The following is a 57282-nucleotide window of genomic DNA, read 5'->3' as shown; positions in this document are numbered from 1 at the left end:
GGTGCGTCCGGGCGATCCGTACCACCGGCTCGTCACCCGGCGCGGGGTGCTGCGCACCCGTCTGCTCGTCAACGCCTGCGGCCTCCACGCCGACGCCTTCGACGCGCTGGTCGGCCGCGAGGACTTCACCGTCACCCCGCGCCGGGGCCAGTTGCTCGTCTTCGACAAGTTCGCCCGCGACCTGGTCCGGCACATCCTGCTGCCCGTGCCCGGACCGCTCGGCAAGGGCGTGCTCATCTCGCCGACGGTGTACGGGAACGTCATGCTCGGCCCCACCGCCGAGGACCTGGACGACAAGACCGCCACGGGCACGACGGCGGAGGGGCTCGCCGGACTGCGCGAGCAGGGCGGCCGGATCCTCCCCGCCCTGCTCGACGAGGAGGTCACGGCCGTCTACGCGGGGCTGCGGGCCGCCACCGGACAGGAGGACTACCGGATCGCCGCCCATCCCGGGCTGCGGTACGTGACGGTGGGCGGGATCCGCTCCACCGGGCTCACCGCCTCCCTGGCCATCGCCGAGCACGTGCTCGGCCTCCTCGCGGACTGCGGCCTCGACCCCGGACCGGCCCGCCCGCTCGCCCCGGTGCGGATGCCCAACCTCGGCGAGGCCTTCCCCCGCCCGTACAGGGACGCCGAACTCATCGCCCGGAAGCCGGAGTTCGGGGAGATCGTCTGCCACTGCGAGCGGGTCACCCGGGGCGAGATCCGGGCCGCCCTCACCTCGACCATCCCACCCGGCGGCCTCGACGGGCTGCGCCGCAGGACGCGCGCCCGGGGCGGCCGCTGCCAGGGGAACTACTGCGGCGCGGAGGTACGGGCCCTGTTCGAGGAGCGACGGTACGAGGAGGGAGCCCGGTGATCCGCACGGTCGACGTCCTCGTGGTGGGCGCGGGCCCCGCCGGGCTCGCCGCGGCCGCCCGGCTCGCGGCGGCGGGCGCGGGCCGCGTCGAGGTCCTGGAGCGGGAGCCCGCGGCGGGCGGCGTACCGCGCCACTGCACCCGTCCGGGCTTCGGCGCGGACCCCCTGGGGCGCCCCCTGAACGGCCCCGCGTACGCACGGCGCGCGGTCCGCGAGGCCCTGCGCGCCGGCGCCACCCTCCGTACCGGCGTCTCGGCCACCGGCTGGGCCGGCCCCCTCACCCTCGACGTCACCGCCCCGACCGGCCTCGAACGGATCCAGGCACGCGCGGTGATCCTCGCCACCGGCGCCCGCGAACGCCCCCGCAGCGCCCGCCTCGTCCCGGGGACGCGCCCGGCCGGGGTGCTGACCACGGGAGAACTCCAGCGGGTGGTCGAGCGGTTCGGAGCGGGCGGGGTGCGGGCCGAGTCGGCCGGGCCGCGCCAGGAGGCCGTCGGACGGCGGGCGGTGGTCGTCGGTGGCGATCCCGTCGCCCGGGGCGCGGTGCGCACGCTGCGGGCGGCCGGGGTGGAGGTGGTGGCCGTCGTCACCGAACTCCCCTCCACGGCTGTGGGGTTCGGACGGGTACCGGTCCTCACCGGCACGATCGTGGCGGAGCTGCTCGGGCGCGGCCGGCTGAGCGGGGTCGCGGTGCGGGGCGGGGACGGGCGGACGGCCGTGCTGCGGTGCGACACGGTGGTCTTCACCGGCGACTGGATCCCCGACCACGAGCTCGCCCGCGCCCGCGGTCTGGCGCTCGCGCCGGGCACGCGGGGTCCCGTGACGGACAGCGCCTTCCGCACCCCGGAGCCGGGGGTCTTCGCCGTCGGGAACCTCCTGCGCGGAGGGGAACCGGCGCTCGTCGCCTCGGCCGAAGGACGGGCGGTGGCCGGACCGGTGCTGGACCGGCTCGACGGCCGTCCCTGGCCGTCGACGGGCGTACCGGTGACGGCGGTGGGCCCGCTGCGGTGGGTGACACCCGGTCTGGTCGGCCCGGAGACGGCGCCCCTGCTGGTCCGGCCGGAGCGGCGGCTGACGCGCCCGGTCCTGACGATCGCCCAGAACGGCGTGCGACTGCGGCGGGAGCGTCTGAACGGAACCCTCGCCCCCTGGCGTTCGATCCGGCTCGGAGCCCGGTGGACGGGCGGCGTGGATCCCACGGGCGGTCCGGTGACGGTCGGCGCCGAGGAGGAATAGGCCGGGACCGCGCACGCGGGGCTGCGTCTCCCGGTCCCTTCGGCCAGACTGGGGCGCATGCCGGACAAGCGCAGCGCGGGTCTCCTCGTCTTCCGCCGCACGACGGGCGGCGGCGTCGAGGTCCTCATCGGTCACATGGGCGGGCCCTTCTGGGCCTCTCGCGAGGAGTCCGCCTGGTCGATCCCCAAGGGCGAGTACGAACCCGACGAGACCCCCGAGGCCGCGGCCCGCCGCGAGTTCCAGGAGGAACTGGGCCTCCCCGCCCCCGAAGGCGACTGGTTCGCCCTCGGCGAGTCCCGCCAGCGCAACGGAAAGCTCGTCACCGCCTGGGCCGTCGAGGGCGACCTCGACCCCTCCGGGATCGTCCCCGGCACCTTCACCATGGAATGGCCCCCCGGGTCCGGCCTCCAGGAGGAGTTCCCGGAGATCGACCGGGTGGACTGGTTCACCCCGGACGCCGCCGCCCCGCTCCTCGTCTCCGGCCAGCGGATCTTCCTGGAGCGGCTGGCGGAACACCTCGGCGGGCGGGCCTGAGACCCTCGCCACCGCTCTGTCGCCCGTCGTGGTCCGTGGGCGAGAATGCGCGGACGAGACGGGGGGCTCGGCGTGGCTCGCACCAAGAGGCGGTGGACAGGGCTCGGCAGCTGCTCGGGGATCGCCGCGCTGTCGTCCGTCGTCCTTTCGCTCCTGTTCTCGATCCTCCTCCTCGGCCTGCCGGACGCGGGGGAGACAGCGCTGTCCTGGCCCGACAACCTGCTGCGCCTGTCATGGATCGCCAGGATCCTTCTCCCCGTCGCCCTTGCCGTGCACGTGGTGATCCGTCTCCTCCGCCCCGGCCCGAGCCGACCGCGGGACCACCGCCGGTCCCCGCTCTCCGAGAGGCACGGCAGGCGGCACTGATCCCGCCGGAGCGGCTACAGACGTGGATGTCAGACCCATACGAGAGAGTGGTGAGCGCCGAACTGTCGAGAGGGAGACCGACATGACCACGATCACCGCCGACGAGCGCGCGGCCGCCCAGGCGTACCTGCGGCTGCTCGAATCCACTCAGGCTGTGCTGACCGACCCGCTGCTCGCCCCGTACGCGGGGGTGATGCTGACCCATCCGATGGCCGAGGCCGATGAGGCGCTGCGGGCGGCGGGGCTCGCGGGGAACGAGGACCGGCTGTTGCGTCTCGTCTCCTCGCTGCGGGCATCGCCCGCGACCGCCGGGGGGCGTAGCGGTTGAGGCGGCGGGCGCCGTCGTGGCCGGGGCTGGTCAGGGGTGCCCCGGCCGGGCGGGTGGGGGGCGTCAGGCGCCGGGGCGGACGGGGAGGGTCCTGACGCTGTTGCCGACGAAGCCGGAGTGGCGGGTGAGCTCGGACTCGGGGGTGGCGAGGTCCAGGTCGGGGAAGCGGGTGAAGAGGGCTTCCAGGGCGATCGCGGCCTCCATGCGGGCGAGCGGGGCGCCCAGGCAGTAGTGGGGGCCGTGGCCGAGGGAGAGGTGCTTCGCCGTGGCGGTGCGGGTGATGTCGAAGCGGTCGGCGTCCGGGCCGTGGGCCTTCTTGTCGCGGCCCGCCGCCGAGTATCCGGCGAGGACGGGGGTGCCCCGGGGGATGAGGGTGCCGTCGACGGTGAGGTCACGGGTGGGGTAGCGGAACGGGAAGTAGCTGACCGGACTGTCCCAGCGGAGGGTCTCCTCCACCACGTCGGCCCAGTCGGCACGGCCCTCGGTGACGAGGGCGAGCTGGTCGCGGTGGGCGCAGAGCGCCCGGACGGCGTTGGTGACGAGGTTCAGGGTGGTCTCGTGGCCCGCGACGATCATCAGGAGCAGCGTGCCGATCAGCTCGGGCTGGCTGAGCCGGTCCCCGCCCTCGTCCCGGGCGGCGAGCAGGGCGCTGGTGAGGTCGTCGCCGGGGGCGGCGGCCTTGGCGGCGGCGATGGAGGCGAGCAGCTCGACGAGTTCGCGGTTGGCGGCGACGGCCCGCGCGGGCTCGGTGTCGGTGGCGACGACCACGCTGGAGAGGTGGTGCAGCCGGTCCTGGTGGGCCGGGTCGACGCCGAGGAGTTCGCAGATGACGCCGAGCGGCAGCGGAAGCGCGTAGTGGCGGCGCAGATCGGCGACGCCGCCCCCGGCGCGGGCGGCCTCCGCGAGTCCGTCGAGGAGTCCGGCGGTGACCGTCTCGACGCGCGGGCGGAGCTCCTCCACCCGGCGGGCGGTGAAGGCGCTGCTGACCAGGGTGCGGAGCCGGCGGTGGTCGGCCCCGTCGGCGGTGATCATGCCGGGGACGGTGGCGAAGGTCAGCAGCGGCCAGCCCTCGGGTATGCGGCCCTCGGCGAGCGCGGTGAAGTGCTGGGGCCCCTTGGCGACGTCGGGGTGGGAGAGGAAGTCGCGCAGCGCGTCGTGGCCGAGCACCGCCATGCCCTCGATCTCGCCGGGCAGGATCACCGGGGCCACGGCGCCCTCGGCGAGCAGCCGGGCGTTGTCCGCGTGGGGGCAGCCGCCCGCCGGGTCCATGCGGTGCGGCGGCCGGCCGGCGGCCGGGGTGGTGTGCGGGGTGTTCAAGGAAGGGACTCCTGACTGCGGATGCGAGCCGTCGTGGGCCGGTGCGGACGATGCGGGCTGGTGCCGGGGGCGGGCGGTGCAGGCGGTGCGAGGTGCGGGCGGTGCGGGTCGGTGCGGGGTGCGGGCGGTGCGGGATGCGGGCGGTGCGGGTCGGTGCGGGTCGGTGCGGGGTGCGGGCTCATTACGGGCGGTGCGGGCCGTTGCGGGTTGTCGCGGGCCCGTTGCGGGCTTGCGGGCCGTCGCGGGCTTGCGGGCCCGTCTCGGCACCCGGGCGGTCAGATCCTACGGTCAACCGCGGTCCGTTCGTACGGAGTTGTCCGGGGCGCTGTGAGCGTCCCGTCCGCCCCGGCCGAGGAGTTCGGCCAGGCCGCGACGGGTGGCGGCGACCACCACCCGGTCCTCCGTGCCGAGGAGCCGCTCGGGCTGGAGGCGCCAGCCCTGGCCGGGGCCGCCGCCGCGTCCGTCGAGGGCGATGACCCGCCAGGCGCCGGGGCGGAAGGCCTCGGCGACCGTCCGGCCGTCCAGGAGGGGGTGGTCCGCGACGTCCACGGCGGCGAAGAGGAGGACGCGGCGCTCGACCGGTACGGCTCCGAGGACCTGGCGGCCCATCATGGCGCCCGCGAAGGCGGGTGCGGCGAGGTGGGAGACGCTGCGGCTCCGGGTGAGGGCCCCGGGGTGGGCGGTGCGCAGGGTGCGGAACACGGCGGTGGCGAAGTCGTCGTCGTACAGGCGGAGCACGACGCGCAGATCGGGCGTGACGGCGCGGGCGGAGAGCGCGGCCTCCAGGTTGGTGATGTCGACGCTGGTCAGGGCGAGGAGGGCGTGGGCGCGGTGGATGCGGGCGGCCTCCAGGACGCCTTCCTCGGTGACGTCGCCGATGACGGTGGGGACGCGCAGCCGGCGGGCGACGGCGACGCCCCGGGCCTCCGGGTCGGATTCGACGCACACCACCGGGATGTTCAGTTTCCGGAGCCGGGCGAGGACGCGGGTGCCGACCTTGCCGAGTCCGAGGAGGACGACGTGGCCGGAGAGCCCGCGCGGCGGGCGGCGCAGGGTCGTCGCGGTGCGGAAGGTGCCGAGTCCTTCGAGGAGGGCGGCGACGATCACCGGGAGCAGGAGGAGGCCGACGAACCCGGCGAGGATCTGGAGGACCTGACGGCTGGTCGGCTCGCCGACGGCCGGGTCGCCGATGGCGAAGATGTCGAGGAGCGTCAGATAGGCGGCGTGCAGGGGGTGGTCGCCGGTGGTGAGGGTGGAGGCGAGGGCGAGCGCGAGGACGGCGCCGGCGGCGCCCGCGAGGGACCAGCGCAGGCGGCGGGAGAAGAGCGAGGCGACGGGCAGCGCGGAGGCGGCGAGGCGGGCCGGCGGAAGGGCCGGGCCCGCCGGGGTGACCGCTTCGAGGGTGACGGCGGCCCGGCCGGTGGCGGCGGCCACCGTCCGGTCGTCCGGCAGGAGGCGGGGGCCCGCGTCGCCGCTGTGTTCCGAGCCCTCGCAGCCCGCCGGGTCGCCGGCGGTGGCGGAGAGCAGGGCGAGCGTGCAGAGGCCGGGGTCGGGGGCCTGGCCGGCGACGGGCGGCCGGTCGACGGCGTGCAGCAGCAGTCCCCCGGCCTGCACCACCTTGCTGGTGCCCGCGACGGCGGCCGCGGCGAGACCGGGGGCGGCGGTGTCGACGTCGGAGAGGACGGTGGTGGCGGCGTCGAGCTTCTCGGGGTCGAGGCCGGGTTCGGCGACGGCGGCGGCCTGGTCGAGGAGGGTTTCGAGGTGCTGGCCCAGCTTGCGGTTGTAGAGCCGGATCACCAGGCGCAGGCGGGGGTTGAGGCGGCGGGCGGTGAGCGCGGCCCGGATGTTGGTCTCGTCGTCCTCGTGGACGAGGGCGAGGGCGGCGGCGCGCTCGGCCCCGGCGTCCGTCAGGGCCCGGTCGTCCGCCTCCGCGGACTCGACGATCCGCAGCGTGCCCGTGGGATCGGCGCCGTCCGCGGGGGTGCCGGCCGCGGTTCCGGTCCCGGTGGTGCGGGTGACGGCGGCGGTCACCCGGCCGAACAGGGCGAGCGCCCGTCCGGTGCGGCCGGCGGGTGTGCGGGGCGCGTCGGGCCGCGTCGGCACCAGGAGCGTGACCTGCTCTCCGTACACCTCGTGGAGTTCGCGCGCGAGCCGGTGGGCGAGGGCGTCGTCGCCGCACACGATCATGTGCCCGGCGGGGGTGGTGCGGGACGGCCGCTCGGGCCGGAGGGCGGGCGCGCCGAAGGGGCCGGCGGGTGTTCCGGCCGCCCGGGCGGGGCCGGGGACGGACCGGACGCCCGGTTCGGCGGGGGCCGCTCCGGTGGCGTGGTCCGGAACGGCGTTGCTCTGGTACGGGTGTGAGGGCACGTCACAAGGATGCCCTGCGCCACCGACAGGGTTCCGGGGCCCTCTCGCGTCCGCCGGAACCACCCGGGCGGGCGCACGACGCGCCGCCGTACGCCGCATCCGCTACGCCGGTCGGCGCACTCCGATCTGCGGGGTCCGCACCCGCTTCCTACGGTGGCTGAATGATCGTCATGTCAGCTGTCCGTCATGCCGCCGCGGGTTCCGCGGCGCTGCTGTTCGCGCTGCCCGTTCCGGTGGCCGCCGCCTCTCCCGCCCGTCCCGTGCCGCGGGTCGTGGCCTCGGTCGGGGAGCCCACGCCGCCCGCGCGGCAGTACGTCGACCGGACGCGGCTCGACCGGCAGGGAACCCAGGTGCAGCGGCTGCCGGGTGCGCCCGCCCTGCCCTCGGTGTCCGCGCTGTCGTGGCTGGTGGCGGACGCCTCCTCGGGCGAGGTGCTCGCCGCGCGGAACGCGCACCGGAAGCTGCCCCCGGCGAGCACCCTCAAGTCGCTGTTCGCGCTGACCGCGCTCCCCCACCACCGGCCCTCCGAGCAGCACACCGTGGCCGATTCCGAGCTGACCGGGATCGGGGCGGGGAGCAGTCTGGTCGGCGTGAAGGAGGGGTACACGTACAAGGTGTCGGACCTGTGGAACGGCGTCTTCCTCAGCTCGGGGAACGACGCGGTGCACGTCCTGGCGGAGATGAACGGCGGCTGGGAGTCGATGACCCGGCAGATGCAGGAGAAGGCCCGCTCGCTGGGCGCCGAGGACACCCATGTGGTCTCCCCGGACGGCTACGACGCCCCGGGCCAGGTGTCCTCCGCGTACGACCTGGCGGTGTTCGGCCGGACCGGGCTCCAGGATCCGGCGTTCGCCCGGTACTGCTCGACGGCGTACGCGGAGTTCCCGGCGGGCTCCTCGTCGTACGGCATCGCCAACACGAACCGGCTCCTGACCGGCGAGAACGGGGTGGAGCGCTACCCGGGCCTGCTCGGGATCAAGAACGGCTACACGAGCAACGCGGGCAACACCCTGATCTCGGCGGCCCGGCGCGGCGACCGGACGCTCGTCGTCTCGGTGATGAACCCCCAGGAGGGCGGCGGGCTGGCCGTGTACGAGGAGGCGCGGCAGCTGCTCGACTGGGGCTTCGAGGCGGCGGGGCGGGTGCAGCCGGTCGGCTCGCTCGCTCCGGTACGGGCGAAGGCGGCGGCCGACTCGGGCACGCGGGCGGTGTCGGTGACCCGTGAGAAGCCCGGCACGGCGACGGTGGCGGCCCGTGCGGGGGCGGAGGCGGTGGCCGCGCCCGCACCCGCGAGGAAGACCCCGGAGCCGGAGGCCTCGGGCCCCTCGGCCGGGCTTCCGCTGGCCCTGGTGGGCTCGGCCTGCGGCGCCGCGCTCGCCCTGTGGGGGTGGCGGCGCAGGACGGCGCACCGGGCGTCGGGGTCTGTCCGCCCCTGATCCGTCGGACAGGCCCCGACGACCGGCGCCGCGCGGTCCGGCTTCCGGCCCGCGCGGTACGCCGTGTCAGGCGCCGACGTACTGGGCGAGGTGCTCGCCGGTGAGGGTGGAGCGGGCCGCGACGAGGGCGGCGGGCGTGCCCTCGAAGACGATCTTTCCGCCGTCGTGGCCCGCGCCGGGACCGAGGTCGATGATCCAGTCGGCGTGCGCCATGACGGCCTGGTGGTGCTCGACGACGATGACCGACTTGCCGGAGTCCACGAGCCGGTCGAGGAGGCCGAGGAGCTGCTCGACGTCGGCGAGGTGCAGACCGGTGGTCGGCTCGTCGAGGATGTAGACGCCGCCCTTGTCGGCCATGTGCGTGGCCAGCTTGAGCCGTTGCCGCTCGCCGCCGGAGAGCGTGGTGAGCGGCTGGCCGAGGCTCAGGTAGCCGAGGCCGACGTCGGCGAGCCGGGCGAGGACGCGCTGCGCGGCCGGGGTGTGGGCGTCGCCGGAGCCGAAGAACTCCTCGGCCTCGGTCACGGACATCGCGAGCACCTCGCTGATGTCCCGCCCGCCGAGGAGGTGTTCGAGCACCGAGGGCTGGAACCGCTTGCCCTCGCAGTCCTCGCAGGTGGAGGAGACGCCGGCCATCATCCCGAGGTCGGTGTAGATGACGCCCGCGCCGTTGCAGGTGGGGCAGGCGCCCTCGGAGTTGGCGCTGAACAGCGCCGGCTTCACGCCGTTGGCCTTGGCGAAGGCCTTGCGGATCGGGTCGAGGAGGCCGGTGTACGTGGCGGGGTTGCTGCGCCGGGAGCCGCGGATCGCTCCCTGGTCGACGGAGACGACCTCCTCGCCGGCGGGGATCGAGCCGTGCACGAGCGAGCTCTTGCCGGAGCCCGCGACGCCGGTGATGACGGTGAGCACGCCGAGCGGGATGTCGACGTCGACGTCCCGCAGGTTGTGCGTGGACGCGCCCCGGATCTCCAGGGCCCCGGTGGGCGTGCGGACGGACTCCTTGACGGCGGCCCGGTCGTCGAGGTGGCGGCCGGTGACGGTGCCGGAGGCCCGCAGCCCGTCGACGGTGCCCTCGAAGCAGACGGTGCCGCCTCCCGTACCGGCGCCCGGGCCGAGGTCGACGACGTGGTCGGCGATCGCGATGGCCTCCGGCTTGTGCTCCACGACGAGCACCGTGTTGCCCTTGTCGCGCAGCTGGAGCAGGAGGTCGTTCGTCCGCTGGATGTCGTGCGGGTGCAGGCCGATGGTGGGCTCGTCGAAGACGTACGTGACGTCGGTGAGCGAGGAGCCGAGGTGGCGGATCATCTTGACGCGCTGCGCCTCGCCGCCCGACAGCGTGCCCGAGGGCCGGTCCAGGGAGAGGTAGCCGAGGCCGATCTCCACGAACGAGTCGAGGGTCAGCTGGAGGGCGGTGAGCAGCGGCGCCACCGAGGGCTCGTCGAGGCCGCGGACCCAGTCGGCGAGGTCGCTGATCTGCATCGCGCAGGCGTCGGCGATGCCGACCTTCCCGATCTTCGACGCGCGGGCGCCCTCGCTGAGCCGGGTGCCGTCGCACTCGGGGCAGGTGGTGAAGGTGACGGCCCGCTCGACGAAGGCCCGGATGTGGGGCTGCATGCCCTCCTTGTCCTTGGCGAGGAAGGACTTCTGGATGCGCGGGACCAGACCTTCGTAGGTCATGTTGATCCCGGCGATCTTCATCCGGACCGGCTCGTGGTGGAGGAAGTCCGCGAGTTCCTTCTCGGTGTACTCGCGGATCGGCTTGTCCTGGTCGACGAAGCCGGACTCGCTGTAGAGCCGGTGGTTCCAGCCGCCGGCGGTGTAGCCGGGGACGGTGAGCGCGCCCTCGGCGAGCGACTTGGTGTCGTCGTAGAGCTGGGTGAGGTCGATGTCGGAGACGGTGCCCCGTCCCTCGCAGCCCGGGCACATGCCGCCGGTGCGCTCGAAGGTCGCCTTCTCGGTCTTCCTGGTGCCGCGCTCGACGGTGATCGCGCCGCTGGCCCGGACCGAGGGGACGTTGAAGGCGTAGGCGCTGGGCGGGCCGATGTGCGGTTCGCCGAGCCGGCTGAAGAGGATCCGCAGCATCGCGTTGGCGTCGGTGGCGGTGCCGACGGTGGAGCGGGGGTCGGCGCCGAGACGCTGCTGGTCGACGATGATCGCGGTCGTCAGGCCTTCGAGGACGTCGACCTCGGGCCGGGCGAGCGTCGGCATGAAGCCCTGGACGAAGGCGCTGTACGTCTCGTTGATCAGCCGCTGCGACTCGGCGGCGATCGTGTCGAAGACGAGCGAGCTCTTGCCGGAGCCGGAGACCCCGGTGAAGACCGTGAGCCGGCGCTTCGGGATCTCGATGCTCACGTCCTTGAGGTTGTTCTCGCGCGCGCCGTGCACGCGGATCAGGTCGTGCCGGTCGGCGGCGTGGGGTACGGACGCCTGCTCGTCCGCCCTCGGGGCCTTGCTCATCGTGTCTCCCGCGTTCGCGCAGTACCTGACGTCGGTCCTTCGCGTCCGTGGCCGGACGTCCCGGGCACGCCAAGCCTGCCGAGCACGTGGGCGAAGGTCGTGGCAGTCACGCTAGTGGCGGCAGGGCGGCCACGCTTCTCGATTCCTGATCTCCTCCGCCGGTCACGAAGCGCTCCGCGGCGCGGACGGCCTCGCGGGCGGTGCGTTCTCCCATCAGGACGCACAGGGTGTACGCCGTGTCCTCGAAGCGCCGGCGGGCCGGCAGGTCGTGCGGCCTGTCCAGCACGGTCCGCTCCTGGGCGCGGAAATGCCGGAGCAGCCGGTCGACGGTGTTCCGGTCGGGCAGCAGCATGGCCGTTCTCCTGTCTCCTGCGATCGCTCCATCCTCCCGGCCGTCGGCCGCACCCGCGACCCGCGCGGGAACTCTGCGTGACCGGCCCGGCACGGACGGCCGCCGGAATGCGCTTCCGCCGCCGATGGCGGAGGGTCGGAGACATGAACCCGAGCACGCTTGCGCGCGTCGTCGTCACGGGCGCCACCGGCAACGTGGGGACGAGCCTGGTCCGGCTCCTGGCGGACGATCCGGACGTCGGCTCGGTCCTCGGCCTCGCCCGGCGCCGGCCCGGACTCGACCTCCCGGGGGTGGAGTGGGACGAGCTGGACATCTCCCGGGAGGGGGACGCACCGCGGCTCGCGCAGCACGTGGCGGACGCGGACGCGGTGGTGCACCTGGCCTGGCGGTTCGGGCCCACCCACGACCCGGTGGAGACCTGGCGGACCAACGTCCTCGGCTCGGTGCGCCTCTTCGACGCGGTGGCGGCGGCACGGGTGCCGGTCCTGGTGCACGCCTCCTCGGTGGGCGCGTACTCCCCCGGGCCCGAGGGCGGCGCCCCGGTGTCCGAGGCGTGGCCGACGCACGGCTGGCCGGGCGCCGCGTACACCCGGGAGAAGGCCTATCTGGAGCGGGTCCTCGACACCTTCGAGCGGGACCATCCGCTGACCCGGGTGGTCCGGATGCGTCCGGCGTTCCTCTTCAAGGAGGAGTCGGCGAGCGGGCAGCGGCGGATCTTCGCGGGACGGTTCTTCCCGGGGCAGCTGGTACGGCCCGATCTGCTGCCGCTGCTCCCGGAGTTCGAGGGGCTCCGCTTCCAGGTGCTGCACACGGAGGACGCGGCGGAGGCCTACCGCCGGGCGCTGCTGCGGGACGTCCGGGGCCCGTTCAACCTCGCGGCGGAGCCGGTGATCGACGGTGCCACGCTGGGCGGACTGCTGCACGCCCGGCCGGTAAAGGTGCCCGCCGGCGCGGTACGGGGTGCCCTGTCGGCGGCCTGGCGGCTGCGGCTCGCCCCGGCTTCCCCCGGGCTCTTCGACGCCCTGCGGCACCTGCCCCTGCTCGCCACCGAGCGGGCCCGGCGGGAGCTGGAGTGGGAGCCGGCCGCGACCTCGCTGGAGGCCCTGGAGGCGTTCCTGCGCGGGGTCCGCGCGGGCGCGGGCGACGACACGGCGCCCCTGGCGGGGCACCGCATCGGCTGACGGGCACGGCGCCGGGCCTCCGACACCACGCCGGCCGACGGGCCGCGCCGCTCGACCGCCGCGCCGACGGCCGCTCGCCGGTGCCGGCGCCCGGCCGTCCCGCCGCCCGTCGGCACGGTGCGGCAGCCGGCCGTCCCGCGGGCGTCGGCACGGCGGTCGACGCGGTGCCCGGCCGTCCCGCGCCCGGCGGCGCGGTGCGCTGCCCGGCCGTTCCCGCGCGTCAGCGCGGCACGGCGGCGGTCCAGTCGACGAGGCGTATTCCGGCGCCCGCGGCCTCGCGGCCCCGGCAGTCGGCGCGGTGGCGGCGCAGGAGGGCGTCGATGTCGAGGTGGCGGGCGAACTCGGGGCGGGCGGCGAGGCGCTGGGCGTAGGCCCACAGCGCGGGGTGCCCGGCGACCCGGTCCATGGCGGCGGCGTCGAGGTGCCAGCGGTGCACGGTGTCGAGCTGGACGAGGGTGACCCAGACGTGCACGTCGGCGGCGGTCGGCGCGTCCCCGAGGACGTACGGCCCGTCGGCGAGGCGGCGTTCCAGGGAGCCGAGCGCGGCGAAGAGGGCGGTGAGCGGGTCGCGGTGGGCGGCCTCGCCGTCGAGTCCGAGCTCGCCGGCGCGCTGCGCGGCCCGGTTGACGCTCCGCTCGCAGAGGTCGGCGATCGCGTCGATGGCGTCGCGGTGCGCCTCGGGCAGCAGGTCGGGGCCTTCGCCCCGGAAGCGCAGGGCGAGGTCCCGCAGGATGTCGGGGACGTGGGTGCTGACGATCCGTCCGGTCCATCCGTCGCTGAGCACGGGCGCGGCGGCCGGCCCGGCGTAGAGGTGGGCGCTCGCCTCGTACAGCGGGCGGAGCACGGCGTACCCGCCGTCGGGCGTGTCGGGGGTGCCGGGGAGCACGGTGAGCGGCAGCGTGTCGTCGAGTCCGAGCAGGCCGTGGGTGAGGGCGATGCCCAGACACCGGGGGTCGGCCGGGTCGACGTGGAGGCGGTAGCGGTGCGGGACGGCGTAGTGGCCGCTGCTCGCTTCGCGGCCGATCCTGCCCCGGAAGGCGGGCACGGCGGAGGCGGGCAGGAGCGAGGCGGGGACGACGACGGACATGCTTCTCCCTCGGAGGGCTCGGTGCGGGGCCGGGCGGCGTGCGGCGGCTCCGGTCGCCGGGGCCTGTCCGGCGGTTCGCGTCGGACCGCGCGTGCCGGGCGGGCCGGACGCGCGGCGGACATCGCCGGACAGGCTCCGGGTCGCGGAGCGGCGACGGGACGGGGCCCGGGGCGGCAGAGGTGCGGGAAGGGGAGGCGGGCGGACCGCGGCGGGCGCCGGGGACCGGTCCCGGGGATCGGACCTCGGCGGTCGAGACCCGTCCTGGAGATCGGACTTCGGCGGTCGGGACCGGTCCTACGGATCAAGCCCCGGCTGTCGAGCCCGTCCTGCGGATCGGTCCTCGGCCGTCGGGCCCGTCCCGCGGATCAGGCCTCGGCGGGCCGCGGAGCGCCCCGGCGTGCGCGGCGACTCGCCGCGCTGCAGACCCGCAGCAGATCGATGTGCCGGCGGGACGTGAGGGGCAGCGAGCGCGGGAGGGGCGCGGCGGGTGAGGTGTTCCTCCGGCCGGTGCGTCCCATGGTTTCCTACCTGTTCGCTCGGTTTCCCGTCCTGAGTGTCCGGCGGGTCACGGGCGGCGTCAAGGGGGCGGGGCGGGGCGCCGCCCGGCCGCGGACCGGGCACCCGGATCCCGGCACGTCCGTGCGGAATAATGCGCGCATGCGCATTTCAGCCAGGGCCGACTACGCGGTGCGGGCCGCCCTCCAGCTCGCCGCGGCCCAGGACTCGGGGCCGCTGAAGGCCGAGGCCATCGCGGCGGACCAGGGCATCTCGCACAAGTTCCTGGAGGGCATCCTCGGCGACATGCGCAAGGGCGGTCTGGTGCAGAGCCAGCGCGGCGGCAACGGCGGGTACTGGCTGGCCCGGCCGGCCGAGACGATCTCGGTCGCGGACGTCATCCGCTGCGTGGACGGCCCGCTGGTCTCCGTACGCGGGGAGCGGCCGCCGGAGCTGTCGTACACGGGGCCCGCCGAGTCGCTGCTCACGCTGTGGATCGCGCTGCGGGCGAGCGTCCGCGGCGTCCTCGGCGTGTCCCTCGCGGAGCTCGCGGCGGCGAAACTGCCGGCCGGGATCGTCGCGCTCGCGGACGACCCGGAGGCCTGGACCAACCCCTGACCGCCGAGGGCAACCCTCCGTCACCTGCGCGAATCCGACACCGTCTCGCCCATCGATACGAGCTCGTCCAGCCTGCGGACGCCCCTTGGGGCCGGGAGGTCGTCTCTGTCAGTATCCCTACTATTCCAGTGGGGATACTAGGGATCAGGTGAGGTGACGTGAGTACGCCGAGGAGATCGCCGAAGAGAGCAGCGATACGCATCGCCTCCGCACCGCCCGGACGGCCCGCCGACCGGCCCGCGGACGACGAGATCTGGCCCCGCGTCACCCGCGAGCTGGCCGACGACCTCGCCGTCGACGCCCTCGCCCGGGACCGGGCCGGAAAGGCCCCCTTCGACGAGGTCGGGCGCCTCCAGGAGGCCGGGCTGCCCGCCCTCCTCACGGCCCCGGGACCGACCCGGCGGGGCGCGGACTGGCGGGCCGCCTGTGCGGTCGTACGGGAGATCTCCGCCGCCGACAGCTCCGTGGGCGAACTCCTCGCCCACCACTACGCGCTGTCCTGGAGCAGCCGCTTCTTCGGCCCCGCGCCGCACGAGGAGGGCGACGCGCTCTCCCTCGACGTGTGCACGGCCGAGGAGCGCTGGCTGCTCGCCGGCGGCGTCGAACCGCCGCGCGCCGAGTCCGAGCCGGGCCTCACGCTCACTCCCGCCGGAGGCCCCGGCGGCGGCTGGTTCCTCGACGGGCGCCGCGACTTCGCCTCCGGCGTGACGGTCGCCGACCGGCTCGTCGTCGGCGCGCGGCCCGGCGGCACCGGCGACCTGCTGGTCGTCCTGGTGGACCCGGCCCACCCGGGGGTGCTCACGGACGCCGGCGCGGAACGGGTCGGCCAGCGCCTGGCCGGCGCGGGCACCGTCACCTTCGAGCACGTGCCCGTGGAGCCGGGGCACGTCCTCGGGTCCCTGCCCCGCGACGAGCACGCCGTCGCCCCCTTCACCACCCTCGCCCCGCTCGCCCTGCGGCTGCTCCTCGTCCAGGTGGGGCTCGGCATCGCCGAGGGGGCGCTCGCCGAGGCCCGGGACATCAGCCGCGCCGGCCAGGCGGGCTCCGACCGCGCGGGCGACCGCTCGGCCCCGGACGGCGCCGCCCCGGTCGGGGCCGGGGACGACCCGTACCTCCTCCTCGCCTACGGGGAGCTGGCGACGGCCGCGCACGCCGCCGCCGCGGTGGTGGAGCGGGCGACGGACGCCTTCGCGCGGGGACTGCTCGCCGAGCGGACCCTCGGTCTGGAGGAACGCGCCGACATCGCCGTCCTCGTGGCGGCGGCCGAGACCGTCACCGGCCGGGCGGCCGTCCACATCACGACCCGCATCCTCGAACTCGTCGACGGCGCGGCGGGAGCCGACGCCCGGGGCGGCGGGCCGGGTTTCGACCGCTTCTGGCGCAACGCCCGTGCGCTCACCGCCCCCACGCAGGCGGCCCACCGGCTCCGCGACATCGGGGACCACTACCTGCACGGCACCCACGCCCGGCTCACCCTGCTGGCCTGATCCGCCGGACGGGCCCGTGGCCGAAAGGCCGGACGGACCGGCATGTCGGGACGTCCGGCCCTCTCGCCGGGCCGCCGAATGGCCCAAGCTGGAGGCAGGAGGGCCGGCCGTCCGGCGGGCCCGTCACCTCACCCACGGAGGCAGCCTGATGAGTCGTGAGATCGTCGCAGGAGTGGACGGTTCCCCCGAGAGCCTCGCCGCGGCCGACTGGGCCGCCCGCGAGGCCCTGCACCGGGGCCTCCCGCTACGGCTCGCGCACGCGTGGCGCTGGGAGCCGCTCGACCTGCCGCTGGTCCAGGACCCGGAGGAGCAGCAGCGCGCGGCGTACGCCCTGCTGCGCGAGGCCGAGGCCACGATCGCCGCGCGCCACCCGGGGCTCGCGCTCACGGCCACGGTGCTCCCCGACACCCCGGTCGCCGCGCTGCTCGGCACCCAGGAGCAGGCCGAGATGCTCGTCATCGGCTCGCGCGGCCACGGCGCCGTCACCGGCTTCCTGCTCGGCTCGTACGGGCAGCAGATCATCGCCGCCGCCACCCGCCCGGTCGTCGCCGTCCGGTCCCGCGACGGCGAGGGGGCCGAACAGCCCTCGGGACACGTGCTCGTCGGCCAGCTCGGCAGCCCCGAGGACAGCGCGGCCGCGCTCGGTTTCGCCTTCGCGACCGCCGCCGCGCGCGGGGCGGCGGTGCGGGCCGTGCGCGCCTGGAGCCTGCCGCCGCTCTACGCGTACAGCCCGGCCTCGATGCGGCTCGCGGACGAGGCCGGCGGGCTCGTCCCGTACGAGGAGAAGGCGCTGGGCGAGGCGCTCGCCCCCTGGCGCGAGCGGTACCCCGACGTGCCGGTCACCGAGCACGTCGAACTGGGCAGCGCGGGGCAGGTGCTGCTCTCCGCCTCGGGCGGCGCCCAGCTCCTGGTCGTCGGCCGGCGGGCCAGGCGCGGGGCCGTCGGGCCGCGGATCGGTTCGGTGGCGCACGCGGCGCTCCACCTCGCGCCCTGTCCGGTGGCGATCACCCCGCAGGGCTGACAGGCTCGGACACGGGTTGACGCGGTGCGTTGACGAGGGGTGTCGGGGCGGCCGGGGCCGGAAAGTCTTACCGCCGTCGCCCCGGTGGCTCTCCCAGCGCCGGACCGTCCGGCGACCTCGGCGAGAGAGCGGAGCTCCATGCGGCACCACGAACGTCCCGGCCACCCCGAAGTCCCCGAAGGCCGCGACCCGCTCGGAGGCCTCCGGTCCCCCGCCCCGGCGGGGCGCGCCGCCGGGCGGCACCGCAGACGCGGTGGGATCGTCCGGCGGCACGCCCGGCGGCGGCCGTCCTTCCGCACGGCCGTCACCCTCGCCGGAGGCGCCGCCGCCGTGCTCACGGTGGTGACCGGGATGTACGTGGCCGCTCCCGCGACCGGCACCACGGTCGCCGCCGCCTCCGTCCCGTACCGGGAGACGGCGGCGGCCGGGAAGGCCGCCCGGTACGTGCAGGACGTCGTCGCCCTCGCCAACGCCGAGCGCGAGAAGGCCGGTTGCGAACCGCTCCGCTCCGAGGACCGTCTGCGGGCGGCCGCGCAGGGGCACGCCGACGACATGGCCGAGCGCGACTACTACGAGCACCACAGCCCGGAGGGCCGGGACGCGGGCGACCGGATGAGCGGCGCCGGGTACGCGTGGTCGGCCTGGGGGGAGAACATCCACCGCGGGCCGAAGACCCCGGCCCGGGCCATGGAGGACTGGATGGACAGTCCCGGGCACCGGGCGAACATCCTCAACTGCTCGTTCAAGGACATCGGCGTCGGGGTGACCCTCGCCGCCAACGGCCCCTGGTGGGTGCAGGACTTCGGCGTCAGACGCTGAGCGTTCAGGAGGCGGGCTCGGCCAGATTCTGCACCCAGATCGTGCCGCCGGGACCGGGCACCGACGCCACGCCGGTGTCCCGGTACCGGCAGTCGAGCATGTTCCGCTCGTGCATCGCCCCGTCCCGCCAGTCGTCGACGACCGTCCCCGGGTCGGCCGCGCCGCGTGCCAGGTTCTCGGCCCAGGCGCTCCAGTCGTATCCGGCGGCGGTGATCCGCGCGTCCGCGAACTCGCCCTCGGGACTGCTGTGCCCGAAGTAGCCGCGCGCGGCCATGTCCCGGGCGTAGGCGCGGGCCGCCCGGACCAGCCGGGCGTCGGTCCGCAGCGGGGCGCAACCGGCCGCCGCCCGGAGCCGGTTGACGAGCGCGGTGACCCGCTCCCCCGGGTCCGCGGCCGGCGCGGGACGCGGGGTGCGCCGGGGTGCGGGGGCGGTGGTCGTCGGCGCGGGGGCGGCGGCGGTGACCGGCGGACTCGGGGACGCGGTGGCCGGGACGGTCGTCGCCGGCGGCGCGGCGACGGGCCGGACGGGTCGGACCCGTACGTCCTGATCCGGCGGTACGAGGAGGGCGACCGCCCCGAGGACGGCGACGGCCGCGACCCCGGCGACGGCGGCGCGCCGCAGCGGGGCCCGGCGTCCGGCCGGACCGGACGCACCGGCGTGCGAGGCGTCTCCGGATCCCGAGGAGTCGCCGGGCCAGGAGGACCCCCCGGCCCCCGGGGCTTCGCCGGGCCGGGTGAAGCCGTCCGGCCGCGGCGACGCGTGGGCGGCGTACTCCATCGCCGGTCCCTCCGTGCGCGAGGCCGCGAGGGTCAGGGGTGGGACGAGGCCGATGCCGACGAGGAGGCCCTCGACGGGGGCGAGGCCGCGGCGGCCGTCGGCGCGGGAGGTGCAGGCGGCGCAGGCGCGCAGGTGGCGGGCGATCCGCTTGCGCCAGAGCGGGGAGGGCCGGCCGTCCCAGGCCGTGAGGGTCTCCGCGAGTTCCGGGCACGGCGGCAGCGCGTCCAGGGCGCGGACCACGGCGCGGCCGGTGTCCAGGCGCTCCTTCATCCGCTGGACGCGGACGGCGGCGTGGCGCGGGGCGACGCCGAGGCCTTCGGCGAGCTCGGCACGGGTGAGTTCGCCGGCGGCTTCCAGCCACCACAGGGCGAGGAGTTCCGTGTCGTCCTCGTCGAGCCAGCGGGTCGCGCGGGCCACGTCGCGGCGCTGCCCGGAGAGGCCGAGGCGGAGGATGGTGAGTTCGGTGAAGTCGCCGGCCGGGTCGGCGAGGTCCGTGGCCCGGTCGAGGCCGGGCACGGGCGCCTGCCGGCGCTCGTGCCAGCGGCGCCGTATCCCGTTCATGGCGATGGCGACGAGCCAGGACCGGAAGCGGGACGGGTCCCGGAGGCCGGTGAGGCCGTCGAGGGCGCGGACCATCGTCTCCTGGACGATGTCGTCCGTGTCGGCGTGGCCGTCCAGGGCCCGGCCGACGATGTTGTGGACGAGCGGGAGGTGATCGCGGACCAGCGTGTCCCTGGCGTCCGCGTCACCCGCCCTGGCCGCCTCCACGAGCGCGGTGGTGCGCCGCTCGTCGCTGTGCATGGTTCTGCTCCCTCATCCCTGGTCCGAGTCCTCCGTCATGGGGAGACCCGTGCGCACGGGAGGGATAACACTTTTCCGCCGAGCGCCGAACGTCGAGCGGTCGGACGTCGGCTACACCGGCGGCACCGCGGGCAGGGTCGGGACCGTGGCCCCGTTCCCCTCCCGGACGGCCGCCACGACGGCGTCGTGCAGGTCTCGGCTCTCCTCCTCCGATGCGCACGGAACGGGACTGCCCGACATGGTGAACCAGTCGGATGCGCCGCTGTACTGCACGGCCACGCGTGCCTCGCGCTCGGCGAACGTCGTGTGCACGGTCAGATCGCCCGTGACGATGCCCGCCTCGACGGTCAGCACCCCACCTCGCCCGGTGTAGACACCGGCGGTCGTCCAAGATGCCCAGCTCATGCCCTCCAGGGTCACACCAGGGGGTGAGATGCGCCACCGACGGGACCGCCCCGGCCGGAAGGACTCCGGCCGGGGCGGTACGGGTCGCGCGCCGGGGCGGACGACGGGTCTCGCGCCGGATCAGGCGAGGGACGCGACGGCCTCGTTGAACGTGGCGGACGGGCGCATCACGGCCGCGGCCTTGGCCGGGTCGGGCTGGTAGTAGCCGCCGATCTCGGCCGGGGAGCCCTGGACGGCGACGAGCTCGTCGACGATCTTCTGCTCGTTCGCGGAGAGGGTCTCGGCGAGCGGGGCGAAGACCTTGGCCAGCTCCGCGTCCTCGGTCTGGGCGGCCAGCTCCTGGGCCCAGTAGAGGGCCAGGTAGAAGTGGCTGCCGCGGTTGTCGATACCACCGAGGCGACGGGTCGGCGACTTGTCCTCGTTGAGGAAGGTGCCGGTGGCGCGGTCGAGGGTGTCGGCGAGGACCTGGGCGCGGGCGTTGCCCGTGGAGGTCGCGAGGTGCTCGAAGGAGGCGGCCAGGGCGAAGAACTCGCCGAGGCTGTCCCAGCGGAGGTAGTTCTCCTTGACGAGCTGCTGGACGTGCTTCGGGGCGGAGCCGCCGGCGCCGGTCTCGAAGAGGCCGCCGCCCGCCATCAGCGGGACGACCGACAGCATCTTGGCGCTGGTGCCCAGCTCCAGGATCGGGAAGAGGTCGGTCAGGTAGTCGCGCAGGACGTTGCCGGTGACCGAGATGGTGTCCTCGCCGCGGCGGATGCGCTCCAGGGAGAACTTCGTGGCCTCGACCGGGGAGAGGATCTTGATGTCCAGGCCCTCGGTGTCGTGCTCCGGCAGGTACTGCTCGACCTTGGCGATGAGCTGCGCGTCGTGGGCGCGGTTCTCGTCCAGCCAGAAGACGGCCGGGGCGCCGGTGGCGCGGGCGCGGGTGACGGCGAGCTTGACCCAGTCCTGGATGGGCAGGTCCTTGGTCTGGCAGGCGCGGAAGATGTCGCCCTCGGCGACCTCCTGCTCCAGGACGACGTTGCCCTCGGAGTCGATCAGGCGGACGGTGCCGGCCTGGGCGATCTCGAAGGTCTTGTCGTGGGAGCCGTACTCCTCGGCCTTCTGCGCCATGAGGCCGACGTTCGGGACGGAGCCCATCGTCGACGGGTCGAAGGCGCCGTGGGCGCGGCAGTCCTCGATGACGGCCTGGTAGACGCCGGAGTAGCTGTGGTCCGGGAGGACCGCGAGGGTGTCGGCCTCCTGGCCGTCCGGGCCCCACATGTGGCCGGAGGTGCGGATCATGGCCGGCATCGAGGCGTCCACGATGACGTCGGACGGCACGTGCAGGTTGGTGATGCCCTTGTCGGAGTCGACCATCGCCAGGGCGGGGCCCTCGGCGAGCTCGGCCTCGAAGGAGGCCTTGATCTCGTCGCCGAGGCCGTGCGGGATGGCGCCGAGGCCGGCCAGGACGGTGCCGAGGCCGTCGTTCGGGGACAGGCCGGCGGCGATGAGCACCTCGCCGTACTTGGCGAAGGTGTTCGGGAAGAAGGCGCGCACGACGTGACCGAAGACGATCGGGTCGGAGACCTTCATCATCGTGGCCTTGAGGTGCACGGAGAAGAGCACGCCCTCGGCCTTGGCACGGGCGACCTGCTCGGAGAGGAAGGTGCGCAGGGCGGCGGCGCGCATGACGGCGGCGTCGACGACCTCGCCGGCGATGACCTTCAGCGGCTCGCGGAGCTCGCTGACGGTGCCGTCGGCGGCGGTGAACTCGAAGCGGAGGGTGTCGTCCTTCGCGATGACGGCGGACTTCTCCGTGGCGGCGAAGTCGTTCTCGCTCATCGTGGCGACGTTCGTCTTGGACTCGGGGGTCCAGGCGCCCATGCGGTGCGGGTGGGTCTTGGCGTAGTTCTTGACCGAGCCCGGGGCGCGGCGGTCGGAGTTGCCCTCGCGCAGGACCGGGTTGACGGCCGAGCCCTTGATCTTGTCGTAGCGGGCGCGGACGTCCTTGTCCTGGTCCGTCTGCGGGTCGTCCGGGTAGTCCGGGAGGGCGTAGCCCTGCGCCTGGAGCTCGGCGATCGCGGCCTTGAGCTGCGGGATGGACGCCGAGACGTTCGGCAGCTTGATGATGTTGGCGCCGGGCGTCTTGGCCAGGTCGCCCAGCTCGGAGAGGGCGTCGGCGATGCGCTGGCCCTCCTCCAGGAACTCGGGGAAGACGGCGATGATGCGGCCCGCGAGGGAGATGTCACGCGTCTCGACCGTGACGCCGGCCTGCGAGGCATACGCCTGGACCACGGGCAGGAACGAGTACGTCGCCAGGGCGGGCGCCTCGTCAGTGTGGGTGTAGATGATGGTCGAGTCAGTCACCGGGTGCTCCGCTCCACGTCTGCGTATGCGAGATTGCTCGACATCAAGATATCTCGTGATCGCGGTCCTCGGTAAAGGGCCCCACGAGCTCGGTGTCGCGCGGGACGCCGGCGGCCTCGACGAAGGGGCCGCCGAGCCGGTACGGGAGGGGGGCGCCGTCCACGTCGACGCGCCGGAGCACGGCGAGCAGGATCAGCCCGGTGGCGGCGACCGCTCCGGCGGCGAGGGCCTGGCCGCAGCGGTGGGCGAGCCGGAGCTCGGCCGGGTCGTACGGGGCGGTGGCCGGCAGCCCGAGGGTGTCGCCGAGCAGCCAGATCCCGGCGCCGAGGCCGGCCAGGGCGAGGAGGGCGAGCGGGACGGTCACCGGGAGGCCCGGCAGGGCGGGCCCGCGGCGCGGCCCGGGGCGGACCTTGCCCTTGCGGGCGAGGAGGGCGAGGAGGCCGGAGGTCACGGCGAGGGCGACGAGGGCGGCGGCGATGACGTCGCCGGGCCGGTGCTGTCCCGCCGCGATGGTGTACGCGCCGACGCCGGCGGCCCAGAGCGTGGCGGCGCCGACGGCGAGGGCGCGCAGCCGGTAGGGGGCGACGAGGACCAGGCCGAGGGCGATGCCGACGGCGAGGGTGGTCTGGGCGCTGGGGAAGCCGCTCGGGACGAGGGCGCCGGCGGTGTCGACGAGGCGGGGGCGGGGCGCGTACCGCTGGAGGAGTCCGGTGACGGCGAGGGCGGTGACGACCGCACCGGCGGCGGCGCCGGTGAGGACGTACCGCTTGCGTATGAGGCCGATGCCGAGGAGGAGGACGCCGCCGAGGACCAGGGAGAAGGTGGTGATCCCGGCGAGGGAGGGGTGCTCGCGGAGCACCGTGGCGGCGGCCGGGTCGGCGCGCCGGCCGGTCACGGCGGCGTCGCCCCAGCGGCGTCCGGTCGCGGTGAGCACGAGTCCCGCGTAGACGACCGTGAGGAGGAGGACGGCCCCGAGGCAGGCACGCCGGGTCCGGGTGCGGACCCGTGTGCTGAACGAGCCGGCGGCCTCGCCGGCCACGGCGGCGTACCACCAGGTGTCACCGGTCTCCAGCGGCCTCGGGGAGCCGCCGGCGCGGAGCCTGTCGTAGGAAGCCATGCCCCGATTCGAACCCACGCGCGCCCGTGGCGCCCGCTGGACTCACCCGAACGACACGCCGAGGGGCGGGGCCCGTGTTCAGCGGTCCCGGCGCGGGATCTGCGACACGAGCAGGAGGACGAGCCCGCCGGACAGGCCGAGGAAGGTCGCCACGCCCAGGCCGAAGCGCAGGACGGGGTCGTCCGCGAGCTGCCCGCACGCCTGGATCGCGAACGCCGCGGCCATCGCCAGTTGCCCCCGGCCGTGCAGCGCCGGCCGGGAGACGCGCCGCCTCTGCCAGGACGGAATCCAGCCGGTGCGGAGCGCGGCCGCGCCGGAGAGCGCGAGCAGGAGCGCCAGCGCGCCCGGTATGACGACGTACCCGTCCATGCCCGCCCCCCTGTCCCCCGGCTCCCCGCCGGAGTTCGGCCAGATCATGCCACAGCGAGGTGGCGGGAGCGGTCGCGGTCGTGGCGGCGCGTGCCGTACAGGGTGAACGCCGTGTTCACCAGGGCGACATGGCTGAGCGCCTGGGGTGTGTTGCCGAGCTGCCGGCCGGCCACCGGGTCCCATTCCTCGGCGAGGAGCCCGACGTCGTTGCGGACGTCGAGGACCCGCTCGAAGACGGTCCGGGCCTCGTCGGCGCGGCCGGTCACGGCGAGGGCGTCGGCGTACCAGAGCGTGCAGGCGAGGAAGGTTCCCTCGGTGCCGCCGAGATCGTCGAGCTCGTGCGTGCCGCCGTCCCGGACGTCGCCGTAGCGGCGCAGGAATCCGTGGTCGTCGAGCCGTTCCATCGCCCGGAGCGTGTCGAGGACGCGGGGGTCGTCGGCGGGGAGGAAGCCGAGCCGGGGGATCAGCAGCGCGGTCGCGTCCACCTGGTGGCTTCCGTAGTACTGGGTGAAGGAGCGCTGTTCCTCGCTCCAGCCGCGGGCGCAGATCTCCGTGTGCAGTTCGGCGCGGAGGGCCTGCCAGCGCCCGAGGGAGCCGCGCAGTCCGGCGACGCGGGCGAGGCGGACGGCGCGGTCGGCGGCGACCCAGGACATGACCTTGGAGTGGACGAAGTGGCGGCGCGGGCCGCGTACTTCCCAGATGCCCTCGTCGGGTTCCCGCCAGCGTTTGCCGAGGTACTCCAGGAGGGAGGCGACCAGGGCCCAGGCCGCCGGATCGAGGGCGATCCCGGCGCGGACGGCGGAGTAGACGGTGCTGAGCACCTCGCCGTAGATGTCGAGCTGGAACTGGTCGACGGCCGCGTTGCCGAATCTGACGGGCTGCGAGTTCTCGTAGCCGGGAAGCCAGTCGGCGTGCGTCTCGGGGAGCCGGCGCTGCCCCTCGACGCCGTACAGCGGCTGGAGGTCGGCGGGATCGCCCGCGACGGCGCGCAGCAGCCAGTCCGTCCAGGCCAGCGCCTCCCGGCGGTATCCGCCGCGGAGCAGGCAGGAGAGGGTGAAGGTGGAGTCGCGCAGCCAGCAGAAGCGGTAGTCCCAGTTGCGGCCCCCGCCGATGGACTCGGGGAGGGAGGCGGTGGGGGCGGCGACGATGCCGCCGGTGGGGGCGTAGGTGAGGGCCTTGAGGGTGAGCAGGGAGCGGATCACCGCCTCGCGCGCGGGGCCTTCGTAGCGCAGGGCGGCGGCCCAGTCGTCCCAGAAGGCGAGGGTGCGGGTGAGGGCGGCGTCGACGTCGGCGGGCGACGCGGGCGGTGGCGCGGGGGCGTGCGAGGGGTGCCAGCCGAGGACGAAGGCGACCCGCAGGCCGGCCGTGACGGTGAACTCGCAGGTCGTACGGTTCGGGGTGACGGTGAGTTCGACGCCGGGCCCGCAGCTGAGGTGGGCGGAGTCCGGTCCGGCGACGGAGACGGCGGTGCGCCGGTCCGTCGAGCGGGTCCAGGGCACGATGCTGCCGTGGTGGAAGCGGACCCTCAACTCACCCCGCACGGCGACGCGTCCGGCGATCCCCTCGACGATCCGGACGATCCTCGGGGCGGGTTCGCCCGCGCGGCGCGGCGGCATGAAGTCGGTGACCCGGACGGTTCCGGAGAGGGTCTCCCAGACGGTGTCGAGGACGAGCGTGTCGCCGCGGTAACTCCTGCGCGTGCAGCGCCCGTTGCCCGTCGGGGCGAGGATCCAGCGGCCGTGGTCCGGGTTCCCCAGGAGGGCGGCGAGGCAGGCGGGCGAGTCGAAGCGGGGCGCGCACCACCAGTCGACGGACCCGTCGGTCCCGACGAGCGCGGCGGTCTCCAGGTCACCGACGAGGGCGTAGTCCTCAATTCGCCCTGCCATGACGGGATTGTATTCCTCCTGGACGGCGAGTGCACAAAGCACAGATGATGCGACGGTCCGCGAGGAAGGGAAATGCGGGGGTCCTGGCGGGTCATTCCTTCGCGGCCGCCCGCATATTCATCCGCTTTTCTTGACGGCGTCGCCCCGGACGCAGGATTCTGAAAGACGCGGGCCGGCCGCGCGCGAGGCCGTACCGACGAGTAAGGCCGTACCCCATGAGTAGCGATTCGCATCCCCTGCGCAGGTCGACCGACCGGGTGGCCGGCTCCGGCACCCCGACGGTGAGTCTCGTCCTCACGGCCCGCCCCGGCGGCGGGGACCCGGGAGCGGCGTTCGACCGGCTCCTCGACCAGGTGCCTCCGGCCGTGCGGGAGGTGGTCCTGATCGGCGGTTCCGCCGGGCGGGGCCGCGAGCGCGCCGGGCTCACGGTGCGCCGGCTCGGGGCCTGGGACTCCACCCGGGGCGACATCCCGCACGCGGGACTGCTCGCGGCGACCGGGGACCTGATCGTCCTGATGAACGCCGACGGAAGCATGTCGCCGCACGAGATCCCGCACTATCTGCACTATCTGGAAAGCGGTTACGACTTCGTCAAGGGATCGCGTTTCATCGCGGGCGGGGATTACGCCCGCTATCCGCTGTCGCGGCGCCTCGGGCACCGCGCGCTGCTGCGTGTCGCCCGCCGGCTGTACGGACAGCACCTCACGGATCTCTGGTACGGATTCTGCGCGTTCCGGCGCCCCTTCGTCGATCTCCTCGACCTGCGCGAGGGCGGCGTGGAACTCGGGGCCGAACTGGTCGCGCACGCGCTGCACTACGGACTGCGCGTCGCCGAGGTGCCCAGCCTCGAACTGCCGTGCCGTCACGGCCCCTCGCACCCCCGCACGGTCCGGGACGGCGCCCGCATCCTCGGCACGCTCCTCGACGAACGGCCGCACAACGCCCTGTCGCGGCTGGCGCGCGGCCCCCTCCGGGGCTCCCGCGGTTGACGAATCCCACCTAAGGGTGCTAACGCTAAAGAAGGCACCATTTCAGGGCAAAGAAGACCTTGATCGCATTCCCCCCGGCGGGGCCGGTTGTCGGAAGAGGCGCGACGTGACCTCGATCCAGATCAGCCGAGTGCCGGTGGCACCCGTTCCGCACCCCCTGCGGCGAGTGACCGACTGGCCTTTCGGCGATGCCCGGCGCCGCTCGCCCTGCCGGCCGCCGCGCCGCCCGACCGCCCATCCGGCGCGCCGGGCCTCCGACCGGATCGGCCGCGCCGTTCCCGCGCCCCGGAGCGGGGCCTGCCGGGCACGCGGCGCGGCACGGCGACGGCGGGCCCGTACGACCCACACCGGCACGGCACGCCGCAGCCGCGGCTCGTCCGGGTCGTCCGGTCCAGCGGGTCCAGCCGGAGAACCGGGGTCCGCCAGGTCCCGTGCGGCCTGCGGACCTCCTCCCCGTGACCGTGCCTCCGCGCATGCCCCGATCCCCCGCTCGACCGCGCGCCCGGCTCCGCGCGCCCCGTCCCGGGGAGGCGAGGCGCGATGACCGGTCCCCTGCTCGTCGCCGTGTCCGGGCCGGACGGCGCGGACGGATCCTCGCTGGTGCGCAGGCTCGCCGTGCTGCTCGGCGAGCACGGTGTCACCGTCGTCACCGTCCACGGCCACGGCTGCTTCCTGTGCCGCAGGTTCCCGGTTCCGCCCCGTGCGAGGGATGCGGGCGAACCGGGTGGGGGCGGGTGGGCACGGCGCGCCACGGATCCCGAGCGCCGGGGATCCCGGCTGCGCCGTGCCCACGCGCTCCTCCACGCGGGCGAGCTCACGGCCCGGCTCACGGCCGCCACGCTCCTCGCGCGCACGCGGGCGCGAGCACGGCCCCGGACGCGCGGCGGACAGGCCGTGGTCGTGACGGACCGCGGCCCGCTGGACGGCCTGGTGGCCTTCGACCCGCCGGCCTCCTCGGGCACCGCGTCCGCCTTCCGGCGGATCGACCGCGGCTACGGCCTGACGCTCCTCCTCGGGGCCGGCACCGACGTGCCGCGGGGCCGCGGCCGGGAGGAGACCCCCGGCCGGGCCCGCTACCGCAGCTGGTCGCGGCGTCTCTCGGGGATCGCGCGGCTCGACGACGAGCGGGCTCCGTCCCTGGTCGCGGGCGGGGCGCTGGAGCGGATCCTCGACGAGATACGGCAGCGGGAGCGGGCGGCCGCCGTGCCGGAGCGCGGCACGGCGGCCGGGGAGCGGCGGCACGTGGTGGTGTCGGTCTACGAGGACGCCGGCGATCCCGCCTGCCGGGACGGCGGGGCGCCCGCGGCCGACATGGTGGCCCGGCGGCTCGCCGAGGACTTCCGGGTCACCGTCGTGACGGCCGGCCGGCACGGCGGCACCGAGGACCGGGACGGCATCCGCTACGTGCGGCTCCCGGTGGGCCGGGCGGGGCCGCACGCCGGGCCGCTGCTGTTCCTCGCGCTCCTGCCGTTCGTGGCCCGCCGCATCCGGCACGACCTGTGGCTGGAGAGCTTCACCCCGCCGTTCTCCACGAGCTTCCTGCCCCTGATGACGACCGCACCCGTCGTCGGCGTCCTCCAGGGGCGCGGCACCGAGGCCCTGTGGCGGCGCTACCACCTCCCGTTCTTCCTGGTGGAACGGCTGGGCCTGCGCTGCTACCGGCACATCGTGGTGAGGAACGCGGCGGACGGTTCGGCGATCCGCAGGCTCAGCCCCCGGGCCGACGTCCAGGTCGTCCCCCACGGGGTCGAGCAGCACCAGCTCGACGAGGCCCGGCTCGGAGCCGGCCGGTTCATCCTCTTCCTCGGGCGGATCGACACCTGGGCCAAGGGCCTGGACCTGCTCCTCGAGGCCTACGACCGGGCCCGCCCCCCGCTCGACCTGCTGCTCGCGGGCAGCGGCACCCCCGCCGAGGAACGCCGGCTCGCCGTGCTCGTCGCCGCGCACACCCGCGACCCCGAGCCCCGGATCCACTGGGTGAGGTGCACCGGTGAGGACCGCAGGCGCCAACTGCTGTGCGACAGCGCCTTCCTGGTGCTGCCGTCCCGGCACGAGGCCTTCGGTCTGGTGGCCCTGGAAGGCATGTCGTACGGCAAGCCCGTCCTCCACTTCGACCTGCCGGCGCTGCGCTGGATGCGCGACGGAGGAGACGTGGCCGTGACGCCGTTCGACGTGGCGGCGTTCGGCGCGCGGATGACGGAGCTGGCCACGGACGCGGGGCTCCGCCGCCGGCTGGGCCACCGCTCGGGGATCGCGGCACAGCACTACACGTGGGACGAGACGACGGGCCGGTATCTGGCCCTGGCCCACCGGCTCGTGGACTCACCCGCCGCTCCGCGGCGGCCGAGGAGGAGGGGCGCGTCATGGCAGACGACCCGCTGACCAGCTTCGTCCGGACGGTCCTCGGCTCCGGTGTCCCGATGATCGTGCTCTCGCCGCACCTGGACGACGCCGTCCTGTCCTGCGGGGCGCTGCTCGGCTGGGCGGGGCGGCGGGCGCCGGTGACGGTCGCCACGCTGTTCACGGAGGCCGCGCCGCCGCCGTACACCCTCTCCGCCCGGCAGTACCTGCGGCAGACCCGGGCCCGGGACGCGGAGGAGCTCTTCGCCGACCGGCGCGAGGAGGACCGGCGGGTCCTCGAACTGCTCGACGTCGACTGCCGCCATGTGGGCCTGGTCGACGGGCTGTTCCGGCGGCTGCCGCGGGCCCGTCGGGGCGGGGGACGGCTGTCCCGGGTGCTGCCCGAACTGGACCACGTGTACCCGACGTACCGGATGCACCTGTCGCGGGGCCGGGTGTCCGCGTACGACGCCGAGACGCTGCGCGCCGTCGGGGAGACCGTCGACGCGCTGCTGCCCGGCCGCTCCGGCGGCCTGGTGCTCGCGCCCCTGGGGGTGGGCGGGCACGCCGACCACGTCCTGGTCCGCACCGCCGCCGAGCGGAGCGGCCGCCGGATCGTGTACTACAGCGACTTCCCGTACAACCAGACCGCCGACGACGACGGGTTCACCGACAGCCACCGGCTCGTGGCCCGCGCCTGGGAGCGGGGCCTCGACCGGAAGGCCGAGCTGATCCGGGGCTACCGGACGCAGACCGACGCCCTGTTCCCCGGGGGCCGCATCCCGCGCGTGCCCGAGGTGTACCTGCTGCCCGGGGCCGGAGCCGCGAGCGTGCCGCCGGCCGCCGGCCCCGGCCGCAGGGCGGGCGCGCGGGTCCGGACCGCCGAAGGTGTGTCGTGACCGTCCCGGGCGGCCCCGCCGTGGCCGGACCCCTGGTCCCCCCGCCGGGGCCGCGGGCCGCGGAGGTGCCCGATGGTCCGGGATGAGCGGCGGCCGCGCGTCCTGCTCCTGACCGGCGGTCCACTGGACGGGGCGGAGGGCCGTGCCGTCCGGCTCGCGTCGGACCTCCTCGACGTCCTGCCCGATGTGGACTTCGTCTGGTTCTCCCGGCTGCCCGGGCGGCGGCAGCCCCCGCCGGAGCGCGGGCGGCCCGTCCACGTCCTCTCCGGGGACGGGGGGCCGCACGTCTCCACACGGGTGCAGTCCGTGCTCGCCGGGGCCGTGTTCGCCCGCCGGGTCGCCCTGGTGCACGCCTTCCTCACCATCGGCCGCGGCTTCCCGGTCTTCTCGTGGCTGCGCCCGCTGCTGCTCGGCGGGCGGCCGGTCGTGCACACCGTGGCCGGGGTGGCGGACCCCCGCCACCTGGCGCACGCCCGGCCGCTGGGGGTGACGGTCGCCCTGACGGAGTCGATGGCCCGCCGGCTGAGGGCCGCCGACTTCGGGGACGTACGGGTCGTCCCGCCCATGATCGGCCCGGACGAGTGGCCGTACCTGCCGCGTCCGCAGGGACTCCCCACGGTCCTCTTCACGGGGCACCACGATCCGGACGGCGGGGCGGAGACCGCGATCGACGCGGCGGCGGAGGCCCATCGGGAGGGGGCCCGGTTCCGGCTGGTGCTCGCCGTGCGCGCGCGGCCGGGGCAGGACGCCACGGGGCTGGCCGAGGCGCTGCGGGAGCGGGCCGGCGCGGCGGGACTCACCGACTTCGAGGTGCGCGGCCACGTCGGGGACATGCACGCCCTGCTGGCCTCCGTGCAGGTGCTGCTGTTCCCGCCGGCCGCGCTCGACAACGCGGACGTCCCGCTCACCGTCCTCCAGGCGCTGGCCTCGGGGCGGCCCGCGATCCTCAGCGACCTCCCCCAGTTCGCCGACTTCGGCCACGCCGTGCTGCGGGCCCCTGCGGGCGACGCGCGCCGCACCGGGCAGCAGCTGGCGTGGCTGCTCGACCAGCCGCGGTCCTGGGACATGCTCGCCGAGCGGGGGCGGGTCCTGGTCGAGGACCACTTCGGCCCCGAACGCTTCGCGGCCCGGTACGCGGCGCTCTACCAGGAGCTGCTGTCATGACGGCCCCGGGACGTGCCCGGGTCCGGGGGTGCGCGGCCGTTCGGCGGTGAGCAGCAGGACGCCGGTGTCCCCGTACTCGGGCAGGGTGCGGTCCTTCGCCAGCCGGAGGATCCGCAGGCCGGTGGTGCGGGGCGCGAAGACGGACCGCAGCGCGGCCTCGTCGACCGGGCAGGCGGGCCAGACGGGTCCGGTGCCGATGCGGTAGCTCGGCATGCGCTCCATGAAGGCGGCGAGGAGCCGGCCGCCGGGGACGACCGCGCGGACGAAGACGTCGCAGACCGCGGTGAACTCCTCGAAGTCCTCGGTGACGCTCTCGGCGACGAAGTTCATGGAGGCGAGGTCGTAGGTGCCGGGGGGCAGGTCGTCGGCGGTGCCCCGGACGACGCGGACCCGGCGGAGGGCCTCGGCGCAGCTCGCCGGGAGGGCGGGGTCGTGGGAGCGGCAGAGGCGGTAGAAGCGCTGCCAGCTGTCGTCGACGCCGTGGGCGAGCTGCCCGCGCAGATAGCGGACGCTGGCGGCGCTGGGTTCGAGGGCGTCGACGCGGCGGGCGGCGGCGCCCGCGAGCATCAGCGGGTAGAGGTTGGGGCCCGCGCCCAGTTCGAGGGTGCGGGCGAGGCTGCCGGGGGCGAAGCGCCGGTAGACGCCCGCGTGGTGGCGGATGACGCCGATGTCGTACGGGTGGAGGCTGCGGTAGTTCTCGGTGAGGTAGGCGTCGACCGGCCAGGCGTCCCAGTCGGCGTCCCTGTTGCGGCGCGGCCGGTCCGTCTCCGGCGGGCCCGGCGGGATCCGGTCCATCACTTCTCCGTGGGCCGGCCGGCCGGGACGGGGCGGACGGCCTCGGCGGGCTGGAGGGGGAAGCGCGCGACGAGCTCCGTCAGGGCGGCGCACAGCTGGCCGATCTCCTCGTCGGTGTTGGCGGCGGTGATCTGGATGCGGAAGCCCACCCGGTCACGCGGCACGAGCGGGTAGGACGCGAGCGTCACGTAGATGCCGTGCTCCCACAGGAAGGCCGCCACGGCGTCGAGGTCGTCGGCGTCGCCGAGCGGGATCTCGACGATCGGCAGGCCGTCCGTGTTGGGGGTGGCGATGCCCAGGCCCCGTACGTGGTCGAGGACGCGGGCCGTCATGCGGTACAGGCGGGCCCTGATCTCGTCCCCGCGTTCCTCGTTGACGTCGAGTCCGGCGAGGGCGGTGGCGAGCGAGGCGGTCGGCGAGGGCCCCGAGTACAGGTACGGGGCCGCCGCCACCTTGAGGTGGTCCTTGAGCCAGCGCGGCACCGCGAGGAAGGCGAGGAGCGAGGAGAAGGCCTTGGAGAAGCCACCGACCAGGACCAGGTTCTCGTAGCTCTCGCCGAGGTGGCGGACGATGCTGTTGCCGCGCGCGCCGTACGGGCTGGTCTCGTCGGCGCGGCGCTCCCCGATGACGCCGAAGCCGTGGGCGTCGTCGACGTACAGCAGGGCGCCGTTCTCCCGGCAGATCCGGGCGAGCACGGGCAGGTCGGGGAAGTTGCCGGTCATGCTGTTGACGCCGTCCATGCAGACGAGCCGGCCGGCGTCGGCGGGCGAGCCGCGCAGCAGCACCGACAGTTCGTCCGGCCGGTCTGCGTGGAAGCGGTGGATCTCGGCGCCCTGTCCCCGGGCGCCGATGCAGCCGTCGTACACGGTGCGGTGGGCCTGCGCCTCGACGAAGACCTGGCCGCTGCCGGCGAGGAGGGGGATCACCGACTGGTGGATGAGGGTGATGGTGGGCAGCAGCAGGGTGTCGGGGGCGCCGAGGAGTTCGGTGAGCCGCTCCTCGATGCGGGGGTAGAGCCGGGGGCTGCCGAGGAGCCGGGACCAGCTGGGGTGGGTGCCCCAGCGCCGTACCTCGGGCTCGATGGCCTCGATGACCTCGGGTTCGAGGTCGAGGCCGAGGTAGTTGCAGGAGGCGAAGTCGACGAGCCAGTCGTCGCCGACCCGGATGCGGCGGCCGTCGATCTCGTCGATGACGGCGTCGCACATGAGGCTGGTCCGCTGGAGGTGCTCCAGGTCGCGCCAGCGGGCCTCGCGCGGAGGCCGGGTGGTGGCGGCGGCCTGGGCGGGGCCGGTGGGCCGGACGGCGGGACGGGGGGCGGGACGGGCGCCGGCGGGCGAGGAGCGGTACAGATAGGACTCGGTCTGGTGGGCGGTCATGGGGCGGGCGAAGAGGTAGCCCTGCCCGTACCGGCAGCCCATGTCGGCGAGCAGCGCCCGCTGCTCCTCGTGCTCGATGCCCTCGGCGACGACCTGGAGGCCGAGGACGTCGGCGATGCGGACGATGCCCTCCACCAGCGCCACCTGCTGCGGGTCGGTGGTGATGTCGTCGATGAACGACTTGTCGACCTTGAGGACGTCGATGGGGAACTCGCGGAGGTAGCTGAGCGAGGAGAATCCGGTGCCGAAGTCGTCGATGGCGATGTCGACGCCCAGGTCCTTGAGGGCGGCCATCGTGTTCCGGATCTGGGCGTCCTTGCGCATGAGGACGGTCTCGGTGAGCTCCAGGACGAGCGAGCCGGGCGAGAGTCCGGAGGAGTGGAGGGCGCGCCGTACCTCGTCGACGAATCCGAGGTCGCGGAACTGCCGTGCCGAGACGTTCACATTGGCGTGCAGGGGGCTGCTGCGGGGGTGGGCGCGCTGCCAGCGGGCGATGTCGAGCGCCGCGTGTTCGAGGACCCAGGCGCCCAGCGGCATGATGTGGCCGCTCTCCTCGGCGAGGGTGATGAACTGGTCGGGCGGCACCATGCCGCGCCGGGCGTGCGGCCAGCGGATGAGCGCTTCGAGACCGGCCGGGGCGCCGCCGTCGACCTCGACGATCGGCTGGTAGCGCAGGGCGAAGGCGTGGTCGGCGATGGCCGTGTCCATGCCCGCCTGGAGTTCGTGGCGGGCGACCAGCCGGGAGTGCAGCTCGGGGTGGAAGAGCCGCCAGCGCTTCTTGCCGGCGGCCTTGGCCGCGTACAGGGCGAGGTCGGCGTGGCCGAGGAGCTCCTCGGCGTGGGCGCTGTCGAGGACGGTGGCGATGCCGACGCTGGTCGACACGGAGACGGCGCCGTCGGTGAGGTGGAAGGGCTGGCTGAGGGTGTGCACGATCTCGGCCGCGAGGGCCTCGGCGTCGCGGGGTTCGCGGGCGCCCTCGATGAGGACGGCGAACTCGTCTCCGCCGAGCCGGGCGGCGGTGTCGGTGAGCCGCAGGACCGAGGTGAGGCGGCGGGCGACGGCGACGAGGAGTTCGTCGCCGACCGAGTGCCCCATGGTGTCGTTGACGACCTTGAAGTCGTCGAGGTCGACGAAGAGCATGCAGGTCAGGGTGGACTCGCGGCGGCCGCGGAGCAGCGCCCGCTCGATGCGTTCGAGGAGCAGGACGCGGTTGGGGAGCCCGGTGAGGGAGTCGTGGAACGCCCGGTGGGTCAGCTCCCGTTCCAGTTTCCGCTGCTCGGTGACGTCGCGGAGGGTGAGGACGAGGCCGTGGACGGTCCGCTCGTTGCGCAGGTTGCTGCACCGGACCTCGACCTCCAGTTCGCCGGAGCCCCCGTGGAGCAGCTTCCAGTCCTCCCGGGCGTCGGCGGAGCCGCGGGCGCGCGCGTCGGCGAGGACGCGCAGGGCGCCGGCCGTGTCGGCGGGGGCGAGGATCTCGGTGAGCGGGGTGCCGGGGAGCAGGGAGCGGCCGAACATGGACTCGGCGGAGGGGCTGGCGTACCGGACGGTGTCGTCGTCGTCGACGATCAGGATGACGTCCGAGGTGTTGTGCACGAGGGTGCGGAAGTAGGCCTCGCTGGTACGGCGGTTGACCTCCTCGCTCAGCCCGAAGCGTTCGAGGGCCAGGGCCGCCTGGGAGGCCAGGGACTGGGCGGATCCCATGATCTCCGCGAGCTTCTTCTCGGGGCCCGCGAGGAGCAGCACGCCGAGGAGCGGTTCGGGCCCTGCCGGGGCCTGGAGCTTCAGGGGGCAGAGCAGGACGTGGGTCGCGGGCGCGATCTCGGCGGCGAGGGCGGGGTCGAGCCGGGTCACGGGGAGCAGCCGGGTGCCGTCGGCGACGTGCTCGGGCCAGGCCGTGCCGGGCGGTCTGACCAGCTCGTCGGTGCGGATGCTCCAGGGGCGCCCCGGGGTGGCCACGGCGTTGAGGCCGCCCCGGCGGTCCCGGGTGAGGAGGAGGACCTGGTGGGCGGTGCCCGCGCCGAAGAGGGTGGCCGCGGCCGTCTCGACCGCGCCGGCGACCTCGCGGGGGCTGAGGGCGGCGACGAGGGAGGCGGCGGCGACCCTGAGGCTGCGCTCGCGCGCCTCGGCCTTGCCGTGGTCGTTCATCATGCCCCAGAGCCGGGCGAGGACCAGGAGGAACATCAGCGCCGAGAAGATCGCGATGACGGCGATGTCCTTGTTCTGGTTGTGGCGCATCGACTGGAGGAGCAGCAGGGCGGGGGCGACGAGCGAGGCGCCGGCGAGCAGCGCGAGCCGGCGCTCGGCGACGCCGGAGGCCGGTTCGGGGGCCGGTTCGGTGAGGCCGGTCATGGAGGGGTGGAGGGCGGCGAGGCCCCAGGCGGTGAAGAAGACGACCCAGCCCAGGTCCCAGGGGGTGCCGACCATCCAGGTGCCCTTGAGCTGGAGGATGCCGTAGATGACGTCGGAGGCCAGGATGCCGCAGGTGCCCAGGGTGAGGAGCTGGACGGACCGGGAGCGCAGGCCGCCGGGCACGAGCAGCCGGGCGAGCATCGCGAGCATCAGGACGTCGCCGAGGGGATAGGCGATGGAGATGGCCTTCTCGGTCCAGCTCATGCCCTCGCTCCTGGCGAGCGGGGTGATGAGGTTGACCCAGCCGAGCAGGGCGAGGCCTGCGGTGAGGATCAGCGCGTCGAGGACGACGCCGAGGTCGCGGCCGACCTCCCGGTAGCGGATGAACCCGAAGAGGCCGACGGCGAACAGCGGGTAGGTGGCCAGGTACAGGGCGTCGGCGACGGACGGGAAGGGTCTGGTCTCGCCGAAGAAGGCCTCCAGGACGTTGTAGGCGGTGTCGCCGCTCACGAAGGTGAGGTTGGCCGCGGCGAGCACCAGCCAGGGCCAGCGCTTGGCGGGCCGGTGCAGCCGGACGCCGACGAGGATGGCGGCGACGCCGCCGAGTCCGATGAGTGCCCACAGGACGGTGTGACGGGAGGGGAACTGCAGGTAGGCGACCGTCAGGAGAACCACGGTCAGGAGGTACAGGAGGGTCCAGCGGCGCAGTGTCCCGGGCGCGACGTGCGGCCGGTCGAGCTGGCGCAGCGGCATCGTCGACCGCCCCCTTGCCGGGTCGGACGCCGTCGGAAGCGCCCTGGTCTCGGGTACGGACCCCGTACGGTGTCCATTCTCCGGGGCGCCCGGGACGGCTGCATCTCGGCCGGGCGGGGCTGCGACGGCGCAGGTCGGGGCTGTGGGGCGCGGACCTCCGGGGCCGTGACGGCGGACCGTCAGAACGTGACAGCGGACCGTCGGTACGGGGCGGCGGACCGTCAGAACGTGACGGAAGACCGTCGGTACGTGGCGGCAGACCGTCAAAACGTGACAGCGGACCATCAGTACGCGGCGGCAGACTGTCAGAACGTGACAGCGGACCGTCAGGACATGGCGGCAGACCGTCCGTACGCGGCAGCGAACCGTCAGAACGCGACAGCGGACCGTCAGGACAGGGCGGCAGACCGTCCGTACGCGGCAGCGGCCGGTCGGGGCCGAGGCGGCGGTCCGTCAGGAGGAGGCGCGGACCACGAGCTCGGTGGGCAGGATCCGGCGGGGCTGCTGCCCGTCCGGGTCACCGGGCGAGGCGATCTCCTGGAGGAGCAGGCGGGCCATGGTGCGGCCCATCTCCTCGATGGGCTGGCGCACGCTCGTCAGCGGCGGGTCCATGTGCCGGGCGACGGCGGAGTCGTCGACGCCGACGAGGGCCACGTCCTGCGGGACCCGGCGGCCCGCCTCCCGCAGGACGCTCCGCGCGCCGGCCGCCATCACGTCCGAGGCGGCGAAGACGGCGTCCAGATCGGGCCTGCGGTCCAGGAGCTCCCGCATGGCGCGCCGGCCGCCCTCCTCGGTGAAGTCGCCGTGGGCGACGAGCGCCTCGTCGGAGGCGAGACCGGCCTCCGCGAGGCCCTGACGGTAGCCGTCGAGGCGGCAGCGGGCCACGTACATGTCGAGGGGGCCGGTGACGGTGGCGATCGCCCGCCGGCCACGGGCGGCGAGGTGGGCGACGGCGGTCCGGCCCGCGCCGGTGTTGTCGGAGTCGACGAAGGCGACGCGCTCGGCCTCGGTGCGGCGGCCGTTGAGGACGGCGGGCAGGCCGAGGGCGCGGACCTGGTCGGGCAGCGGGTCGGCGCCGTGCACGGAGACGAGGAGGACGCCGTCGACGCGCTGGGCGGCGAGGTACTGCTCGAAGCGCTGCCGCTCCTGTTCGCTGCGGATGAGGGTGAGCAGCAACTGCTTGTCGGCGTCGGCGAGTTCGGCGCTGACGCCGCGGATGATGTCGAGGAAGTACGGCTCCGCGAAGAGGCGCGCCTCGGTCTCGGGGATCACCAGGGCGACGGCGTCGGTGCGGCTGCCGGCGAGGGCGCGGGCGGCCCGGTTGGGGACGTAGCCGAGCTCCGCGACGGCCCGCTCGACGGCGGCCTTGGCCTGCTCGCTCACCTTCGGGGAACCGTTGATGACCCGGGAGACCGTGCCGCGCCCGACTCCCGCGCGGGCCGCGACCTCCTCAAGGGTGGGCCTGCCGCTCTGCCGCCCGCTCACCGCCATGTGCCGCATCTCCCCTCGGGCGCGCCGCCCCGCCTGCGTGTGCACGCGAACCTATCAGTCGGGGCGGGGCGGCCCCGGGGGTCGTGGCGGAGCCTCTCAGGCGTCGGTCGGGGCGAGCTCGGCCATGGCGCCCCAGCCCTGCTGCGGGACCTCGACGTTGATGATCTCGGGGGTGGCGGCGATGGCGCCGGCCATGGCGGAGAGCCCTGCGGCGAAGTGCGGGGAGGCGACGTGGACGGCGCCCGCCTCCGCGTCGGCGAAGGCCTCCAGGAGCACGAAGACGTTCGGGTCGTCGACGCTGCGGGACCAGTCGAAGAAGAGGTTCCCGGGCTCCGCGCGGGTGGCGCGGGTGAACTCGTCGACCAGGTCGAGCCAGCGGTCGGCGTGGTCGGGACGGACGGTGAACCGGACGGCGATGAAGATCATGCACCCACCTTGCGGCGGCGGGGAGGGACGGGGCGAGCGGAACGGCCCGGGATTCCGACAGGGCCGGAAAGGCGGGTGGGGCGGCCGGGGGTTCCGGTGGAACGCGGGCCGGGAAGTCCGGGAAGCCCGGTGACGGCACGGGCGGGGCCGCCGGAGAGTCCCCGTACGGCGGGAGCAGAGGCCCCGCGTACGGCGCGAGCAGGGAAGCTCCGCCACGGCGCCGCCGAGGCGGCTCGCGGGCCCCCTGCGGCGCGAGCCGCGAAGCGGCGTTACCGCACCGCAGGGAAATCCGGGGCCGCGCGGGTCAGTGCGGCGCGGATCTCGCCCTGGCGGTGGGCGAAATCGGCGGTGGGGAGGGAGACGGAGAGGGCGTGCACGATGCCGTCGCCGCGGTCGGGCAGGGCGACGGCGAGGCAGGTGTACGCGAGGTCGGCCTCCCCCACCGAGACGGCGAAGCCCTGGCCGCGCACCCGGTCCACCTCGGCCTCGAAGCGTTCGGCGCTGGTGATGGTCCGCTCGGTGAAGCGGGCCATGCCGTGCTCCGCCAGATAGCGGCGGCGCAGCGGGCGTGGCAGGGCGGCGAGCAGCGCCTTGCCGTGGGCGGTCGCGTGGGCGCGGGCCTCGGGGCCGGGGGTGAAGGGGTGGCCGGTGTCGGTGACGGGGGCGGTGGTGTCGACGACGGTGATCAGGCCGTCGCGGTACGCGGTGTGGTACGCCTCCGCGCCGGTGGCCCGGCGCAGCCGGCCGAGGAGCTCGCCGGTTCCGGCGCCGAGCCCGTGGTGCCGCTGGTGGGAGCGGTGCAGGGCGGGGACGCGGGGCCCGGGCGCGTACCCCTCGGCGGTACGGACGAGGTAGCCGCGGGCGAGCAGGGGCCCGGTCACGTGGTAGACGGTCGAGAGGGCGCAGCCGAGCCGCCGCGCCAGCGCCTTCGCCCCGACGGGCCGGTCCGCGTCGGCGACGGCGTCGAGGACGGCGAGGGCCCGGTCGACGGACTGGGGCCCGGGGTGCCCGGGGCCGGGGGTGTCAGGCATCGCTCCAGCTTAGGGCCGGCGACGGCCGCGGCTTCGCGGACGGTGCGGACGGTGCGGCGCGGGCGCCCGACCGGGCGGTGCGGAGCTCACGGGTCCGGGTCCGTTTCGCGGTCCGTGCGGGCGGGTGGGCGGGCTCTCCGTCACCCGTACGGCGGTACGGTCCGTGGTCGCGATGACCCGCTCCGTATCCCCGCAGGTCAAACCGCCCTTATGTGCATAAGACACTCTTTCGGCGTACCGTCGTGTGGTTCCCCCATTCCTCGACGCCCCGGGAGAGCGTGTGCCCCGCTCCACGACCGACCATGCCCCGACGCCCCGCGAGGGGCGCCGTCCGCGTCTTCGGACGGCGGCGATCGCGACGGGTGTGGTCGCGGTCGCCGCGGGCGGCCTGTACGTGGCGGGGCTGCTCGCGACGGGGGACGACATATCCGCCGGGACCCGGGTCGACGGCGTGGACATCGGCGGCATGAGCCGTGCCGAGGCCGAGGCGAAGCTGACGGCCGAGGCCCCGGCCTCCTGGAAGGCGCCGATACCCGTCAAGGTCGGCGACCGCTCCGCCGCCGTGGACCCGGCGTCGGCCGGGCTCACCGTGGACGTGGCGAAGACCGCCGACATGGCGGCCGACCCGTCCCGTGACCCCGTCACCGTCATCGGGCGGCTGTTCTCCCCCGGTGAGCGCGAGATCCAGCCGGTCCTCGCCCACGACGAGGCGAAGACCCGGGCCGCCGTGGCCGAGCTGGCCAGGCAGAACGACCGGACGGTCCGCGAGGGATCCGTCGCCTTCCGCGACGGCCGGGCCGTCGCGACCCAGCCGGTGACCGGCAGCAGGCTGGACACCGCGCAGGCCGCCGAGACCCTGCGCGCGGCCTACCCGGCGACCACGGGCGCCGCCGCGGTGACGCTCCCGGTCTCCGTGACCGAGCCGAAGCTGCCCGCCGCCGAGGTGAACCGGTTCCTCGACACGTACGCCGAGCCCGCCGTCTCCGGACCCGTGACGCTCACCGCCGGTGACCAGCGGCTGCGGATCTCCGCCGCCACGCTCTCCGACCACCTCACCGTGAAGAACGACGGCGGCCGCCTCACCACCTCCCTCGACGAGGAGGCCCTGCTGCGCGACCCGGACGTGGCGCGCCCCCTCGCCTCGCTGACGGGCACGCCGAAGGAGGCGTCCCTCGGGGTGCGGGACGGCAAGGTCGTCGTGGAGTCGGAGGGCCGGCCGGGCCAGGAGGTCACCGCGAAGGCCCTCGGCGACGCCGTCCGCCCGCTGCTCACCCGGTCCGGCGACGCGGCCCGTACGGCTCCGGTGGCCACCAAGGTCACCGAGCCCGAGCTGTCCTCGGGCTCGCTGGCCCGCCTCGGCATCACCGAGCAGATGTCGACGTTCACGGTGAACTTCCCCACCGCCCCGTACCGGACGACGAACATCGGCCGGGCCGCCGAGCTCATCAACGGCTCGCTCGTGCAGCCGGGCGAGGTGTGGAGCTTCAACAAGACGGTCGGCGAGCGGACCCCGGAGAACGGCTTCGTCGACGGCACGATGATCCTCGACGGCTCGTACCGCTCCGCGCCCGGCGGCGGCGTGTCCGCGATGGCCACCACCGTCTACAACGCCATGTTCTTCGCCGGCGTGCAGCCCGTCGAGCACGGCGCCCACTCCTTCTACATCGAGCGCTACCCCGCCGGCCGGGAGGCGACCGTCGCCTGGGGCCAGCTCGACCTGAAGTTCCGCAACGACACGGGCAAGCCGATCTACATCAAGGCGAGCGCCACCGACCACTCGGTCACGGTGAGCTTCCTCGGCACGAAGAAGTACGACTCCGTGGAGGCGGTCGCCGGACCGCGCACCGACATCACGCAGCCCGTCAAGCGCGAGGGCACCGGTGAGGCCTGTGTGCCGCAGCCGCCCCTCGAAGGCTTCGACATCTCGGTGGACCGCGTCTTCAAGAACGGCGGCGTCGAGGTCAAGCGGGAGACGTACAAGACCCACTACACCCCGCGCGACGAGGTGACCTGCAAGCCGGTCACCGAAGGGACCGCCGGTCACTGACGGAAGGGTGTCTTCCGGTACGGCCGGGGCATGACTTCGGAGCGCGGCCCGTCGCCCGTCGACCGGCCCGCCCCGAACTCCCCCGGACCGCCGGAGGCACGCCTTGACACAGCGCAGCGACCCCTTCGAGCGGCTCCTCGGCGAGGCCGCCCGCGCCGGTACGTACCCGGGCGCCGCATGGGCCGTCGGCGACGCCCGTACGACCCTCTCGGCCGGGGCGGTCGGGCTGCTCGACCCGGCGCGACCGGAGGAGCCGACGCTCCCCGACACGCTCTTCGACGTCGCGAGCCTCACCAAGATCCTCACCGTCTGGGCGGTCGTCGGCACCCTCGTCGACGCCGGGAAGCTCGACCTGGGCGCCCCCCTCGGCTCGTACTGGCCGGAGGCCGCGGGCCGGCCGCTCGCCGGGGCCACCGCGCACCACCTCCTCACCCACACGGCGGGCCTGCCGCTCCGCGCCAACCTCCGGCACCTGTACGGCTCCGATCCGCAGGACGTCCGTGACGGCGTCCTCGCCGAGCCGCTCCGGCACCGGCCCGGGGAGGCCGTCGCGTACACCGACCGGGCGGCGCTGATCCTCGGCTACCTCGCCGAGCACCTCACCCGGCAGCCGCTCCCCCGGCTCGCCGCGGACCGGGTCTGGACGCCCCTCGGCATGGCGGAGACCCGGTACGGTCCGCTGCCCGCCGGGGCGAGGGAGCGGTGCGCGCCCACCGAGTACGACGAGGAGAGCGGCGCCCCGCTCCGGGGCACCGTCCACGACTTCTCGGCCCGGCTCCTCGGCGGCGCCTGCGGCATCGCGGGGGTCTTCACCACGACCGCCGACATCGGCCGGTTCCTGCGGCACCTGCTCGACCCGGTGCCCGGCACCTTCTCCGCCGGCTGGACCGCCGCCTCGCTGCGCGTCCACACCGGCGGACTCGCCCCGCCGCGCGGCCTGTTCTGGCATCCGGCACCGGGCACGGGAGCGACGGAGGACGTCTGGGCGCACTTCGGCTTCACCGGCACGGCCCTGTGGGTCTCGCCCGCGCGCGGCCGCTGGGCGGTCCTGCTCACCAACCGGCTCCGCCTCACCCGCGACCCCGGCCCGCTGGCCCGGGTCAGGGACGGCTTCCGTGCCCTCGCCTTCCCCGACGGGTAAACGGGGTGCCGTCCGGCGCCGCGTCTGCGACCCTTCGTCCGCTCGGTCGATCACCGACGCTCGACGCCTACGTACGGAGTGCGGACTGATGGGTTTCACACTGGAAGGACCGGTTCTGGAGGGCGAGTTCGTGCGCCTGGAGCCGCTGGGGCACCACCACGTCGCGGGTCTGGCGGAGGCGGCGGAGGAGGACCGGGACTCGTACCGCTACACCTGGGTGCCGGGGCGGGGGGAGGCCGGGGCGTACGTCGACGCGCAGCTCGGCCGGGCCGCCGAGGGCAGGCTCGCCCCGTACGCGCAGATCGACCTGGCGAGCGGCCGGATCGTCGGCCACACCTCCTTCTGGGACCCGCGCCCCTGGCCCTCCGGGGAGGGGCTGTGCGCGATCGAGATCGGCTTCACCTGGCTCGCGGCCTCCGCGCAGGGCACCGGGGTGAACGCCGAGGCCAAGTACCTGCTCTTCCGGCACGCCTTCGAGAACTGGGGCGTGGCCCGCGTCGACCTGAAGACCGACGCCCGCAACGCCCGCTCACGGGCCGCGATCGCGGGCGTCGGCGCGAGCTTCGAGGGCGTCCTGCGGAACTCGGCCGGGTCCTGGGTGCCGGGCGAGGACGGCCGCCTCCGTGACACGGCCGTCTTCTCGGTCGTCGTCGAGGAGTGGCCCGAGCGCCGGGCGGCACTCGAGGAGCGTCTGGCCGGGATCCGGGAACGACGCGCGTCGGGACGGTGACGCGGGTGTCCGTGTGGGACCCGTCTCACAGTGCGGCACCCCTTGATCGATCAAGTGGGCCGGGGGTTACCATATGAGCGCCGCCTAGCTCGAAAGATACTTCTGTGACTGTCAATGACGACTCGTTCACCAGCTGGAAGAACCGCGAGGAGATCGCGGAGTCGATGATCCCGATCATCGGGAAGCTGCACCGGGAGCAGGACGTCACCGTCCTGGTCCACAGCCGCTCCCTGGTGAACAAGTCGGTGGTCAGCATCCTGAAGACCCACCGCTTCGCCCGGCAGATCGACGGCGAGGAGCTCTCGGTCACCGAGACCCTGCCGTTCCTCGAGACGCTCACCACTCTCGACCTGGGCCCGTGCCAGATCGACATCGGCGTGCTGGCCGCGGACTACAAGACCGACAGCCGCGGTCTCTCCGTGGCCGAGTTCACCGCCGAGGCCGTCGCCGGCGCCATCGGCGAGAACAAGGTCGAGCGCCGTGACGGCCGCGACGTCGTCCTCTACGGCTTCGGCCGCATCGGCCGCCTCGTCGCCCGCCTCCTCATCGAGAAGGCCGGCTCCGGCAACGGTCTGCGCCTGCGCGCGATCGTCGTCCGCGGCGGTGGTGAGCAGGACCTCGTGAAGCGCGCCTCGCTGCTGCGCCGCGACTCCATCCACGGCCAGTTCCAGGGCACGATCACGGTCGACGAGGCGAACGGCACCATCGTCGCCAACGGCAACACGATCAAGGTGATCTACGCCAACGACCCCTCCGAGGTCGACTACACGGCGTACGGCATCGAGAACGCCATCCTGATCGACAACACCGGCAAGTGGCGGGACCGCGAGGGCCTCTCCAAGCACCTGCGCCCCGGCATCGACAAGGTCGTCCTGACCGCGCCCGGCAAGGGTGACGTGCCGAACATCGTGCACGGCGTCAACCACGACACGATCAAGCCGGACGAGCAGGTCATCTCCTGCGCCTCCTGCACCACCAACGCGATCGTCCCGCCGCTGAAGGCCATGGACGACGAGTACGGCGTGCTGCGCGGCCACGTGGAGACGGTCCACTCGTTCACGAACGACCAGAACCTCCTGGACAACTACCACAAGGCCGACCGCCGCGGCCGTTCCGCGCCGCTCAACATGGTGATCACCGAGACCGGTGCCGCCTCGGCCGTCGCCAAGGCGCTGCCGGACCTCAAGGCCCCGATCACCGGCAGCTCGATCCGCGTCCCCGTCCCGGACGTCTCGATCGCGATCCTGAGCCTGCGCCTGGGCCGCGAGACCACCCGCGAAGAGGTCCTCGAGTACCTCCGCGACGTCTCGCTGCACTCGCCGCTGAAGCGCCAGATCGACTTCACCACGGCCCCCGACGCCGTCTCGATGGACTTCGTCGGCTCGCGCCACGCGTCCATCGTCGACGCCGGCGCGACCAAGGTCGACGGCGACAACGCGATCCTGTACCTGTGGTACGACAACGAGTTCGGCTACTCGTGCCAGGTCATCCGGGTCGTCCAGCACGTCTCCGGCGTGGAGTACCCGACCTTCCCGTCCCCGGCGGTCTGATCTCCGCGAGCACGACCGCACGTCCGCGCGCCGCACTTCCCGTCCGGGGGGTGCGGCGCGCCGCCGTCTCCGCCGCGGCCTGACCCGGCGAACCGCTCACGGCCCGCCGGCGTCCCTCCCGCCATGAACACGCTCACGCACGGGACACGTCAGCTGCTGCGCTTCACGGTCCTGGAGGCGCGCTGCTGCGCCTTCGCCGTGGCGCTCGTCGGCGGCATAGCCGTCTCGACCCTGCTGCCCGAGCTGCCCGTCGCCCGCTACGACCTGCTGCTCCTGTACGGCGCCGGGCTCACCGTCCTGGCGTGGCGGCTCGGCTGGGACACCGGTCGCGACGTCGCCGTGATCGCCGGCTGCCACGCCATCGGCCTGCTCTTCGAGCTGGTCAAGGTACGGATGGGCTCCTGGAGCTATCCGGAGGAGGCCCTGACCAAGTTCGGCGGCGTGCCGCTGTACGGCGGGTTCCTGTACGCGGCGCTCGGCAGCTACGTCTGCCGGGCCTGGCGCCTGTTCGACCTGCGGCTCACGGGCTACCGGCCCCGGATCACGGCGGTCCTCGCGGGAGCCGTGTACGTGAACTTCTTCAGCCACCACTGGCTGCCCGACGCCCGCTGGGTCCTCGCCGCGCTGCTCCTGGCGGCGACGGCGGGGACCTGGGTCCGCTTCCGGGTCGGCGAGAGCGACCACCGGATGCCCCTGGCCCTGTCCTTCGTCCTGATCGGCTTCTTCCTCTGGGTCGCCGAGAACGCGGCCACGTACGTCGGCGCCTGGAGCTATCCGGACCAGCTGGACGGCTGGCAGCCGGTCCCCCTCGCGAAGTTCGGCGCCTGGGCGCTGCTCGTCACGGTCACGTTCACCCTGGCCGCGCGAATGAATCGGACATTTTTCGCGCATGATCGCCCGCGCCGTGCTACAGTCGATCTCAGTTGCAGTCGTGGTTCCCAATGAACTGACAAGTGCCTTCGACGATTCGACATCGTCAGGCACTTCATGTGTTTTCGGTGCAGTTTTCCGGACGGGGCAATCATCACGGCGACACCGGGACCCGCACAGTGCGGTTCCCAGGGGTACGCCCCGTTAAGGAGATCTGACATGGCCAACGGCACCGTCAAGTGGTTCAACTCGGAAAAGGGCTTCGGCTTCATCGAGCAGGAGGGTGGCGGCCCGGACGTGTTCGCCCACTACTCCAACATCGCCACCTCCGGCTTCCGTGAGCTCCAGGAAGGCCAGAAGGTGACCTTCGACGTCACGCAGGGCCAGAAGGGCCCGCAGGCGGAGAACATCCTCCCCGCCTGACGTTGACACGTCCGACGCGGCCGGAGTCCCCACCCATGCGGTGGGGACCCCGGCCCGTCGCTTTTTCCCGCCCTTTCCACGGACTTCTCCGCCCTTTCCACGGACCAGGTGCCGCATGACCACCACGCCCCGCAAGGACGCCCCCGAGGCCTCCGTGACCTTCGCCGCGTTCGGCCTGCCGGCCGCCCTGCTCGCGGAACTCACCCGCCGCGGTGTCGAGGCGCCCTTCCCGATCCAGGCCGCCACGCTGCCGGACGCCCTCGCGGGCCGCGACGTCCTCGGCCGCGGGCAGACCGGATCCGGCAAGACCCTCGCCTTCGGTCTGCCGCTGCTCGCCCGCACCGCCGGGCGCCGGGCCGAGGCCCGCAAGCCGCTCGCCCTGGTCCTGGTCCCCACCCGCGAGCTGGCCCAGCAGGTCGCCGACGACCTCGCCCCCTACGCCGACGCGCTGGGGCTGCGCCTGGCCACCGTGGTCGGCGGCCTGTCGATCGGGCGGCAGGCCACCGCGCTGCGCGACGGCGCCGAGGTCCTGATCGCCACGCCCGGCCGGCTCATGGACCTCGTCGAGCGCAAGGACTGCCGTCTCGACCGGGTGGCCGTCGCCGTCCTCGACGAGGCCGACCGGATGGCCGACATGGGCTTCCTTCCGCAGGTCACCGAGCTGCTCGACCTGGTGCCGGGCGACGGCCAGCGGCTGCTGTTCTCGGCCACGCTCGACCGTGACGTCGACGAGCTGGTCGAGCGCTACCTCCAGGATCCGGCCGGGCACTCCGTCGACCCGTCGGCCGCGGCCGTCTCCACGATGGAGCACCACGTGCTGCACGTGCACGGCCCCGACAAGTTCGCCACCGCCACGGAGATCGCCGCCCGCGACGGGCGCGTGATCATGTTCCTGCGCACCAAGGCCTCCGTCGACCGCTTCACCAAGCACCTGCTGGGCAGCGGGGTGCGGGCCGCGGCGCTGCACGGCGGCAAGTCACAGCCGCTGCGGGCCAGGACCCTGGAGCGCTTCAGGACCGGCGAGGTCCCCGTCCTGGTCGTCACGGACGTGGCGGCGCGCGGCATCCACGTCGACGAGCTCGACCTCGTCGTCAACGTCGACCCGCCCGCCGACGGCAAGGACTACCTGCACCGCGGCGGGCGCACGGCGCGTGCCGGGGAGTCGGGCGTCGTCGTCACCCTCGTCACCCCCGAGGAGCGCCAGGACGTGGCCAAGGTCATGACCGACGCCGGCATCCGGCCCGTCGTCACCCGGGTCCGCTCCGGCGAGGCCGAGCTGACCCGTATCACCGGCGCCCGGAAGCCCTCGGGCATACCGGTCGACGGCAGCGCACCGAGCCAGGAGGGCGTCAAGCGCGGCGGCGCGGCCTTCCGGGGCATCGGCACCGTCCCGGGCCGCCCGGGTCGCGCGAAGAACGAGTCCCGCCGCGCCGCCGAGGCCCGCAAGACCGCCGAGGCCCGCCGGGCGGCGAAGGTCCGGCGGGGCGGCTGAGCGGACGGCTTCCCTTCGTCGGGCCGGCAGGCCGACAGGCCGTCTGACCACCTGCCGGCCCGACGGCCGGGAGCCCCGGCTCCCGGCCGGTCCGGCGGACGCCGTCAGACGCTCCAGATCTCCTTCATCGTGTCCACTTCGCCCTTGGCGTTCAGCGTGACCTCGTAGACGTTGCCGTAGCAGCCGTAAGGGGCCTCCACCTTGGGGTAGTCCTCGGTGGGAGCGCCGATCTCCTGGGCCAGGCAGCGGTCGATGTGCAGCGCCAGCTGCTCGTGGTCGACCTGCTTCGACTGGCCGGAGCCGAGGGCCAGATACGCCTTGACGTTCTCGGGAAGGACGTAGTGCTTGGTCGGGTCCCCCGGCTCGGCGCCGTAGATCCAGTCGTTCGGCGTGCAGTGCGGCTTGGCCTCGGAGGCCTCGAAGCCGCCGGCGTCCCGCATGAGCTGGACCTTCAGCTTCATGATCCCGGCGGGCAGGGTCGGCGGAGTGCCGCAGTCGCCGCCCTTTCCGTCACCGTCGACGTCGTCGGCCGGGGCTCCGTCCCCGGTCTCGCCGGGATCCGACGTCTTGGACGCCGCGTCCGACGGCGAGGCCCCTGCGCTGGAACCGCCGGTCACGCCCTGGGCGTCGGGGTCCTCCGGACCGCAGGCGGCGACGCCGCCCAGTGCGGCGAGAAGCGCGATCGTGCCGAGAACACGGCGAGTTGAGGTCATTCTTCCATTCCCCCGAATGAGAGAGCTCTATGTCGTGATCATGATTGATCGACGGGGCTTTCTACACCACGGAGTCGCCGAAGGGCCAATCGGCGCGGCCCGTCAGTCCCGCGCGGGAGCCGTCCTCGTGACCAGCAGGCCCACCAGGAGGCTCGCGAGGAGCAGGAGGCCGGACGTGGACCAGAGGGCGACGGAGTACGAACTCAGGACGGTCGCGTTCGCCTGCGCGACGGCCTCGGACGCCGCTGCCGGGAGGTAGTGCGGGTCGATGAGGACACCACGCCGGACCGCGTCCTTCAGGGGTTCCGGAAGGCCCTCGACCTCGCCGAGGCGGCCGGAGATCCCCGAGGCGACGATGCTGCCGAACAGCGGGACGGCGAGCCTGCCGCCGAGGCTCTGGGCCGCCAGGACGGCTCCCGCCGTGCCGCCGGAGCCCTGCGGGCCGGTCGCTCCGGTCGCGGCGTCGAGCAGCGGCCCGAGGGCCAGGCCGAGGCCCAGGCCGAGAAGGAGGATGCCGGGCAGGACGAGTGCGGCGTACGAGCTGTCGACCTCGAGCCGGGCCAGGAGTCCCACGCCGACGGCCGCGACGGCCAGGCCCGGGACGACGAGAAGGCGGGGCGCGAGCCGGGCCTGGAGGCGGCCGGAGACCTGGGCGGTCACGAGGACGGTGCCAGCCAGGGGCAGCAGGGCGAGTCCGGTCCGGGACGGCGCGTAGCCCAGACCGGCCTGCAGATAGAGGAACAGGACCAGGAACACGATGGATGTGCTCAGCCCGGCGAGGGCGAGGGCGAGGAACGCGCCGACGCGGTCACGGTCCCCGAACAGCCCCGGCGGGACGAGCGGGCTGCTCGTGCGGGTCTGCCACCAGACGAAGGCCCCCAGGAGGACCACTCCGACCAGCAGGAGGAGCATGGTCATGGGCGTGATCCAGCCGCGGCCGTACACGACCTCCGCCTGGTGGAAGCCGTACAGGAGCGCGGCGAGCGCGCCGGTGCCCATCAGCAGGCCCGGTACGTCGAGGCGGGCCGGGGTGCGGGCCGACCGGTCGTCCACCAGCCCGACGGCGGGGATCACGGCGACGAGGGCGAGCGGGACCGCGGCGTACAGGCACCAGCGCCAGCTCAGGGCCTCGACCAGCCAGCCGCCCGCGAACGCGCCGACGGCCAGGCCGCCGCCGGCGAACACGGCGTAGACCCCGAAGGCCGTGCCGCGCTCCTTCGGGTCGGTGAAGCCGCCTGCCACCAGGGCGAGCGCGGCCGAGGAGAGCAGCGCGGCGAACGCGCCCTGGAGGGCGAATGCCGTGATGAGCACGGCGGCGGTGGGGGCCGCCCCGCCGACCGCGGAGGCGGCGGCGAAACCGGCCAGACCGACGATCGCCGCCCTTTTGCGGCCCAGGAGATCGGTGAGGTGTCCGCCGAGCAGGAGCAGTATGCCGAAGGCGATCCCGTAGGAGAAGGGCAGCAGGGGGAGGTCTCCGACGGGCATGCCGAGGTCGGCCTGGATGAACGGCAGCGCCACGTTCGTGCTCGTCGAACCGACGAGCACGAGGAACTGCGCCAGCGCGGCCACGGCGAGCCCGACCCACCGCCGGGGTGACGGGCCCGCCCGGCCGGCCGGGGTGGTGGGCGGGCCCCACGCTCCGGGCCCGGCGTCCACGGCCGGTCCGAAGCCCGGCGGCGGCGTGCCGGCGGCCGGCGCCGGCGGGGTGTACGCGGGGTGCGGCGGGAGCGGCTGGGGCGGTGCGGGGTTCTGGGCCGGAATGCGCGGGTCCTGGGCCGGCACCCGCGTCTCCGGCGCGAAGTCGAGCAACTGTGCTGCGTGACGGCCCAGTTGGGCGAGTACGGCGCCGGGCAGCCACTCTCCCGCCCCGTCCGCCGCCGTGCGCGCCGCCACCTCGGCGGGAGTCGGCCGGTGCGCCGGGTCCTTGTGCAGGCACTCCCGTACGAGATCGAGCAGCGAGTCCGGCACGCCCGTGAGGTCCGGCTCGTCCTCCGCGATCCGGAAGAGGTGCGCGCCGAGTCCGGTGTCGGTGGCGCCGAAGAGGAGCCGGCCGGTGGCGGCGTACACGAGGACGGCGCCGAGGCAGAACACGTCGCTGGCCGGGGTGAGTTCGAGCCCGCGCACCTGCTCGGGCGACATGAAGCCGGGCGAGCCGATCAGCATGCCCGTGCGGGTGTGCAGGCTGTCGCCGCCGAGGCCGTCCATGGCCCGGGCGATGCCGAAGTCGATCACGCGCGGCCCGTCCACGGTCACGAGGACGTTGGAGGGCTTCAGGTCGCGGTGGATCAGCCCCGCCGCGTGCACGGACCCCAGTGCCGCGGCGAGCCGGTGGGCGAGGGTGCGGACCGAGTGCTCGGGCAGCGGACCGAAGTCCTTCGCCACCACGGCCGCCAGGTCGGGTCCGGGGATGTACCGGGTCGCCACCCACGGCACCGGCGCCTCGGTGTCGGCGTCGAGCACAGCCGCCGTCCACTCCCCGCCCACCCGCCGGGCGGCCTCCACCTCGCGCGCGAAGCGCCGCCGGAACTCGGGGTGCTGGGCGTACTCGGCCTGCACGACCTTGACGGCGACCGTCCGTCCGGCCTCGGAGCGGCCGAGGTACACCAGCCCCATCCCGCCCGCACCGAGCCGGGCGATGAGGCGGTACGGGCCGATGCGCGTCGGATCTTCGGTGATCAACTGGTCCACGAAATCAACATAGTTGAGGCGCGCACGGTCCGGGGCGGGATCCGCAGGGCCGGGCGATGGAACCGGACCGCGCCGCACGGGGACATAATGCGCAGGCGGGCAGCAACCGCAAGGACCTACCATCCCCTCCATGATCAACTGGATAGCCGTCGCGGACGCCGACTGCGCCGTGCCCGCCGCCCCGCCCATGAACGACCTCGTCCGCGAGCTGTCCCGCGCCCTGGCGGATCCCGATCCCCTGGTCCGGGACGGCGCGCCCTACACCGTCCTCGCCACCTGGATCGCCCGCGGGGCGATCGAGGAGTCCCGGCGGCTCGAACTGGGGGACGAGATGGCCGCCCGGTTCGACGACCCGCGGACCGAGGCCCGCACCTTCGCGCCCCTCGTGCTCGACATGCTGGTGAGAGCGGGGGACTTCAAGGCCGACTGGGTGGACGCCTTCGAGCGGTGGTACCCGGCGGAGCGCGACCTCCGCGGCCACGACGCGACGCTCGGCTGGCTCCACGCGGTCGCGCACGGCGCGGACCTGCTCGCCTCCTTCGGCCGGCACCCCGAAGTGGCTCCGGTACGCATGCTGGACCTCGCGGCGGCGCGCCTGACGGCACCCACCGACCACGTCTACGACCAGCTGGAGGACGACCGGCTGGCCCGGGCCGTCGCCCTCGTCCTCACCCGCACCGACCTGAGCGAGAGCGAAGCCGTCGGCTGGCTGGCTCCGATCGCCGACCGCTTCGGCGCCGACCGCATCAGCACCCCCGTGCCCGCCCACATCAGCAACTGCCTGCGCACCCTGCGCCTGCTCCACCTGCTCGCCGACCGGGGCGTACGCCCCACCTCCGAACAGCCCGCGCAACCCCTCGCCCACCGCGAGGCGGTCAAGTCCGGCGTCGCCGCCGTCCTCGACCGGATCGTCAAGCGCTGACCGGCGACGGTCCCCGCCTCACAGGTCGTGGGGCCGGCTGCCGCCCCCACGGCGGCAGCCGACCCGACGGCGCCCACACTGGCGCGGCGCGCTGGAAGGCCGGTGAAGTCCCGCTGGAGCGAAGGCCTCGGAGCGGTCATGAGGGGCAAGGGCGCGGGGAGGGAGCCGCCGGACCGCCCGCGGGAAAAGCCCGTGCCCGTCACCGGTGGAAGGTCCTATGATCATCGCGATGACGACTCACCTCCTTCACAGATCGGGGGTCCCGTCCGCGCAAGGTGAGTGCTGATGGCCACTCCCTCCGCGTACGAGGACTCCTACCTCTCCCGCTGGCTGCGCGTGCGCGAGTTCGCCGTGCCGCCCTCCATGATCGAGACCGCGACCGCCCGCCGTCGGGCCGGGGACTGGGCGGGGGCCTGTGCCGCCGCCCGTGTCGACGTCGATCTCGACCTCCGCGCACTGGCACGGAGCCACGGCTCGGAACTCGTCTCCCGCGTGCGGGGCGATCTGCGCCGCCTGGCCCCGGACCTGCTGCGCTGGCACATGCCGAGGATCGCCCCGGACGGGCTGCTGCGCCCGGGCCTCACCGTCGCCCTCGCCCGGTACGACACCGGGAACCGCGACGGTACGGGCCCCGTGCATCTGGTGGCCCGGACCGCGCCCGCCTGGGCGGACTCCGGGCAGCGGATCAGCCTCGCGCTCTGGGACCGGTCCGCCTCCGGCGCCGGCCCCGGGCCCGCGCATCCCCATCCGCATCCCCATCCCCGGTTCCGGCTCGACCTGCACCGCCACCTCTGGGACGCGAGCCGCGCCGGTGAACTGCGCACGCGCTCCGGAGCCGACGGCCCGCCCGGCGGGCCTCCCTCCCCGGGGCCGCCGCGGGACGGGCCCCACCACGCCGTGGACCGGTGGACGGCCGAGGCCGCGATCCTGCTGCGCGCCGAGGGCCGGCCGGCGGGTCCGGTGGCCGTACGCCTGGGCAGGGCGCACCGGTTGCTCCTGGACGCCGATCCGGCGCAGGGCCCGGCCGGGGACCCGCCCCGCGCGCCGGCCCCGACCGCCCTCCGCGTCGCCCCCGCCCGGCGCGACTCCGTCACGGTGCCCGTCCTGCCGGACGCCGCCACCTGGCTGCCGCCCGATCTGGAGCTGCTGCGTGCCGGTCTCGTCGAGGCCGGGCAGCTGCACCCGCTCGTCGCCGCCGCGCTCGTACCGGGCCACGTACCGACCGGTCCGCCGCGGCCGCCCGACGGGGCGGGCGCGCCGCGCCTCGTGGAGTGCCGGGGCGCGCGGCACCGGATCGGCCTGGTCGACGGGGTGCTGACACCGCTCGACCACGACCCGGCCGAACTCCGGCGCGAGGAGCTGCTCGTCGCGCTGACCGGCACCGCGCTCCCCTGCGTGCGAGCCGTCGACGAGGCGCACCGGTGCCCGGACCGCCTCAGCGGTGTCCGCGAGCGGCTCGACCACGGTGACGTGGCCGGGGCGCTGGCCGTCGTCGAGGGCCTGCTCGGCCCCGCCGCGCTGCTGCGCGACGGGGCTCTCCGGGACGCGCTGGAGACGGCGGCGCGGCAGCGCGTCACGTACGGGCTCTACCGGGCCGGGCTCTTCGGCCCCGCGCCCGGCCGGAAGCTCGTACCCCCCGTACCCCTCCGCGGAACACGTCCGGACGGCCGCCGCACGCGTGGCGCGCGCCCGCGTCACGCCACGACCGCGTCCTCTTCCGCGTCCCGCTGACGGAAACCCCGTTCCCCTCCTCCTTCCTCAGGTGATCTCCCATGCCCGCACGTGTGTCCTCCGCCGCGACCCCGTCCACCGAACTCGACGTCGCCGGAGCCCTGTTGTCCCTTCTGCGCGACACCACCACCGAGCCCCGGCCCGACCCCCAGCTGGAGGCGCTGACCCTGGCCGTCGCCGCCGACCTGCCGGTCCTGCTGTGGGGTGAGCCGGGCATCGGCAAGACCGCGGCCCTGACGCAGCTCGCCGCCTCGCTCGGCCTGCCGCTGACCACGGTCATCGCGAGCGTGCACGAACCCACCGACTTCTCCGGCCTGCCGGTCGTCGGGGACGACCCCGCGGAACAGGGCGTGCCGATGGCCCCGCCGGAATGGGCCGTGCGTCTGGTGCGGGCCGGCCGGGGCCTGCTGTTCCTGGACGAGCTCTCCACCGCTCCCCCGGCCGTCCAGGCGGCCCTGCTCCGTCTCGTCCTGGAACGCCGGATCGGAACCCTCGTCCTCCCGCCCGACGTACGGATCGTCGCGGCCGCCAATCCGCGGTCCTCGGCCGCCGACGGCTGGGAGCTCAGCCCGCCGCTCGCCAACCGCTTCGTCCATCTGCGGTGGACCCACGACACCGAGGTCGTGGTCCGCGGCCTCGGGGGCGTCTGGCCGCGTGCCACGCTCCCCCGGCTCGCCCCGGAGAGGCTGACGGAGGCCGTGGGCATCGCCCGGCGTGCGGTCTGCGGTCTGCTGACGGCCCGCCCGGCGCTCGTCCACCGGCTGCCGAGCGGCGAGGCCATGCGCGGCGGCCCCTGGCCCTCGCCCCGGAGCTGGGACATGGCGCTGCGGCTCGTCGCCTTCGCGACCGCCGCCGAGGTCACGCGGGACGTGCTCTCGCAACTGGTCAGGGGGGTCGTCGGGGACGGTCCGGGACTCGAACTCCTGGCCTGGCTCGACCGGATGGACCTTCCTGATCCCGAACTGCTCCTCGCCGACCCCGAGGGGGCCGAGCTGCCCGAGCGCGGGGACCGCCGCCAGGCGGCCTTGGAGGGGGTCGTGGAGGCGGTCGCCCGGCGCCCGGAGAAGCCCCGCTGGGACGCGGCATGGGCGCTGCTCGCCCGTGCGCTGGAGTCGGGTCCCCCGGACCTGGTGGTCGTGCCGGCGACGACGCTGGCCGGGCTGCGCCGGGAGGACTGGGACGTACCGGCGTCGATCGAACGGCTCGCCGGGGTCGTGGCCCTGTCGCGGCGCGCGGACCGGGCGGGCGGGCGCGTGACGGCGGCCGCGACGGCGGGGGCGGGGCGATGAGGGCGGGCTCCGTCGTGCCGAAGGGTGCGCTGGACGTGGAGAAGCTGTACGCCGCCCGTCTGCACGCCGTACGCGTCCGGCCGTATCTGGCGACCGCGCTGTTCGCGCTGCACACCGTGGAGTCGCGGGAGGTGCCGACCATGGCGGTGGACCGGTACTGGCGGTGCTACGTCTCACCGGGGTTCGTCGACCGGACCCCGGTGGAGGAGCTCGCCGGGGTGTGGGTGCACGAGGTGACGCATCTGCTCCGCGACCACCACGGGCGCAGCGACCGGGTGGCGCGGGAGCGCGGTCTGGCGGGTTCGGGCGAGCGGCTGCGGATGAACATCGCCGCGGACTGCGAGATCAACGACGACGTGTTCGGCGACGGGCTCCCCAGGCCCGAAGGGGCGGTTCATCCGGAGCTGTTGGGACTTCCCGAAGGGGAGCTGATGGAGGACTACCTGCGGCAGTTCCAGCTCGGCCCGCGCACGCGGGACGCGGGCTGGCTGGACTGCGGCAGCGGTGCCGACGGGCTCGACCGGGCCTGGGACCTCGGAGCGGACGGCGCCGAGGGGTTGAGCGTCCAGGAGCAGGACGCCGTGCGGTTCCGGGTGGCCCAGGCGATCACCGGGCGGCCGGGCAGCACGCCGAAGGGCTGGCGGCGGTGGGCAGAGGAGGCGTTCCACCCGCCGCAGGCGTGGCGGGAGTTGCTGGGAGCGGCCGTCAGATCGGCGGCGTACGGCTCCGGCGCCGGGGACGACTACTCGTACGGGCGGCCGTCGCGGCGCTCGGCCTCCGTGCCCGGCGCCGTGCTGCCGAGCCTGCGGCGCAGCCCGCCGCGGGTCTCCGTCGTCATCGACACCTCGGGGTCGGTCAGCGACGCCGAACTGGGCAGCGCGCTCCTGGAGGTCGCGGCGATCGCGAGGGCGGTGGGCGGTCGGCGCGACCTGGTCGGCGTGCTGCCGTGCGACGCGGCGGCGCGGCTCGTCCATCCGTTGTGCCGCGCCGAGGGCATCCCGCTCGTGGGCGGTGGCGGTACGGATCTGCGCACCGGTTTCGCCGCGGCCCTGCGGGCGCGCCCGCGCCCCGACGTGCTCGTGGTCCTGACCGACGGTCAGACGCCGTGGCCGGCCGAGCGGCCGCCCTGCCGGACGGTGGTGGGCCTGTTCCCCCGCGCGCGGTCGTCCCGTTCGTGGCGCGAGCACGATCCCGACCACGTACCGGACGGGCCGCCGGAGTGGGCCCGGGTGGTCGACATCGGGTAGTCGGCGCGCGGTCGGACGTGAGCCGGATCACAGGGAACCTTCGTGTGGTGCGGGTCCTCCTCCAGGTGTCGGCACCCCTCGGCGCCGGCCCGATCTCGACCCCGATACGGAGGGGACCCCATGGCGGTCATCGACATCGAGCGGCCTCGCGCGGCGGGCGGCGGGCGTGCCGTCGCCGTGCTGCTCGCCGTCCTCGCGCTGGCGCACGTCTACTGGGCGACCGGCCTGACCTGGCCCGCCGCCGACGAGCGGAGCCTGTCGCTCGCCGTCCTGGGCGGTGTCGTGTCCTTCGGGCCGGCGGTGGTGCTGCCGCTCGCCGTGCTCGAAGCGTGCGCGGCGGTCGCGGTGGCCGCCCATGTGCGCGGTGTCGGCGGTGGTCGGGTCCCGCGCCTCGTCACGTACGCCGTGGCGGGCGGGATGCTGCTGCGCGGGGCGGCCGGTCTGGTGTGGATCGTCCTCGGCCGGGACGGTTCCGGGGCGGTCTTCCCGTGGCTGAACGCCCTGCTCTACACGCCCCTGAGCCTGGTCTTCGGCTGGACGGCCCTGCGTGCCGCCCGCTGAGGCCGCCGATCCGGTCGGCCGGGGCGTCGCGCTCGTGCGGGCCGCCCGGCGCGGCGACACCCTGGCCCTGCACGATCTGCTCGACCACCTCACTCCGTACATCGCGCGGATCTGCCGGCCCATCGCCCTCGACGACGGGCCGGACGCCACCCAGGAGGCCCTGGTCGCCGTCTTCACCTCGCTGCGGTCGCTGCGGGAGCCCGAGGCGCTGTACGGGTGGGTGCGGGCGATCTCCGTGCGGGAGGCGGTACGGGTCGCCAGGCGGGCGGCACGGGCGCGGCCGGCGGAGCTCCCCGACGTGCCGGAGCGGGGCGATCCGCTGTTGGCCGCCGACATCGGTGACGTCCTTGCCCGGTTGTCGCCGGCACACCGGGCGGTGCTGGTGCTGCGGGACGTCGAGGGGATGGACGAGGAGTCAGCGGCGGCGCTGCTCGGGGTGCCGGCGGGAACGGCGAAGTCCCGGTTGCACCGGGCACGGCAGAGCTTCCGAAAGGCGTGGTCCGGTTGAGCGGGGAAGAGGCGATGTTCGACGACGTGCGGCGGCTGCGGGTCATGGGCGCCGGTGTCCGGGGCGCGCGGATCGTGGAGCGGGTGCTGCCCGCGCCGC

General features: G+C 74.7%; 47 protein-coding genes (2 of these 47 only partly in view). 29 read left to right on the top strand and 18 right to left on the bottom strand.

Annotation, left to right across the window (positions count from 1 at the left end; all coding sequences use genetic code 11):
* From ACFYUS_RS14185 to ACFYUS_RS14165, 5 genes are all read left to right on the top strand, one after another.
* Positions 1-859 carry the 3' portion of an FAD-dependent oxidoreductase gene (locus ACFYUS_RS14185; RefSeq protein ID WP_388850258.1) on the top strand. The gene continues 566 nt to the left of window position 1, outside the view, so 859 of the gene's 1425 nt are visible here — the last part of the coding sequence; its start codon lies beyond the left edge, outside the window; its stop codon occupies positions 857-859.
* Positions 856-2094 (top strand): FAD-dependent oxidoreductase, encoded by a 1239-nt coding sequence (locus ACFYUS_RS14180; RefSeq protein ID WP_388850255.1) that lies wholly within the window; start codon positions 856-858, stop codon positions 2092-2094. The genes ACFYUS_RS14185 and ACFYUS_RS14180 overlap by 4 nt, the downstream gene beginning before the upstream one ends.
* Before the next feature lie 57 nt (positions 2095-2151).
* A complete protein-coding gene (locus ACFYUS_RS14175) occupies positions 2152-2628 on the top strand; it encodes an NUDIX domain-containing protein (RefSeq protein ID WP_388850252.1) in 477 nt (158 codons plus the stop codon).
* Positions 2629-2700: 72 nt separating this feature from the next.
* Entirely contained in the window at positions 2701-2994 is a 294-nt protein-coding gene (locus ACFYUS_RS14170; protein ID WP_388850249.1) for a hypothetical protein, read from the top strand.
* Between the two features lie 82 nt (positions 2995-3076).
* The gene (locus ACFYUS_RS14165; protein WP_388850246.1) at positions 3077-3322 is read left to right on the top strand and encodes a hypothetical protein; all 246 of its coding nucleotides are present in this window, start codon (positions 3077-3079) and stop codon (positions 3320-3322) included.
* A gap of 63 nt (positions 3323-3385) precedes the next feature.
* Here the strand turns inward: ACFYUS_RS14165 and ACFYUS_RS14160 are convergent, their stop codons facing one another.
* Positions 3386-4591: a cytochrome P450 gene (locus tag ACFYUS_RS14160; protein WP_388850609.1), complete on the bottom strand. Its 1206-nt coding sequence runs from the start codon at positions 4589-4591 to the stop codon at positions 3386-3388.
* A 336-nt stretch (positions 4592-4927) separates the two neighbouring features.
* Entirely contained in the window at positions 4928-6826 is a 1899-nt protein-coding gene (locus tag ACFYUS_RS14155) for a potassium channel family protein (RefSeq protein ID WP_388850606.1), read from the bottom strand.
* A gap of 341 nt (positions 6827-7167) precedes the next feature.
* Between ACFYUS_RS14155 and ACFYUS_RS14150 the strand changes: the two genes are divergently transcribed.
* A complete protein-coding gene (locus tag ACFYUS_RS14150) occupies positions 7168-8442 on the top strand; it encodes a D-alanyl-D-alanine carboxypeptidase family protein (RefSeq protein WP_388850243.1) in 1275 nt (424 codons plus the stop codon).
* Positions 8443-8508: 66 nt separating this feature from the next.
* Here ACFYUS_RS14150 and ACFYUS_RS14145 read toward each other — a convergent pair whose 3' ends face one another.
* Entirely contained in the window at positions 8509-10896 is a 2388-nt protein-coding gene (locus tag ACFYUS_RS14145; RefSeq protein WP_388850240.1) for an ATP-binding cassette domain-containing protein, read from the bottom strand.
* Positions 10897-11002: 106 nt separating this feature from the next.
* Entirely contained in the window at positions 11003-11248 is a 246-nt protein-coding gene (locus tag ACFYUS_RS14140) for a DUF5133 domain-containing protein (protein WP_388850237.1), read from the bottom strand.
* A 143-nt stretch (positions 11249-11391) separates the two neighbouring features.
* Here ACFYUS_RS14140 and ACFYUS_RS14135 point away from each other — a divergent pair, with 143 nt between their 5' ends.
* A complete protein-coding gene (locus ACFYUS_RS14135; RefSeq protein ID WP_388850233.1) occupies positions 11392-12429 on the top strand; it encodes an NAD-dependent epimerase/dehydratase family protein in 1038 nt (345 codons plus the stop codon).
* 220 nt (positions 12430-12649) lie between these two features.
* Here the strand turns inward: ACFYUS_RS14135 and ACFYUS_RS14130 are convergent, their stop codons facing one another.
* On the bottom strand, positions 12650-13516 hold the full coding sequence (locus tag ACFYUS_RS14130; RefSeq protein WP_388850230.1) for a glutathione S-transferase C-terminal domain-containing protein: 867 nt from the start codon (positions 13514-13516) through the stop codon (positions 12650-12652).
* 657 nt (positions 13517-14173) lie between these two features.
* Here ACFYUS_RS14130 and ACFYUS_RS14125 point away from each other — a divergent pair.
* The 4 genes from ACFYUS_RS14125 to ACFYUS_RS14110 all read left to right on the top strand — a co-directional run bounded on the left by ACFYUS_RS14125 (position 14174) and on the right by ACFYUS_RS14110 (position 17956).
* The gene (locus ACFYUS_RS14125) at positions 14174-14629 is read left to right on the top strand and encodes an RrF2 family transcriptional regulator (RefSeq protein ID WP_388850227.1); all 456 of its coding nucleotides are present in this window, start codon (positions 14174-14176) and stop codon (positions 14627-14629) included.
* Positions 14630-14787: 158 nt separating this feature from the next.
* On the top strand, positions 14788-16116 hold the full coding sequence (locus tag ACFYUS_RS14120) for an acyl-CoA dehydrogenase (RefSeq protein WP_388850224.1): 1329 nt from the start codon (positions 14788-14790) through the stop codon (positions 16114-16116).
* Between the two features lie 148 nt (positions 16117-16264).
* Positions 16265-17137, top strand: a complete 873-nt coding sequence (locus ACFYUS_RS14115; protein WP_388850221.1) for a universal stress protein — start codon at positions 16265-16267, stop codon at positions 17135-17137.
* A 138-nt stretch (positions 17138-17275) separates the two neighbouring features.
* Complete coding sequence (locus ACFYUS_RS14110) at positions 17276-17956, top strand: CAP domain-containing protein (protein ID WP_388850218.1); 681 nt, start codon at positions 17276-17278, stop codon at positions 17954-17956.
* 4 nt (positions 17957-17960) lie between these two features.
* Here the strand turns inward: ACFYUS_RS14110 and ACFYUS_RS14105 are convergent, their stop codons facing one another.
* The 6 genes from ACFYUS_RS14105 to ACFYUS_RS14080 form a co-directional block, all read right to left on the bottom strand.
* Positions 17961-19535, bottom strand: a complete 1575-nt coding sequence (locus tag ACFYUS_RS14105; RefSeq protein ID WP_388850215.1) for a sigma-70 family RNA polymerase sigma factor — start codon at positions 19533-19535, stop codon at positions 17961-17963.
* Between the two features lie 111 nt (positions 19536-19646).
* On the bottom strand, positions 19647-19940 hold the full coding sequence (locus ACFYUS_RS14100) for a hypothetical protein (RefSeq protein WP_388850212.1): 294 nt from the start codon (positions 19938-19940) through the stop codon (positions 19647-19649).
* Positions 19941-20060: 120 nt separating this feature from the next.
* Complete coding sequence (locus ACFYUS_RS14095) at positions 20061-22286, bottom strand: NADP-dependent isocitrate dehydrogenase (protein WP_388850209.1); 2226 nt, start codon at positions 22284-22286, stop codon at positions 20061-20063.
* Positions 22287-22329: 43 nt separating this feature from the next.
* Complete coding sequence (locus ACFYUS_RS14090; protein ID WP_388850206.1) at positions 22330-23403, bottom strand: phosphatase PAP2 family protein; 1074 nt, start codon at positions 23401-23403, stop codon at positions 22330-22332.
* 78 nt (positions 23404-23481) lie between these two features.
* Complete coding sequence (locus ACFYUS_RS14085) at positions 23482-23772, bottom strand: hypothetical protein (RefSeq protein ID WP_388850203.1); 291 nt, start codon at positions 23770-23772, stop codon at positions 23482-23484.
* Positions 23773-23816: 44 nt separating this feature from the next.
* Positions 23817-25658 (bottom strand): glycoside hydrolase family 15 protein, encoded by a 1842-nt coding sequence (locus tag ACFYUS_RS14080; RefSeq protein ID WP_388850200.1) that lies wholly within the window; start codon positions 25656-25658, stop codon positions 23817-23819.
* Between the two features lie 215 nt (positions 25659-25873).
* Here ACFYUS_RS14080 and ACFYUS_RS14075 point away from each other — a divergent pair, with 215 nt between their 5' ends.
* The 4 genes from ACFYUS_RS14075 to ACFYUS_RS14060 all read left to right on the top strand — a co-directional run bounded on the left by ACFYUS_RS14075 (position 25874) and on the right by ACFYUS_RS14060 (position 31050).
* The gene (locus tag ACFYUS_RS14075; RefSeq protein WP_388850197.1) at positions 25874-26647 is read left to right on the top strand and encodes a glycosyltransferase family 2 protein; all 774 of its coding nucleotides are present in this window, start codon (positions 25874-25876) and stop codon (positions 26645-26647) included.
* A gap of 540 nt (positions 26648-27187) precedes the next feature.
* Positions 27188-29029 (top strand): glycosyltransferase family 4 protein, encoded by a 1842-nt coding sequence (locus ACFYUS_RS14070; RefSeq protein WP_388850194.1) that lies wholly within the window; start codon positions 27188-27190, stop codon positions 29027-29029.
* Positions 29011-29886, top strand: a complete 876-nt coding sequence (locus tag ACFYUS_RS14065) for a PIG-L deacetylase family protein (protein ID WP_388850191.1) — start codon at positions 29011-29013, stop codon at positions 29884-29886. The genes ACFYUS_RS14070 and ACFYUS_RS14065 overlap by 19 nt, the downstream gene beginning before the upstream one ends.
* Before the next feature lie 72 nt (positions 29887-29958).
* A complete protein-coding gene (locus ACFYUS_RS14060) occupies positions 29959-31050 on the top strand; it encodes a glycosyltransferase family 4 protein (RefSeq protein WP_388850188.1) in 1092 nt (363 codons plus the stop codon).
* On the opposite strand, the gene ACFYUS_RS14055 is transcribed toward ACFYUS_RS14060, so the two are convergent.
* From ACFYUS_RS14055 to ACFYUS_RS14035, 5 genes are all read right to left on the bottom strand, one after another.
* The gene (locus tag ACFYUS_RS14055) at positions 31045-31845 is read right to left on the bottom strand and encodes a class I SAM-dependent methyltransferase (protein ID WP_388850185.1); all 801 of its coding nucleotides are present in this window, start codon (positions 31843-31845) and stop codon (positions 31045-31047) included. The genes ACFYUS_RS14060 and ACFYUS_RS14055 overlap by 6 nt on opposite strands.
* Complete coding sequence (locus tag ACFYUS_RS14050; RefSeq protein WP_388850181.1) at positions 31845-36323, bottom strand: aminotransferase class I/II-fold pyridoxal phosphate-dependent enzyme; 4479 nt, start codon at positions 36321-36323, stop codon at positions 31845-31847. Before ACFYUS_RS14050 ends, ACFYUS_RS14055 begins: the two co-directional genes overlap by 1 nt.
* Before the next feature lie 453 nt (positions 36324-36776).
* Positions 36777-37814, bottom strand: a complete 1038-nt coding sequence (locus ACFYUS_RS14045; protein WP_388850178.1) for a LacI family DNA-binding transcriptional regulator — start codon at positions 37812-37814, stop codon at positions 36777-36779.
* A 96-nt stretch (positions 37815-37910) separates the two neighbouring features.
* Complete coding sequence (locus tag ACFYUS_RS14040) at positions 37911-38240, bottom strand: putative quinol monooxygenase (RefSeq protein WP_388850175.1); 330 nt, start codon at positions 38238-38240, stop codon at positions 37911-37913.
* A gap of 269 nt (positions 38241-38509) precedes the next feature.
* Positions 38510-39271, bottom strand: a complete 762-nt coding sequence (locus ACFYUS_RS14035) for an IclR family transcriptional regulator (protein ID WP_388850172.1) — start codon at positions 39269-39271, stop codon at positions 38510-38512.
* 280 nt (positions 39272-39551) lie between these two features.
* Here ACFYUS_RS14035 and ACFYUS_RS14030 point away from each other — a divergent pair, with 280 nt between their 5' ends.
* The 7 genes from ACFYUS_RS14030 (at position 39552) to ACFYUS_RS14000 (ending at position 47524) form a co-directional block, all read left to right on the top strand.
* Positions 39552-41318, top strand: coding sequence for a VanW family protein (locus tag ACFYUS_RS14030; protein WP_388850169.1), 1767 nt, complete (start codon positions 39552-39554; stop codon positions 41316-41318).
* A gap of 103 nt (positions 41319-41421) precedes the next feature.
* Positions 41422-42459: a serine hydrolase domain-containing protein gene (locus tag ACFYUS_RS14025; protein WP_388850166.1), complete on the top strand. Its 1038-nt coding sequence runs from the start codon at positions 41422-41424 to the stop codon at positions 42457-42459.
* 88 nt (positions 42460-42547) lie between these two features.
* The gene (locus ACFYUS_RS14020) at positions 42548-43189 is read left to right on the top strand and encodes a GNAT family N-acetyltransferase (protein ID WP_388850163.1); all 642 of its coding nucleotides are present in this window, start codon (positions 42548-42550) and stop codon (positions 43187-43189) included.
* A 104-nt stretch (positions 43190-43293) separates the two neighbouring features.
* The gene (locus tag ACFYUS_RS14015; RefSeq protein WP_388850160.1) at positions 43294-44739 is read left to right on the top strand and encodes a glyceraldehyde-3-phosphate dehydrogenase; all 1446 of its coding nucleotides are present in this window, start codon (positions 43294-43296) and stop codon (positions 44737-44739) included.
* A 123-nt stretch (positions 44740-44862) separates the two neighbouring features.
* Positions 44863-45684 (top strand): DUF817 domain-containing protein, encoded by an 822-nt coding sequence (locus ACFYUS_RS14010; protein WP_388850157.1) that lies wholly within the window; start codon positions 44863-44865, stop codon positions 45682-45684.
* A gap of 144 nt (positions 45685-45828) precedes the next feature.
* Positions 45829-46032 (top strand): cold-shock protein, encoded by a 204-nt coding sequence (locus tag ACFYUS_RS14005; protein WP_015031667.1) that lies wholly within the window; start codon positions 45829-45831, stop codon positions 46030-46032.
* Between the two features lie 115 nt (positions 46033-46147).
* Positions 46148-47524 carry a DEAD/DEAH box helicase gene (locus ACFYUS_RS14000; protein WP_388850155.1) on the top strand — a complete coding sequence of 459 codons (1377 nt, stop codon included), beginning with the start codon at positions 46148-46150 and terminating at the stop codon, positions 47522-47524.
* A gap of 104 nt (positions 47525-47628) precedes the next feature.
* Here ACFYUS_RS14000 and ACFYUS_RS13995 read toward each other — a convergent pair whose 3' ends face one another.
* Together ACFYUS_RS13995 and ACFYUS_RS13990 are read right to left on the bottom strand one after the other, a co-directional pair.
* Complete coding sequence (locus tag ACFYUS_RS13995; protein WP_388850152.1) at positions 47629-48237, bottom strand: hypothetical protein; 609 nt, start codon at positions 48235-48237, stop codon at positions 47629-47631.
* 102 nt (positions 48238-48339) lie between these two features.
* Positions 48340-50925 carry a bifunctional serine/threonine protein kinase/MFS transporter gene (locus ACFYUS_RS13990; protein WP_388850149.1) on the bottom strand — a complete coding sequence of 862 codons (2586 nt, stop codon included), beginning with the start codon at positions 50923-50925 and terminating at the stop codon, positions 48340-48342.
* A 130-nt stretch (positions 50926-51055) separates the two neighbouring features.
* Here ACFYUS_RS13990 and ACFYUS_RS13985 point away from each other — a divergent pair, with 130 nt between their 5' ends.
* The 7 genes from ACFYUS_RS13985 to ACFYUS_RS13955 all read left to right on the top strand — a co-directional run.
* Positions 51056-51847, top strand: a complete 792-nt coding sequence (locus ACFYUS_RS13985) for a DUF2785 domain-containing protein (RefSeq protein WP_388850145.1) — start codon at positions 51056-51058, stop codon at positions 51845-51847.
* Between the two features lie 285 nt (positions 51848-52132).
* The gene (locus ACFYUS_RS13980) at positions 52133-53578 is read left to right on the top strand and encodes a hypothetical protein (protein WP_388850142.1); all 1446 of its coding nucleotides are present in this window, start codon (positions 52133-52135) and stop codon (positions 53576-53578) included.
* A 41-nt stretch (positions 53579-53619) separates the two neighbouring features.
* Positions 53620-54867 carry an AAA family ATPase gene (locus ACFYUS_RS13975; protein WP_388850139.1) on the top strand — a complete coding sequence of 416 codons (1248 nt, stop codon included), beginning with the start codon at positions 53620-53622 and terminating at the stop codon, positions 54865-54867.
* Positions 54864-56114, top strand: coding sequence for a VWA-like domain-containing protein (locus ACFYUS_RS13970; RefSeq protein WP_388850136.1), 1251 nt, complete (start codon positions 54864-54866; stop codon positions 56112-56114). The genes ACFYUS_RS13975 and ACFYUS_RS13970 overlap by 4 nt, the downstream gene beginning before the upstream one ends.
* 120 nt (positions 56115-56234) lie before the next feature.
* Positions 56235-56675: a DUF3995 domain-containing protein gene (locus ACFYUS_RS13965; RefSeq protein WP_388850133.1), complete on the top strand. Its 441-nt coding sequence runs from the start codon at positions 56235-56237 to the stop codon at positions 56673-56675.
* A complete protein-coding gene (locus ACFYUS_RS13960) occupies positions 56662-57183 on the top strand; it encodes an RNA polymerase sigma factor (protein WP_388850130.1) in 522 nt (173 codons plus the stop codon). Before ACFYUS_RS13965 ends, ACFYUS_RS13960 begins: the two co-directional genes overlap by 14 nt.
* A gap of 14 nt (positions 57184-57197) precedes the next feature.
* Positions 57198-57282: the start of a hypothetical protein gene (locus ACFYUS_RS13955; protein ID WP_388850126.1), read on the top strand. 386 nt of this gene lie beyond the right edge of the window; 85 of the gene's 471 nt are visible here — the first part of the coding sequence; the start codon lies at positions 57198-57200; its stop codon lies off the right edge, out of view.

Origin of the sequence: Streptomyces sp. NPDC004284, from assembly GCF_042874035.1 — a bacterium.
Lineage (GTDB): Bacteria > Actinomycetota > Actinomycetes > Streptomycetales > Streptomycetaceae > Streptomyces.
Note: the sequence above shows the minus strand (reverse complement) of the source record. Positions and strands in the feature narration are given on the sequence as shown.

Coding starts and splice junctions, on each gene's coding strand:
- ACFYUS_RS14005 (WP_015031667.1), top strand. CDS start 45,829: ATGGCCAACGGCACCGTCAAGTGGTTCAACTCGGAAAAGGGCTTCGGC.
- ACFYUS_RS13975 (WP_388850139.1), top strand. CDS start 53,620: ATGCCCGCACGTGTGTCCTCCGCCGCGACCCCGTCCACCGAACTCGAC.
- ACFYUS_RS14000 (WP_388850155.1), top strand. CDS start 46,148: ATGACCACCACGCCCCGCAAGGACGCCCCCGAGGCCTCCGTGACCTTC.
- ACFYUS_RS14105 (WP_388850215.1), bottom strand. CDS start 19,535: ATGCACAGCGACGAGCGGCGCACCACCGCGCTCGTGGAGGCGGCCAGG.
- ACFYUS_RS14145 (WP_388850240.1), bottom strand. CDS start 10,896: ATGAGCAAGGCCCCGAGGGCGGACGAGCAGGCGTCCGTACCCCACGCC.
- ACFYUS_RS14160 (WP_388850609.1), bottom strand. CDS start 4,591: ATGGACCCGGCGGGCGGCTGCCCCCACGCGGACAACGCCCGGCTGCTC.
- ACFYUS_RS14140 (WP_388850237.1), bottom strand. CDS start 11,248: ATGCTGCTGCCCGACCGGAACACCGTCGACCGGCTGCTCCGGCATTTC.
- ACFYUS_RS14110 (WP_388850218.1), top strand. CDS start 17,276: ATGCGGCACCACGAACGTCCCGGCCACCCCGAAGTCCCCGAAGGCCGC.
- ACFYUS_RS14080 (WP_388850200.1), bottom strand. CDS start 25,658: ATGGCAGGGCGAATTGAGGACTACGCCCTCGTCGGTGACCTGGAGACC.
- ACFYUS_RS14045 (WP_388850178.1), bottom strand. CDS start 37,814: ATGGCGGTGAGCGGGCGGCAGAGCGGCAGGCCCACCCTTGAGGAGGTC.
- ACFYUS_RS14010 (WP_388850157.1), top strand. CDS start 44,863: ATGAACACGCTCACGCACGGGACACGTCAGCTGCTGCGCTTCACGGTC.
- ACFYUS_RS14055 (WP_388850185.1), bottom strand. CDS start 31,845: ATGGACCGGATCCCGCCGGGCCCGCCGGAGACGGACCGGCCGCGCCGC.
- ACFYUS_RS14075 (WP_388850197.1), top strand. CDS start 25,874: ATGAGTAGCGATTCGCATCCCCTGCGCAGGTCGACCGACCGGGTGGCC.
- ACFYUS_RS13980 (WP_388850142.1), top strand. CDS start 52,133: ATGGCCACTCCCTCCGCGTACGAGGACTCCTACCTCTCCCGCTGGCTG.
- ACFYUS_RS14155 (WP_388850606.1), bottom strand. CDS start 6,826: ATGATCGTGTGCGGCGACGACGCCCTCGCCCACCGGCTCGCGCGCGAA.
- ACFYUS_RS14125 (WP_388850227.1), top strand. CDS start 14,174: ATGCGCATTTCAGCCAGGGCCGACTACGCGGTGCGGGCCGCCCTCCAG.
- ACFYUS_RS14040 (WP_388850175.1), bottom strand. CDS start 38,240: ATGATCTTCATCGCCGTCCGGTTCACCGTCCGTCCCGACCACGCCGAC.
- ACFYUS_RS14085 (WP_388850203.1), bottom strand. CDS start 23,772: ATGGACGGGTACGTCGTCATACCGGGCGCGCTGGCGCTCCTGCTCGCG.
- ACFYUS_RS14060 (WP_388850188.1), top strand. CDS start 29,959: ATGGTCCGGGATGAGCGGCGGCCGCGCGTCCTGCTCCTGACCGGCGGT.
- ACFYUS_RS14100 (WP_388850212.1), bottom strand. CDS start 19,940: ATGAGCTGGGCATCTTGGACGACCGCCGGTGTCTACACCGGGCGAGGT.
- ACFYUS_RS14135 (WP_388850233.1), top strand. CDS start 11,392: ATGAACCCGAGCACGCTTGCGCGCGTCGTCGTCACGGGCGCCACCGGC.
- ACFYUS_RS14020 (WP_388850163.1), top strand. CDS start 42,548: ATGGGTTTCACACTGGAAGGACCGGTTCTGGAGGGCGAGTTCGTGCGC.
- ACFYUS_RS14090 (WP_388850206.1), bottom strand. CDS start 23,403: ATGGCTTCCTACGACAGGCTCCGCGCCGGCGGCTCCCCGAGGCCGCTG.
- ACFYUS_RS14115 (WP_388850221.1), top strand. CDS start 16,265: ATGAGTCGTGAGATCGTCGCAGGAGTGGACGGTTCCCCCGAGAGCCTC.
- ACFYUS_RS14065 (WP_388850191.1), top strand. CDS start 29,011: ATGGCAGACGACCCGCTGACCAGCTTCGTCCGGACGGTCCTCGGCTCC.
- ACFYUS_RS13965 (WP_388850133.1), top strand. CDS start 56,235: ATGGCGGTCATCGACATCGAGCGGCCTCGCGCGGCGGGCGGCGGGCGT.
- ACFYUS_RS14150 (WP_388850243.1), top strand. CDS start 7,168: ATGATCGTCATGTCAGCTGTCCGTCATGCCGCCGCGGGTTCCGCGGCG.
- ACFYUS_RS14070 (WP_388850194.1), top strand. CDS start 27,188: ATGACCGGTCCCCTGCTCGTCGCCGTGTCCGGGCCGGACGGCGCGGAC.
- ACFYUS_RS14050 (WP_388850181.1), bottom strand. CDS start 36,323: ATGCCGCTGCGCCAGCTCGACCGGCCGCACGTCGCGCCCGGGACACTG.
- ACFYUS_RS13995 (WP_388850152.1), bottom strand. CDS start 48,237: ATGACCTCAACTCGCCGTGTTCTCGGCACGATCGCGCTTCTCGCCGCA.
- ACFYUS_RS14175 (WP_388850252.1), top strand. CDS start 2,152: ATGCCGGACAAGCGCAGCGCGGGTCTCCTCGTCTTCCGCCGCACGACG.
- ACFYUS_RS13970 (WP_388850136.1), top strand. CDS start 54,864: ATGAGGGCGGGCTCCGTCGTGCCGAAGGGTGCGCTGGACGTGGAGAAG.
- ACFYUS_RS14130 (WP_388850230.1), bottom strand. CDS start 13,516: ATGTCCGTCGTCGTCCCCGCCTCGCTCCTGCCCGCCTCCGCCGTGCCC.
- ACFYUS_RS14035 (WP_388850172.1), bottom strand. CDS start 39,271: ATGCCTGACACCCCCGGCCCCGGGCACCCCGGGCCCCAGTCCGTCGAC.
- ACFYUS_RS13985 (WP_388850145.1), top strand. CDS start 51,056: ATGATCAACTGGATAGCCGTCGCGGACGCCGACTGCGCCGTGCCCGCC.
- ACFYUS_RS14165 (WP_388850246.1), top strand. CDS start 3,077: ATGACCACGATCACCGCCGACGAGCGCGCGGCCGCCCAGGCGTACCTG.